General features: G+C 58.8%; 38 protein-coding genes and 8 pseudogenes. 28 read left to right on the top strand and 18 right to left on the bottom strand.

What is annotated here, in order from left to right; translation table 11 throughout:
- The first annotated feature begins 110 nt into the window (after nt 1–110).
- From AC2FNA_RS21900 to AC2FNA_RS21810, 19 genes and pseudogenes are all read left to right on the top strand, one after another.
- Nucleotides 111–758: a Mu transposase C-terminal domain-containing protein gene (locus AC2FNA_RS21900; protein WP_496830220.1), complete on the top strand. Its 648-nt coding sequence runs from the start codon at nt 111–113 to the stop codon at nt 756–758.
- Nucleotide 759: 1 nt separating this feature from the next.
- A complete protein-coding gene (locus AC2FNA_RS21895; protein WP_496830218.1) occupies nt 760–1,641 on the top strand; it encodes a TniB family NTP-binding protein in 882 nt (293 codons plus the stop codon).
- Nucleotides 1,578–1,982, top strand: a pseudogene (locus AC2FNA_RS21890) (TniQ family protein); the annotation flags it as partial. The gene AC2FNA_RS21895 and the pseudogene AC2FNA_RS21890, both read left to right, overlap by 64 nt.
- A gap of 388 nt (nt 1,983–2,370) precedes the next feature.
- Nucleotides 2,371–2,508, top strand: a pseudogene (locus AC2FNA_RS21885) (IS3 family transposase); the annotation flags it as partial.
- A 174-nt stretch (nt 2,509–2,682) separates the two neighbouring features.
- Nucleotides 2,683–3,549 (top strand): AraC family transcriptional regulator, encoded by an 867-nt coding sequence (locus AC2FNA_RS21880; RefSeq protein ID WP_496830216.1) that lies wholly within the window; start codon nt 2,683–2,685, stop codon nt 3,547–3,549.
- Between the two features lie 121 nt (nt 3,550–3,670).
- Nucleotides 3,671–6,607, top strand: coding sequence for a xanthine dehydrogenase family protein molybdopterin-binding subunit (locus AC2FNA_RS21875; protein WP_496830214.1), 2,937 nt, complete (start codon nt 3,671–3,673; stop codon nt 6,605–6,607).
- Nucleotides 6,604–7,419, top strand: coding sequence for an FAD binding domain-containing protein (locus AC2FNA_RS21870; protein WP_496830213.1), 816 nt, complete (start codon nt 6,604–6,606; stop codon nt 7,417–7,419). Before AC2FNA_RS21875 ends, AC2FNA_RS21870 begins: the two co-directional genes overlap by 4 nt.
- Nucleotides 7,410–7,916 (top strand): (2Fe-2S)-binding protein, encoded by a 507-nt coding sequence (locus AC2FNA_RS21865; protein ID WP_496830211.1) that lies wholly within the window; start codon nt 7,410–7,412, stop codon nt 7,914–7,916. Before AC2FNA_RS21870 ends, AC2FNA_RS21865 begins: the two co-directional genes overlap by 10 nt.
- Complete coding sequence (locus AC2FNA_RS21860; RefSeq protein WP_496830210.1) at nt 7,909–9,453, top strand: AMP-binding protein; 1,545 nt, start codon at nt 7,909–7,911, stop codon at nt 9,451–9,453. Before AC2FNA_RS21865 ends, AC2FNA_RS21860 begins: the two co-directional genes overlap by 8 nt.
- Nucleotides 9,454–9,469: 16 nt before the next feature.
- Nucleotides 9,470–10,261 carry an enoyl-CoA hydratase-related protein gene (locus AC2FNA_RS21855; RefSeq protein ID WP_234144280.1) on the top strand — a complete coding sequence of 264 codons (792 nt, stop codon included), beginning with the start codon at nt 9,470–9,472 and terminating at the stop codon, nt 10,259–10,261.
- A gap of 21 nt (nt 10,262–10,282) precedes the next feature.
- Nucleotides 10,283–11,452, top strand: coding sequence for an ABC transporter substrate-binding protein (locus AC2FNA_RS21850; protein ID WP_234144279.1), 1,170 nt, complete (start codon nt 10,283–10,285; stop codon nt 11,450–11,452).
- A gap of 37 nt (nt 11,453–11,489) precedes the next feature.
- Nucleotides 11,490–12,371, top strand: a complete 882-nt coding sequence (locus AC2FNA_RS21845) for a branched-chain amino acid ABC transporter permease (RefSeq protein ID WP_496830207.1) — start codon at nt 11,490–11,492, stop codon at nt 12,369–12,371.
- Nucleotides 12,364–13,383 carry a branched-chain amino acid ABC transporter permease gene (locus AC2FNA_RS21840; RefSeq protein ID WP_496830205.1) on the top strand — a complete coding sequence of 340 codons (1,020 nt, stop codon included), beginning with the start codon at nt 12,364–12,366 and terminating at the stop codon, nt 13,381–13,383. The genes AC2FNA_RS21845 and AC2FNA_RS21840 overlap by 8 nt, the downstream gene beginning before the upstream one ends.
- Nucleotides 13,380–14,120 (top strand): ABC transporter ATP-binding protein, encoded by a 741-nt coding sequence (locus tag AC2FNA_RS21835; RefSeq protein WP_496830203.1) that lies wholly within the window; start codon nt 13,380–13,382, stop codon nt 14,118–14,120. The genes AC2FNA_RS21840 and AC2FNA_RS21835 overlap by 4 nt, the downstream gene beginning before the upstream one ends.
- Before the next feature lie 3 nt (nt 14,121–14,123).
- Nucleotides 14,124–14,819 carry an ABC transporter ATP-binding protein gene (locus tag AC2FNA_RS21830; protein WP_496830201.1) on the top strand — a complete coding sequence of 232 codons (696 nt, stop codon included), beginning with the start codon at nt 14,124–14,126 and terminating at the stop codon, nt 14,817–14,819.
- Between the two features lie 428 nt (nt 14,820–15,247).
- Nucleotides 15,248–15,511: pseudogene (locus tag AC2FNA_RS21825) on the top strand (integrase core domain-containing protein); the annotation flags it as partial.
- A 71-nt stretch (nt 15,512–15,582) separates the two neighbouring features.
- A pseudogene (locus AC2FNA_RS21820) lies at nt 15,583–15,879 on the top strand (integrase core domain-containing protein); the annotation flags it as partial.
- Nucleotides 15,880–15,913: 34 nt separating this feature from the next.
- Nucleotides 15,914–16,177: pseudogene (locus AC2FNA_RS21815) on the top strand (Tn3 family transposase); the annotation flags it as partial.
- A gap of 1 nt (nt 16,178) precedes the next feature.
- Nucleotides 16,179–16,547 (top strand): annotated as a pseudogene (locus AC2FNA_RS21810) (ISNCY family transposase); the annotation flags it as partial.
- 254 nt (nt 16,548–16,801) lie between these two features.
- On the opposite strand, the gene coaD reads toward AC2FNA_RS21810, so the two are convergent.
- From coaD to AC2FNA_RS21775, 7 genes are all read right to left on the bottom strand, one after another.
- Nucleotides 16,802–17,296, bottom strand: coding sequence for a pantetheine-phosphate adenylyltransferase (gene coaD / locus AC2FNA_RS21805; RefSeq protein ID WP_496830199.1), 495 nt, complete (start codon nt 17,294–17,296; stop codon nt 16,802–16,804).
- A gap of 80 nt (nt 17,297–17,376) precedes the next feature.
- A complete protein-coding gene (locus AC2FNA_RS21800) occupies nt 17,377–18,699 on the bottom strand; it encodes a TRAP transporter large permease (RefSeq protein WP_496830197.1) in 1,323 nt (440 codons plus the stop codon).
- 9 nt (nt 18,700–18,708) lie between these two features.
- Nucleotides 18,709–19,221 carry a TRAP transporter small permease gene (locus AC2FNA_RS21795; protein WP_496830195.1) on the bottom strand — a complete coding sequence of 171 codons (513 nt, stop codon included), beginning with the start codon at nt 19,219–19,221 and terminating at the stop codon, nt 18,709–18,711.
- Between the two features lie 90 nt (nt 19,222–19,311).
- Complete coding sequence (locus tag AC2FNA_RS21790; protein ID WP_496830194.1) at nt 19,312–20,352, bottom strand: TRAP transporter substrate-binding protein; 1,041 nt, start codon at nt 20,350–20,352, stop codon at nt 19,312–19,314.
- 92 nt (nt 20,353–20,444) lie between these two features.
- Nucleotides 20,445–22,766, bottom strand: a complete 2,322-nt coding sequence (locus AC2FNA_RS21785) for a 3-hydroxyacyl-CoA dehydrogenase/enoyl-CoA hydratase family protein (protein WP_496830192.1) — start codon at nt 22,764–22,766, stop codon at nt 20,445–20,447.
- A gap of 10 nt (nt 22,767–22,776) precedes the next feature.
- Nucleotides 22,777–23,964: an acetyl-CoA C-acyltransferase gene (locus AC2FNA_RS21780; protein WP_496830190.1), complete on the bottom strand. Its 1,188-nt coding sequence runs from the start codon at nt 23,962–23,964 to the stop codon at nt 22,777–22,779.
- Nucleotides 23,965–23,966: 2 nt separating this feature from the next.
- Entirely contained in the window at nt 23,967–25,781 is a 1,815-nt protein-coding gene (locus AC2FNA_RS21775; RefSeq protein WP_496830188.1) for an AMP-binding protein, read from the bottom strand.
- Between the two features lie 135 nt (nt 25,782–25,916).
- Here AC2FNA_RS21775 and AC2FNA_RS21770 point away from each other — a divergent pair, with 135 nt between their 5' ends.
- Nucleotides 25,917–26,387 carry a MarR family winged helix-turn-helix transcriptional regulator gene (locus AC2FNA_RS21770; protein WP_496830186.1) on the top strand — a complete coding sequence of 157 codons (471 nt, stop codon included), beginning with the start codon at nt 25,917–25,919 and terminating at the stop codon, nt 26,385–26,387.
- Between the two features lie 469 nt (nt 26,388–26,856).
- Here AC2FNA_RS21770 and AC2FNA_RS21765 read toward each other — a convergent pair whose 3' ends face one another.
- The 9 genes and pseudogenes from AC2FNA_RS21765 to AC2FNA_RS21725 all read right to left on the bottom strand — a co-directional run.
- Nucleotides 26,857–27,165 carry a nucleotidyltransferase family protein gene (locus tag AC2FNA_RS21765; RefSeq protein WP_496830184.1) on the bottom strand — a complete coding sequence of 103 codons (309 nt, stop codon included), beginning with the start codon at nt 27,163–27,165 and terminating at the stop codon, nt 26,857–26,859.
- The gene (locus AC2FNA_RS21760; RefSeq protein ID WP_496830182.1) at nt 27,158–27,940 is read right to left on the bottom strand and encodes an XdhC family protein; all 783 of its coding nucleotides are present in this window, start codon (nt 27,938–27,940) and stop codon (nt 27,158–27,160) included. Before AC2FNA_RS21760 ends, AC2FNA_RS21765 begins: the two co-directional genes overlap by 8 nt.
- Entirely contained in the window at nt 27,937–29,118 is a 1,182-nt protein-coding gene (locus tag AC2FNA_RS21755) for a vWA domain-containing protein (protein WP_496830180.1), read from the bottom strand. Before AC2FNA_RS21755 ends, AC2FNA_RS21760 begins: the two co-directional genes overlap by 4 nt.
- Nucleotides 29,115–29,990, bottom strand: coding sequence for an AAA family ATPase (locus AC2FNA_RS21750; protein WP_496830178.1), 876 nt, complete (start codon nt 29,988–29,990; stop codon nt 29,115–29,117). The genes AC2FNA_RS21755 and AC2FNA_RS21750 overlap by 4 nt, the downstream gene beginning before the upstream one ends.
- Before the next feature lie 55 nt (nt 29,991–30,045).
- Nucleotides 30,046–32,475, bottom strand: coding sequence for an aerobic carbon-monoxide dehydrogenase large subunit (locus AC2FNA_RS21745; RefSeq protein WP_496830176.1), 2,430 nt, complete (start codon nt 32,473–32,475; stop codon nt 30,046–30,048).
- A complete protein-coding gene (locus AC2FNA_RS21740) occupies nt 32,472–32,966 on the bottom strand; it encodes a (2Fe-2S)-binding protein (RefSeq protein ID WP_496830174.1) in 495 nt (164 codons plus the stop codon). Before AC2FNA_RS21740 ends, AC2FNA_RS21745 begins: the two co-directional genes overlap by 4 nt.
- Before the next feature lie 13 nt (nt 32,967–32,979).
- Nucleotides 32,980–33,834, bottom strand: coding sequence for an FAD binding domain-containing protein (locus AC2FNA_RS21735; RefSeq protein ID WP_496830172.1), 855 nt, complete (start codon nt 33,832–33,834; stop codon nt 32,980–32,982).
- Nucleotides 33,835–33,946: 112 nt separating this feature from the next.
- Complete coding sequence (locus tag AC2FNA_RS21730) at nt 33,947–35,068, bottom strand: MHYT domain-containing protein (protein ID WP_496830170.1); 1,122 nt, start codon at nt 35,066–35,068, stop codon at nt 33,947–33,949.
- Between the two features lie 150 nt (nt 35,069–35,218).
- Nucleotides 35,219–35,395, bottom strand: a pseudogene (locus AC2FNA_RS21725) (tyrosine-type recombinase/integrase); the annotation flags it as partial.
- A gap of 174 nt (nt 35,396–35,569) precedes the next feature.
- Here AC2FNA_RS21725 and AC2FNA_RS21720 point away from each other — a divergent pair.
- On the top strand, nt 35,570–35,782 hold the full coding sequence (locus AC2FNA_RS21720; RefSeq protein ID WP_496830168.1) for a DUF3604 domain-containing protein: 213 nt from the start codon (nt 35,570–35,572) through the stop codon (nt 35,780–35,782).
- Here AC2FNA_RS21720 and AC2FNA_RS21715 read toward each other — a convergent pair.
- Nucleotides 35,751–35,879: pseudogene (locus AC2FNA_RS21715) on the bottom strand (LysR family transcriptional regulator); the annotation flags it as partial. The gene AC2FNA_RS21720 and the pseudogene AC2FNA_RS21715 sit on opposite strands and share 32 nt — an antisense overlap.
- A 90-nt stretch (nt 35,880–35,969) precedes the next feature.
- Here AC2FNA_RS21715 and AC2FNA_RS21710 point away from each other — a divergent pair.
- The 7 genes from AC2FNA_RS21710 (at nt 35,970) to AC2FNA_RS21680 (ending at nt 41,866) form a co-directional block, all read left to right on the top strand.
- The gene (locus tag AC2FNA_RS21710; RefSeq protein ID WP_496830166.1) at nt 35,970–36,287 is read left to right on the top strand and encodes a hypothetical protein; all 318 of its coding nucleotides are present in this window, start codon (nt 35,970–35,972) and stop codon (nt 36,285–36,287) included.
- Nucleotides 36,288–37,104: 817 nt separating this feature from the next.
- A complete protein-coding gene (locus AC2FNA_RS21705) occupies nt 37,105–37,656 on the top strand; it encodes a helix-turn-helix domain-containing protein (RefSeq protein WP_496830164.1) in 552 nt (183 codons plus the stop codon).
- A 99-nt stretch (nt 37,657–37,755) separates the two neighbouring features.
- Complete coding sequence (gene hdhA / locus AC2FNA_RS21700; protein WP_496830162.1) at nt 37,756–38,523, top strand: 7-alpha-hydroxysteroid dehydrogenase; 768 nt, start codon at nt 37,756–37,758, stop codon at nt 38,521–38,523.
- Nucleotides 38,524–38,592: 69 nt separating this feature from the next.
- Nucleotides 38,593–39,387, top strand: coding sequence for an SDR family oxidoreductase (locus AC2FNA_RS21695; protein WP_496830160.1), 795 nt, complete (start codon nt 38,593–38,595; stop codon nt 39,385–39,387).
- A 31-nt stretch (nt 39,388–39,418) separates the two neighbouring features.
- On the top strand, nt 39,419–40,117 hold the full coding sequence (locus AC2FNA_RS21690; protein ID WP_496830158.1) for a hypothetical protein: 699 nt from the start codon (nt 39,419–39,421) through the stop codon (nt 40,115–40,117).
- 24 nt (nt 40,118–40,141) lie between these two features.
- Nucleotides 40,142–40,603 carry a hypothetical protein gene (locus AC2FNA_RS21685; RefSeq protein ID WP_496830156.1) on the top strand — a complete coding sequence of 154 codons (462 nt, stop codon included), beginning with the start codon at nt 40,142–40,144 and terminating at the stop codon, nt 40,601–40,603.
- Between the two features lie 360 nt (nt 40,604–40,963).
- Nucleotides 40,964–41,866 carry an alpha/beta hydrolase gene (locus AC2FNA_RS21680; RefSeq protein WP_496830222.1) on the top strand — a complete coding sequence of 301 codons (903 nt, stop codon included), beginning with the start codon at nt 40,964–40,966 and terminating at the stop codon, nt 41,864–41,866.
- 210 nt (nt 41,867–42,076) lie between these two features.
- On the opposite strand, the gene AC2FNA_RS21675 is transcribed toward AC2FNA_RS21680, so the two are convergent.
- Nucleotides 42,077–42,937, bottom strand: coding sequence for a transposase (locus tag AC2FNA_RS21675; RefSeq protein WP_496830155.1), 861 nt, complete (start codon nt 42,935–42,937; stop codon nt 42,077–42,079).
- Nucleotides 42,938–43,410: the final 473 nt, after the last annotated feature.

The raw sequence follows: 43,410 nt of genomic DNA, 5'->3' as shown, positions 1-43,410 counted from the left end.
GGTTCTTCCGAGCCGATGCCGCCTAAGCGATCCCCGCGATCAATGAGCGGCTGGAAGAGGCGGGCTGATTCTACGCCATCCGTTTGCCTGCAAACGCGGTGCTCAAGGACATGGCCACGATGACGTTGAGCGAATTCGATCGTTGGTTTGCTTTGGAAATCTGCCGTTACAACAACAGAATACATTCAAGTCTTGGCTGCACGCCCGTTGCCAAATGGGAGGCGCTCTCAGAGCAAATGACGGGCGACATCCCATTTGATATCGAAGCCTTTCAGGTGAGTTTCCTGCCGAGCGAACTGCGCAAGATCAGGCGTGACGGCATCCATCTGTTCCAGATAAGGTACTGGTCCGATGCCCTTGCAGGCCACATCGGGCGCGGGGATGGAAAGGTGGTCGTTCGCTACGATCCTCGTGATATCTCAATGATCTGGGTGGAACTGGGCGATGGCCGGTATGTTGAGGCGCGGTACAGAAACCTGGAAATTCCGCCCGTCTCGCTCTGGGAATATCGCGAAGCCATGAGGAAGGCTCGGGCCCTTGGCAAGTCCGGGTCCAATGAGCTGGTTCTGGCTGAGCTGATCCGACAGCAACGCCAGATCGAAGCTGAAAGCCGGGGCCTGACGAAGGCCGAACGCAGAACCCGTGAAAGAAAAGGGACATTGGAGAGCGCCAACTCGGGCGTCTCGTCAACCGAAGGGCTGCGCCCGATCGACACTGGTGATACATCGCGCCCATTGTTCAAGGTGGAGAGATGGTGAATTGAGGGCAGGTACAACTGAAGAAGACGACCGGATCGCCCTCATTCAGTCGGACATCTGGATCGGCTTTCCGCGGGCCGAACAAGTACTGGATCGTTTGCAGGGCATGATCGAAGCGCCACGGCAAACTCGTGTGCCCGGGCTTCTTGTGCATGGTGTGTCCGGGATCGGAACGACGATGATCGCCCGCAACCTGTCGCGCAAGTACGCACCAGAATACGAACCGGCGTCAGGCATCACCCGCACACCGCTTCTGCTGTTGCAAGCGCCGCCCGCACCTGACGAACGGCGGTTCTACCTGCACATCCTGGCCGCCGTCGGCGCCCCGGCGACGGCACTGAGCGCCCGCGCTCAAAATGTGGCTTCCCTCGAAGTCCGCGTCATCGCGCTCCTGCGCGACCTTGGCCTACGGATGATCATGATCGACGAGGTTCACAATCTCTTGGCCGGGACCCACCGCGAACAGCGCCGCTTTCTCAATGTTCTGCGGTATCTCAGCAATGAACTCGAAGTGTCGCTGGTCTGCCTTGGGGTCAGCGAGGCTGTCGATGCCATCCGTGGTGATATCCAACTTGCCAGGCGGCTGGACGAACATCACCCGCCAAACTGGCGCGATGATGCCGAGTTCTCGGACATGATCCAGACACTCATCGCGGCAATGCCCCTCGATAAGAAATCAAATCTTAAGGTCAAGTCACTCAAGCAGATACTTGCGCTAACCGGCGGGGTGACCTCGCGCATCTTCGCCGTGATCAAGGATCTTTCCATCGACGCCATTGTCACCGGTGAGGAATGCATCACCGATGACGCAATCGCAAAATGGACGCCGGTTTGGTCGCGCCATGCGAACGCCCATCGGCGGCTCGCGAAGTCCGGCGTGTGAAGCCGCTGCCCAAGACTGTCGCACCGTTGCCAGACGAGTTGTTGTCAGGTTGGTTGTCTCGGTTAGCTGTGGCCAACTACTGTGATGATGCCGAACTGCTGGCTCATATCGAAATCGATACCACGTATGGCACCGCCTTGGACTTCAGCATCGACGCGGCTGCGGCAGAGAAGATTGCGAGCGCTGCACGTGTCGCCCCAGATGTCGTGCGGTCTTTGACCTTTCCGGCAATGACGCCACGAGAAGCCTCGCTGACGGCCCAGATGCCATTCCAGCATTGTCTGCAATGCTCCCGAGAGGGCCTTTCGCTCAGGCATTGGAGGCGGGCCTGGGCATTCGACTGTCAGGTTTGCGGGACGAGACTTGTGCAGACCCTTGGCAAAACAGGTGACGAACAAATACCCGACAAACTGATTTACCGAGCGCGCCGCGGGGCAGGGATGCTTGAGTGCGCCGCGCGATCACGCAGCCCCAAGCAACTTCGGCGCGCAATGCGCACGGTCACCTTTGCCATGTCACTTAAGGGCTGCCACGGGGGGCCGTTGTTTGCTCTTCAGAACCACAAACCGGAAGTGAGGCTGTTTTGCCTTGCTGCCATTGATGCAGCCCGATCTCGTCCACTGATCAAAGCCGCCATCTCAAGCTCCGGCATCGACGACTATGCAAAGGTTGCTCTTTTGCGCACTTTCGAGAAGGAGCCACGTCTGCTTGCCGCAGTTGACCACATTGCGCAAAGGCGGGCGACGAGACGTGTTCGAATACATCGAGCTCTACTACAACCCGAAGCGCAAGCACACGAACAACGGCATGCTGTCGCCCGTTGACTTCGAGACCAGACAGCAGAAACTGGAACAGGCAGGTGTCTAGGAAACTAGGGGCACCTGATCTGCAAAATCTGAACAACAGAGCCGGATCGATTTATCCTCGATCCGATCCATCAGATGCCGGGACTGAACACCTAATAATCAAACCTGAGCACCCGATGGGGGCAGGACAGACAAAGCCGTTTGACAGTTTGCCTTACTTTGCTATCGTTTCGCGATGTCCGAGGCATTGCGTATCAGAACAGGGGAATTCGGCCGTGTCGCGTTGCTCGACATGGATCGTAGCCTCGTGCGTCATGCGCATCCGCATTGCCATGTCCTGATCAAGGTGGACGGGGCCGATACCGGGTTTCTGGTCGGCGACAGCGTTGCCGAGTTGACCGATGAGCAGGTCGTTCTCGTCAACGCATGGACGCCGCATGCCTACGTGCATGTTCCAGATGCACCGCGAACGCTGATCCTGGCGCTGTATATCGAGCCCGCCTGGCTGGGCTCGTTCAGAGATAACTGGATCGCCGCACGCGAGGGGGGGTTCTTCCCGAGCAGCAAGGGACAGATCACGCCGCAGATCCGCAAGCTGGCGCGCGACCTTGCTACCTCGATGGTGCACGCGCCCACGGCGATCGCCGATCACGAACGATTGCTCGGAGATTTGATGATCGCGGTAATCGAGCGGTTCACGGAGTGGCGCAGCGTCGGGACCTCGTTGAGCGAAGCCGCTCGGATGCAATCGGTAGACTGGCGCGTGCGCAAGGCCATCGACATGATCCGCACCACGCCCGGTCAGATCGACACCGTGGAGAGGCTGGCCGATGCGGCAGGGATGAGCCGGGCGAATTTCTTCCGGGTCTTCGAGAGTTCGACCGGAGTGCCTCCGAGGGTGTTCCTGAACGTTGTCCGGCTGGAACAGGCGGTCCATGCCTCGACCAATACCGACATGAGTTTCGGCGAGTTGTCCGAGCGGTTGGGGTTCTCCACCCAGGGGCATTTCACCCGCTTCTTTCGCGATCACACCGGGGTCGCGCCCACCCAGTTCCGCTCGATCGTGCGGATCGGCGACATCGCCGAGGCCTTCCGCCTCTAGCAGACGGATGTCGCGATTTGAGACGTTTCGGTAAAATCCGGGATTCCTCCCCATGGGTTAACACCGGCCAGACAGCGCAAGTTCTGCCCAAGGCCCGTATGGGGCCATGGGAGGGGAAGGCGTGGCATCAGCCGGCAAAGTTTCTGCACTGCTGCGGGTCGAGGACCCGGCTTTGCTTACCGGCCGGGCGCGCTTTGTCGACGACCTGCCCGAGCCCGCTGGCACGCTGCACGCGGCCATCCTACGCAGCCCGCACGCCCATGCCCGGATCCTGAAGGTCGACACCAGCCGTGCTGCGGCCCTGCGCGGGGTTTTCGCCGTCCATGACGGAGCCGAATTGGCGGCGGTGACCGACCCGCTTCTGGTCGGCGTCAAGGTGGCGGTCGAAAGCCGCGTTCTGGCCGTGGAGCGGGTGCGCTATGTCGGCGAGCCGGTGGCCGTGGTTCTCGCGGAAAGCCGATATCTGGCAGAGGATGCGCTAGACTTGATCGAGGTCAGCTATCAACCGCTGGCACCGGTCACCGGGATCGAGGCCGCACTGGCGCCGTCGGCCCCCGTCCTGCACGATGAGCTTGGGCACAATGTCGCATCGGATCGTAGCTTTGCCTACGGCGACCCGGCGGCCGCCATGGCGCGGGCGCCGCACCGGATCTCGGTGAGTGTCCACTACCCGCGCAACTCATGCACGCCAATGGAAACCTATGGTGTCGTGGCCAGCCACGACCCGGACGAAGGTTTTGACATCCTCGCCAATTTCCAGGGGCCGTTCTCGATCCATGCAGTGCTTGCGCGGGCTCTGAAGGTCCCGGGGAACCGCCTGCGCCTGCGCACGCCGCCACAGTCTGGCGGCAGTTTCGGTGTCAAGCAGGGTGTCTTTCCCTACATGGTGCTGATGGCAGGCTGCGCGCGTCTTGCCGGGCGCCCGGTGAAATGGATCGAAGACCGGTTGGAGCATCTGACGGCCTCGGTCAGCGGCACGGCCCGCACGACCACCCTGTGCGCAGCCGTCGAGGCCGATGGTCGGGTGACGGCGCTGGACTGGGACCAGATCGAGGATGTCGGCGCCTATGTCCGCGCGCCCGAGCCCGCGACGCTTTACCGGATGCACGGCAACATGTGCGGCGCCTATGACATCGCCCATCTGGCGATCCGCAACCGGGTGGTGATGACCAACAAGACGCCTACCGGCCTGAACCGGGGGTTCGGCGGGCCGCAGGTCTATTTTGCGCTCGAAAGGCTGATGGCGCGGATCGCACAGGAGCTGGAGCTGGATCCGGTTGCGGTGATCCGGCGTAATCTGGTGCCGGGTTTTCCGTATCGCACCGCCTCGGGTGCGACCTATGACAGCGGCGACTATCACCGGGCGATGGAGCTGGCGCTGGCCGATGGCCGTTACGATGCCCTGCGCGCGCAGCAGGCGCAGGCCAGGGCCGAGGGGCGGCTGTTCGGCATCGGCCATGCGGCGGTGGTCGAGCCTTCGGTGTCGAACATGGGGTATCTTTCCACGGTTCTCACACCTTCGGAACGCGCCAAGGCCGGACCCAAGAACGGCGCCCAGTCCGTGGCCTCGATCGGCGTCGATCCGACGGGATCGGTGACGGTGAAGATCGATTCGGTCCCGCAGGGGCAAGGTCACCAGACGGTGGCCGCCGGTCTGGTCGCCGAGGTGCTGGGGCTGAGTCCGGACCGGGTGCGGGTGGTCAGTGAATTCGACACCGCCAAGGACGCCTGGTCGATCGCCGCCGGCAATTACTCCAGCCGTTTCGCCGCCGCGTCGCTGGGGGCGGTCAAGATTGCCGCCGAGCGCCTGCGCGACCGTCTGGCTCGTATCGCCGCGCCCATGCTCGGAGGCGATGCCGCCGCATTGGTCTTTGCGCAGGGCGGTATCGCCGCGCCCGGCCACGCCCCCATCCCCTTTGCCCGCGTCGCTTCGGCCAGCCATTGGGCACCCGGAACCTTGCCGAACGGAGAGAGCGCTATCCGTGAAACGGTCATCTGGACGCCCGAGCCCCTGGCCGCACCGGATCCGCAGGACCGGATCAATTCGTCGCTCTGCCACGGGTTCATCTTCGATTTCTGCGGTGTCGAGATCGATCCCAGGACCCGCGCCGTGCAGATTCACCGCTACGTCAGCATGCACGATTGCGGGCGCATTCTGCACGCGGGAATGGTCGAGGGCCAAGTGCGCGGCGGCTTCGCCCATGCTGTCGGCGCGGCGCTCTACGAGGAGTTCGCCTATGGCGCCGACGGGGCCTTCCTCGCCGGAACCTTCGCCGACTACCCGGTGCCGACCGTCCACGAGATTCCGCCGCTGGAGATCCTGCACATCGAGACGCCCTCGCCGGTCACGCCGACCGGCGCCAAGGGTGTCGGCGAGGGCAATTGCATGTCCACCCCGGTCTGCATCGCCAACGCCGTGGCCGATGCGCTGCGGCCTGTGACCGGCTGGGTCGACCTGGCGCTGCCGATCACCCCGGCCCGGATCGCCGACCTGCTGGGCCCCGAACCTGCTGCCCCGCCATCGCGCGCGCCCGAGATCGACGCCGGCGACGGATTGGCGGGGGCCGGGACGGCCCGTGTTTCGGCCAGCCCGCAGCAAGTCTGGGAGATGCTGATGGATCCTGAGCAGCTGGCCGCCATCATCCCCGGCGCCCATGGTGTGACCCGCCCGGCACCCGACCGTTTTGCCGCCGAGGTGACGCTGGGCGTAGGGCCGGTCAAGGGGCGCTACAGGATCGAGGTGGCGTTGTCCGACCTGTCACCGCCACACTCGGCGGTGCTGAGCGGTCGCGCCACGGGGGCGCTGGGATCGGGCGAGGGGGTCGGCCATGTCACCCTGACCGCGCTCGACGATGGCGGCACCGAGATCGCCTATCGCTACCGTGCCCGTATTGGCGGCAAGGTCGCGGCGGTCGGCGGCCGACTGCTGGATGGGGCGGCGAAGATGGTCATCGGGCAGTTCTTTGCCGCGCTGGGCCGGCGCGCCGGTGGCGGACAGGGCTGGCAGCGCGCGTGGCCGGTCGCTTGGTTCCGCGCATGGTTCGGAGGAGCGCGATGAAACCCGCCGCCTTCGACTACGTCCGAGCGACATCGATCGACGAGGCCACCGCGCTGTTGCGTGCCGAGGGACCCGATGCACGGATCCTGGCCGGCGGGCAGTCGCTGATGGCGATGATCAACATGCGCCTGGTCCGCCCCTCGCTTCTGATCGACGTGATGCACATTCCCGGGGTATCGACCCCGCGATTGGAGCGCGGCGCCCTTGTTGTTCCGCTGGGCACCCGGCAGGGTGCGCTTCTCTCCCGGCCCTCGCTGGCCTCCGAAGTGCCGCTGCTGGCGCAGGCGCTACCCTGGACCGGGCATGTGCAGACCCGTGCGCGCGGGACGATCTGCGGCTCGGTCGCCCATGCCGATCCGTCGGCCGAAATCCCGCTGGTGCTGGCTGCGCTGGGTGGCTCAGTGCATGTCCGCGGACGCAAGGCGCGTGTCGTTCCCGCCGTCGAGTTCCTGACCGGGATGATGCAGACCAGCCTGCGCGACGACGAACTGATCGAGGCGGTCAGCTTTCCGCAGGTCGCAGGCGCGCAAGCCTTCGCCGAGTTCGGCCGCCGTCATGGGGACTTTGCTCTGGTGGCGGTCGCGGCGGTGGTGACGGGCAGCGGGGTCCGCCTCGCCATCGGCGGTGTCAATGACGCCCCCGTGGTGCAGGACTGGCCGGCGCTGGACCCCGCACAGATCGACGACGCGCTGAACGAATGCGCCTGGTCCCTCGAGGCACGCACTGACCTGCACGCAAGCGCCCGACTGCGCCGCGACCTGGTACGTCGCCTCGGGCGGGATGTTATCGAAAGGGCCCGAACATGCGCCTGACAGCAGCGAAACGACATGACATCACGATCGAGTTGAACGGACGGTCCGTCAGCGCCGAGGCCGAGCCACGCATGCTGCTCAGCGACTTTCTGCGCCATCGCCTCGCGGCGATGGGTACGCATGTCGGCTGCGAGCACGGGGTCTGCGGCGCCTGCACCGTGCTGATCGATGGCGCCCCGGCCCGAGCCTGCCTGACGCTGGCCGTGCAGGCCGACGGCAGCCGGGTCGATACGGTCGAAGGACTGGCGACGCCTCCGGGGCGGCTCTCGGTGCTGCAGGCCGCCTTTCAGCGCCACCACGCCCTGCAATGCGGCTTCTGCACCCCGGGCATCCTGATGTCTATGGATCACCTGCTCGCCACCGAACCTGACCCCGACGAGGCGCGGATCCGCGAGGTCCTGTCCGGCCACCTGTGCCGCTGCACCGGCTATCACCCCATCGTCTTGGCCGTGCTCGATGCGGCCGCCTTGATTCGAGCGGAGACGAACGATGCTTGACCTCGGCCGCAGCTTCCTGGCCTCCGTGGTGCGCGATCCACAGGCGATCGCGCTGGTCGACGGCGCGACCCGCCTCAGCTATGCCGACTGGCTTGCACGCATCGCGGCCCTGGCCGATAGCCTCGAGCGGCTTGGCCTGAAGCCGGGCGATCGCCTCGTCACCGCGCTCCAGAACACCGCCGACGCGGCGACGCTGCACTGGGCCTGCCAGATGGCTGCGATCGTGATCGTGCCGGTCAACTGGCGCATCACCGCCGAGGAACTGGACTTCACGCTCGACAACGCCGAGGCGCATGGCCTGGTCTTCGACGCTTCGAGTCAGGCGGCGGTCGGTGCGTCGGCGCGGGCGGCGGGTATGCTGCGGATCGCTTCGGGCATCGTGATCGACGGCGTGCCGACGGCAGAGGCCTTGCAGACAGGCCACGCCGATCCGACCCCGCGCGCCGGGCCCGAGGACCTGTCGCTGATGTTCTACACCTCGGGCACAACCGCGCGCCCAAAGGGCGTGCCGCGCCGCCACCGGATCGAGCGCGCTGCGGCCGTCGCCCACGTCGCGCAGAACCTGATGCCGCGCGGCGAGCGCACCTTGGGCGTGATGCCTCTCTATCACACTATGGGTGTGCGGTCGTTGCTGGCGATGTCGCTCTTGGGCGGTCGGTTCGTCTGCCTGCCCCGCTTCGATGTTGGGCGCGCGCTGGAGTTGATCGAGGACGAGGCGATTTCGAGCCTCTATCTGGTGCCGACGCTCTATCACGACCTGCTGATGCATCCGCGCTTTGCGCTGACGGATACTTCTTCGGTGCGCAGGCTCGGCTTTGCCGGGGCATCTATGACCGATGGCTTGCTCCAGCGTCTCAAGGCTGCCTTCCAGCCCGAATTGTTCGTCAACCACTACGGCAGCTCCGAGGTCTACACCTTCTCGGTGGACCAGGACGCCCCGGCAAAACCCGGATCGGCCGGCAAGGCGGGCCTCAACCAGGACCTGCGCATCGTGGTACCCGGACTGGGCGACCCCGAGGCGCGGGTGACGCCCGGCGACGAGGGCGAAATCATCGCCACGCTAGCGGGTGACGAGGCCTTCGAGGGCTACTGGCGCCGCCCGGAAGCCGACGCAAAGTCACTGCGCGCCGGCTGGTATTTTACCGGAGACATGGGCCGGGTAGATGCCGACGGAGACCTGTTCGTCACCGGACGTGTTGACGACATGATCATCACCGGCGGCGAGAATGTCAGCCCTGTGGAGGTCGAAAACTGCCTGTCGCTGCACCCCGGCGTCGGCGAATGCGCGGTGGTAGGACTGCCGGATGAACGCTGGGGCAAGATTGTCGCAGCCTTTGTGAAGCGAAACGGCTGCGTCTCGGCCGACGATCTGGATGCCCATTGTCGCGCCTCGGGCCTGGCTGCCTTCAAGCGTCCGCGCCAGGTGATCTTTGTCGCCGACTTGCCGCGATCACCCGTCGGCAAACTGCTGCGCCGCTTGTTGGTGGCCGGCGAATACCGATCCGAAGACAGCGCATCGGATCACCGAAACGAATGATTTCAAGGAGAACCTCATGACATCCGACCCCCGCCTTACCGATCTCGACGGCTTTCGTGTCGAGATTGACGCTGAACGCCAGCGCGGCGACATCATCCTTGACCGTCCCCCGATGAATGTCATCATGATGCCACAGCGCGACCAGCTACGCCGCGCGTTCGAGGCGCTTGACGAGGACGACCGGGTGCGCGTTGTGGTCTTGCGCGCCGAAGGCAAGAATTTCTCGTCGGGCGGCTATATCAAGGGCTTTCTAGAAGCCTCTCCCGAGCATGTCAGCCACTTGGCCGACAATGTCGCAGCGCCCTGGCGTTGTTCCAAGCCCGTGATCGCTGCCAATCAGGGCTACACTTTCGGTGTCGGTTTTGAAATCTCGCTGGCTTGCGACTTCCGTATCGTCACGCCTTCCACCCAATATGCCCTGCCCGAACAAAAACTGGGCCAGATCCCAGGGTCGGGCGGATCGGCGCGGCTCATGGGTCTCATAGGGCTGGCGCGGACCAAGGACGTCGTGATGCGCTCACGCCGGATCAGCGGTCAGCAGGCGCATGATTGGGGCATCGCCGTCGAATGCGTGCCCGAGGATCAATTGGACGTCGCCACCGATGCGCTAGTCGCCGAGTTGGTGGGTTTTTCGCCGCTGGCGCAGCGAACGGCGAAAAAACTTCTGAACGACAGCGAAAACGCGACCGTGGCCACGGGCATTGAGTTGGAGGGTCATTGTTATAGCCGTTTGCGCCAATCCGAGGATTTCGCGGAAGGCGTACGCGCCTTTCATGAAAAGCGCCTGCCGGAATTCCGCGGGTCCTAAAAGCAACCAAGGGAGGAAATTATGAAGAACAGATTTTGCATGGCGTTGGCCACGTCAGTCCTGCTAGGCACTACAGCTTTTGCGCAGGATGAGATCCGGATCGGCGTTCTGACGCCGTTGTCAGGCACCTATGCAGGCATCGGCCAGCAGGTGCGTTGGGGGCTTGATCTTGCAGCCGAGGAAATCAACGCCTCTGGTGGCATTCTCGGCCGTCAGGTGGAGCTGATCTATGAAGACAGCGAAGCTAACCCCGCCACTGCGGTACCGCGCGCCGAACGGCTCTTCGATGTCGAGAATGTCGACTTCCTGACCGGCACGGTCAGTTCCGGGGTGACGCTTGCGGTCGGTCAGGTCGCCGAGCGTGCCGGGCGCCTCATGGCCACCACCGTGTCCTTTGCGGACTCGATCACCGGCACGGCCTGCTCACCGAACGTGTTCCGGGTAAACGCGCGGGCCGGGCAGCAGTCGGTGGCGCTGGCGTCTTGGCTTGCTGCGGAACGTCCGGATGCGCGCGTGTTCTATCTAGGCCCCGATTACGAAATGGGGCGCTCCACCGTTGCGGCCTTCAAGTCGAATGCGGAACGGGTCGGGGCGACGTCGGTCGGTGAAACCTTCGCGCCACTGGACTCGGCCGACTACAGTCAGTATTTCGGCGCGCTGCGTTCGTCGCGGCCGGACGTTCTCTATACCTCGGTCGCCGGTAACGATACCGTCCGTCTGTTTACCCAGCTCGAGGATTTTGGAGTCCGGGCCAATCTGACGGTCCTCGGGGCCTCGGGCACTGTGACGGCGCAGAACATCGGCGCTATCGGTGCGGCCGCCGAGGGCTTCGTGACCGGAGTCGGCTATTCGTCCCTGATCGACACGCCCGAGCACACCACCTTCCTCAAGACCTTCCGCGCGCATTCGGGCGGAGCCGATCCAGACCTCTACGGTGCTGACAGCTATGGTGTCCTGTTCGCCTATCGGGCAGCCGTCGAGGCAGCGGGTTCTATCGAGACGGACGCCCTGCGTGAGGGTTTCCGCGACCTGAGCTGGAGCACACCGCAGGGGACCAAGACGATCCGCGGCGCCGACCATCAGGCGATGCAGCAAATGTATGTCGTCCGCGTCGAAAACAGCGAATTCCGCATCGTCGGTCAAGTCTCGGCTGAAGACGCGATCGGTGACGATCTCTGCGACCGCTTCTGATGCCAAAACACCGGAGATGATCTGAATGCCTGTTGTCATGGACTATCTTCAATTCATTCTGGCTCCCCAGATGTTGAACGGTCTGGCGCTGGGGATCTCGGTGATCCTTGTCGCACTGGGTCTGACGATCATCTTCGGACTGCTCGATGTCATCAACATGTCCCACGGCGAGTTCTACGCCGTGGGAGCCTTTGCTGCACTTACTCTATCGGCGCTGGGTCTGAACTATTGGGTGCTTGTCGCTCTGGTCCCGATCCTGTTGCTGCCGCTCGGCATCCTGGTCGAACGGTACCTGATCCGCCGGGTCTATGACGGTGTGGATCGCCATGTCTCAACCCTGCTGCTGACATTTGGCCTCGCGCTGGTGATCGAAGATATCCTGAAAATCCTCTTTGGGCCGAACACGCACCGCCCCGAGACGCCGCTGCCCGGCGCGACGGAATTCCTGGGAGTTTTCATCCCGACCTATCGCCTTGCCCTGATCGCCATCGGCTTCGCTGTCATCGTCGCGGTGGCGATAGTTGTCTACCGCACGCGTTTGGGGGCAATGGTCCGCGCGGCCTCGTTCGACCGCAGCATGGCGGCGTCGCTGGGGGTGCGCGTGGGGTGGGTCTATTCCGGAGCCTATGCCTTCGGTATCGCCCTGGCCGGTCTTGCGGGTGTGCTACTGGCGCCGATCTATTCGGTGTTTCCCACGATGGGCCACGATTTCATTCTGTTGGCCTTCACCGTCGTGATCGTCGGCGGCATGGGGTCAATCTGGGGGGCCGTGGTCGCAGGGATCCTGCTGACGCAGGTGCAGGCAATCTCGGCGCTTATCATCTCGCCTGTCTGGGGCGATGCTATCGTCTTCGGGGTCATGGTGCTGGTGCTGATGTTCCGGCCCCAGGGCATTTTCGGGAGGATCGGCCATGCGTGACCGTCTCGATATCTCACTGCGCGCCAATCACGTGCTCTTTGCGATCCTGTTCATGGCGGCTCTCGTCTTCGGCATGTTGGCCAGTCTGACGGGGGAACGTTTTTACCTGAGACTGGCGACCGAGGCTCTGATCCTTTCGGGCCTGGCCTTGTCGATCGACATCCTGTTGGGGTTCACCGGGCTTCTGTCCCTCGGCCAAGCACTCTATTTTGGCGTCGGGGCCTATGTCTCGGCACTTGTGCTAAGCAACATACCCAGTTTCTGGCTTGCGATGGCTGCTGCCACGGGTGCCAGCATGGTCGCCGGGATCCTCGGTGGCCTGATCGCGAACCGGGTGCGCGGGGTCTATTTTGCGTTGATCACCTTCGGGATGGCGCAGATCGCGGCCAAGATTGTCTACAACACCCGCGCGCTGGGAGCCTCGGATGGGATGATCGGCATCCCAATGGTCGAGATCCCGCTGGGCATCGCGACCTTGTCGGCAGGCAATCCGCTGGAGTTCTTCCTGGTGGTGCTGGCTGTGATCACGCTGATCTATGCGGGAATGTCCTATGTGCTGGGCACCCCGTTTGGACGTGTGATGATTGCGCTTAAAGCCAACGAGAAGCGGGTGCCCTATCTGGGCTATTCGACCTGGGCCCCGCGGATGGTTGCCTATGTATTGGCGGCGGTGATCGCGGGAACGGTCGGCGGCCTCTACCCGATGCTGCGCGGCTTCGTCTCGCCCGAGTTGATGTTCTTCAGCGCTTCGGGCGACGCGTTGATCATGGTGATCGTCGGCGGCACTGGGACCCTGGTCGGTGCCATCTGGGGCGCGATCCTGTTGGTCCTGTTTAAGTCGGTGGTCGGGAGCTTGACTGAGCATCACCTGATCCTCGTCGGGATGATGTTCATGGCGGCGGTGCTGTTCATGCAGCGCGGTCTGATCGGATTGGTTAAACCGTCGATCGAGCGGCGTCTGCTCCGGCTGGAAGGGTCCCGGGCGACGCGCGAACAAGGAAACACTCCATGATGGCAGCACTCGAAACCGAAGGTCTGTCGATTGCCTTCGGCGGACTCAAGGCCGTAGACGCGGTGAGCTTCACGGCAACCCGGCACCAGATCACCACGGTGATTGGCCCGAACGGTGCCGGCAAGACAACGCTGTTCAATCTGATTTCAGGGGGCCTCAGGCCGGCGAGCGGCAAGGTACTGCTGGACGGGCGCGATGTTACCGGGTTTCGCCCCGCGGCATTGCAACGGACGGGGTTGGCGCGGTCGTTCCAGATCACCAACCTGTTCTTCGAACTGACCCTGCGTGAGAATCTTGGTCTCGCCGCCCAGACGCTTGATCCAGTGATAGACGCCTTTCTGCCGGTCGGTCGCGCCGGAAGGGCGGCCCGAAAGGTGGACGAACTGATCGAGCGGTTCGGGTTCGGTTCAAAGGCACATGACTCCGTCGCCGCGCTCAGCCATGGCGAACAGCGCCGGTTGGAAATCGCGATGTGCCTGGCGTCGGAGCCCAAGATCCTGATGCTGGACGAACCGACCCAGGGAATGAGCCATGGTGACACAGAGGAAACCGCTCGGCTGATCCGCTCGTTGTCGGACGAGGTGACCATCGTGTTGATCGAACATGACATCGGGCTTGTCATGTCGCTTTCGGATCATGTCGTGGTGATGCACCAGGGCCGCAAGCTCTCGGAAGGGGCGCCGGCCGAGGTGCGTGCCGATCCTGCGGTCCAGGCCGCCTACTTTGGTCATGGTTGAATAATGCTGAAAATCGAGAACCTGAACACCCATTACGGGCTTGCTCATGTCCTGCAAGGCGTCAGCCTGCAGGCGGAACGTGGCGACGTTATTGGCATCTTCGGCCGGAACGGAGTTGGCAAGACGACTTTCCTCAAGACCATCGCAGGTTGGGTCAAGCCAAGCGGCGGCTGCGTCGCGTTGGACGAGACGGAGCTGACTGGTCTCGAAGCCGACGCCATGAACCGCGCCGGTTTCGGTTTCGTTCCTGAGGACCGGCGGATATTCCCCGGGCTGACAGTGGAAGAAAACCTGAGGCTGGGTCTTCTGGGTCGACGAGGTAAAGGCGAGTCGTCGCTCGATCAGGCCTTTGATCGCTTTCCTCGGTTGGCCGAGAGGCGGCATCAAGCCGGAAACACCCTGTCGGGAGGTGAACAGCAGATGCTGGCGATGGCGCGGGTGTTGCTTGCAGAGCCCAGCGTCGTGTTGGTGGATGAACCTTCCGAGGGGCTCGCTCCCATGATCGTGGCCGAGGTCTTCGCCATAATTCGCGAGATGAGCGCGGCCGGCAGTATTGTTCTTCTTGTCGAACAGAACATTCACGAAGCGTTGGCCGTCTGCGACAGGTTTATCGCGTTGGAACGGGGGGCGGTCGTGCTGGACGGGAACGGCTCCAGTGAGACGGACCGAAAAGCCTTGCTGAAGGAACTAGCCGTCTGATCCAACTGGTCAGCGAACAGGCGCCGTAGGAACGAGCCTGCATTCCGAAAACACGCTCTTCGGATCCGCATGATTAGCCCTAATCTTGTGGTCCAATTTGATAGTTCGTGCACCGTGGGCTTTTGGAGGAGCCGGCAGATTTGCCATAGCTCTGAGGGGCGTAACGGACGGCTATGTGCAACACATGTGCAATTTGATATCAAAACGCAGCACCAAAGGCCAAGGGATGTATTCAACAAAAGAATGATCTCGGATTCCCGGTGTTGCGCAAATTGACATAACATAAGAAGTCTTTTGCGATTTTTGGCCGACCCTGAAATGCCCCATCTGAATTGGTCCACCGTTATGTATAGGGAACGGAGGACAGAGAATGGCAAACAAGCGGCACAAGCCCGAGGAAATAGTTCAGAAGTTGCGGCAGGTTGATGTGCTTGTCGGCCACGGACCGTGGCAGTCAATACTGCTCGCACGACTACCAGAAGATCCTGCCCCAGCACGGCTTCCTGGTATCGATGAGCGGCACAGGGAACTGCTATGATAACGCAGCCGTTGAAACCTTCTTCAAGACAATCAAGGCCGAGCTGCTATGGCAGCGTTCCTGGCGCACGCGGCGCGATGCTGAGGTCGCAATCTTCGAGTACGTCAACGGCTTCTACAATCCGCAACGCAGGCATTCAGCCCTCGGCTGGTAAAGCCCCTTGGCCTTCGAAAGAAAGGCCGCTTAAGTGAGAAACCGGAGCGGAATCAAACCGGGACAGGTCCAAATGGCCCCGAGTTCATTGCCAAAGACGTCAGGGCATGGATCGAAGCTGTCGGCGCCAGGACAGCCTTCATCGAACCGGGCAGCCCCTGGGAGAACGGCTATGTCGAGAGCTTCAATGCCAGGCTCCGGGACGAATTGCTGAACCGCGAGCTCTTCTACTCATAGAGAGAGGCTCAGATCATCATCGAAGGCTGGAGGAAACACTACAACACCAAGCCGCCGCACAGCGCACTCGGCTATCGGCCGCCAGCTCCTGAAACCATCGTCCAGATGGACCAGAGGCCACTAATGCAATAACAATCAAACCGGACCAGTCAGATCAGGCTACCCAGCCTTGAAAAACGCTCTACGCATCGGTCGCCAGGGCGAAATCCGCGACCGCACCGCTGAAGGCCAACACTACCGCATGGCAGGGCTGAACCTGCTAGCCGCCATAGTCATCTATTGGAACACCAAACAGCTTGGCATCGCTGTGGCTGCCCGACTGAAGGAAGGAAAGGCCTGCCCAGACGCGCTTCTCTCGCACATCTCACCACTTGGATGGGCACATATCCTGCTCACGGGTGAATACAGATGGCGAAAATCGCGTCCTTAAGCCCTTAGCGTACTATTCCGCCCCCAGCCGTAAGCGACCCCATTCGGTGTTCCGGGTTGCCAAGGCCGAGGCGAAGTCCGGTCATGGCATGACCCAGTTCGGCCGGGCCCTGGCCGAACTGAACATCGAGATCCTTTGCGCCAACTCCTCCCAGGCCAAGGGCCGGGTCGAGCGTGCGAACCGGACGCTGCAGGACCGTCTGGTCAAGGAACTGCGCCTTGAAGGCATCAGCGACATGGAGGCCGCGAATGCTTTCATTCCCGGCTTCATGGCCCGTTACAATGCCCGCTTTGCCAAGCCCCCTGCCCGGCCTGACAACCTGCATCGACCGCTTAACATGGCCCCCGACCGTCAGGCCGACATCCTGTGCTAGCGCGACCAACGCTATGTCGACCGGTCGCCCTCTTCTTGGGCTGCCGCAAAAGCGCCGGCTGATAGTTTTCCTGCCTCCTCAATTACGCTCTCAAACAACTGCATCTTTTCGGTGCCCAGGCCAAGAAGACTTTTGAGGACAAATAGGGTTTCTTCGGTTTCAGCTTGATACGTCACTTTCCCTCGCAATCTGCTTATGAACCGTCTGGCGCTTTGCAAGCAATAGGTTGTCCCATTTCGGAGTATCCATGATTAGCAACCAAGTCTCTCAAACATCTTTTCGTTTACCGCTGGTGTGACAAAGCTGCTAATGTCACCCCCAAGGGCGGCAATTTCTTTAACCAACTTGGAAGAAATCGACTGTCGGTTCGAATCTGCCATCAGAAATACAGTTTCAATGGAAGGATTCATCGCTCGGTTCATACCGACCATCTGAAACTCGTACTCAAAATCCGCTACGGCCCGAAGGCCACGTACAATTACCTGGGCACCAACTTCCTTTGCACAATCAATTAGAAGGCAGTTGAACGAATGAACAGTGATTTCGGTTCCTGATTTTTTTGACAACGTATTGCATTCGTCAATTACCACATCAAGCCGTTCTTGCAGGGAAAACATGGGGCTTTTTCCAGCGTTTACACCTATACCGACAACGAGCCGATCAACCAGCGAACAGGCCCGCTCAATGACATCAAGATGACCCAATGTGATGGGATCAAAACTCCCAGGGTAAAGTCCGACGCGCATTATTGGTACCTCTGTTCACTATAGGCTGAGAGTTTCATTTGCCTGGATTTTCTTTCGATTTTTCGTTGGTCATATAGCCGTCAGAACATAAGTCGGTTTAGTCCAATGACCAGGATAGGCAGGGCAACCAGTAGCGCAACTCTTACAATGTCACTGGCGACAAAGGGCAAAACCCCGCGATAGCAATCCTTGAGAGAAATGTCTCCCGCCACCGAGTGAATGATAAAGATGTTCAGGCCAACTGGTGGTGTGATCAGACCTGTCTCGACGACGATCAACACAAGAATCCCAAACCAAATCGCTGTTTCGTCAGGCGACAGGCCAAAATCCAACGCCATTACAATCGGGAAGAATACGGGAATTGTCAGCAGGATCATGGATACAGAATCCATTACACACCCCATTACAAGATATGACGCGAGGATAACCAGCAGGATCAACCAAGGACTGGTGTCGAGCGACCCCACCCACTCAGAAGCGAGCATCGGTGTTTGCGTGAAGGCCAAGAATGTATTGAATAAAGCCGCACCCAAAACGATAAAAAATATCATGGCAGTGGATGTCGCCGTGGATAGAAGGCATTCTTTCAGTACGGACCAGCTCATGTTGCCCGACCACCATGCTAGGAACCCAACCCCTAACGCCCCTACGGCTGCCCCCTCGGTTGGGGTGAAAAAACCGGCATAAATACCTCCTATTACAACCAAAAAGATTGCGGCAACCGGCCAGATTCCAGCCAAAGTTTTCAAGCGTTCACCGGGTTGGGCTTTTTCCATCTGCGGGGCAGCATTGGGCTTTAGGCGCACAATAATCGCAACTGTCAGCATGTAGCCCATGGCAGCTAAGAGCCCAGGTATCAGCGCTGCAGTAAACATCTTGATGATGTTTTGTTCGGTCAGCACTGCATAGATCACCAGAATGACAGACGGTGGGATTAGAATGCCCAGAGTTCCACCCGCCGCTAGGCTGCCCGCCGCCAGATAGCCCCCATAGTTCTGTTTGCGCATTTCCGGCAAAGCCACATTTGCCATCGTAGCCGCCGTCGCTAAAGACGACCCGCAAATCGCACCGAACCCGGCGCAGCCCCCGATTGCTGCCAACGCAAGCCCACCCCGGCGGTGCCCAAGGAAGACCGCGGCGGCCTTGAACAAAGCCTCGGACATACCTCCCCGAGTCGCGAATTGGCCCATTAGAAGAAACAGGGGTACGACCGACAGAGAATAGCTCGAAAACGTCTCATATGTTGTTGATTTCAAAGTCGACATCGTCGGCACCCAGCTTCCGCTGACGTACCATGTCCCCAGGGCGCCAGCCGTAAACATTGCCAGCCCAATCGGCATCCGCAAGAATATTGCAGCTAGCATCAGGGCAAAAACTAAGAATGCGATTTCGAGACCGGTCATCGTCGAGGTTCATTTCCAATTGAGGGTTTTGTTGGCGTCACGCAGGACGCAGAAGGCGCATGTTGCAATCAGAATCAGTAAAAGCAAAAAGCCCATCGAATATCCGATCCATAACGGTAGACGCAGGATCAGTGTTGTTTCGCCATAGTCCATTTTCTCAAACGTACCAATGTAGATCCTCCATGACATCAAAACAGCGGCAACAGTCATGCAGATATTCCAAATCAAACTTAGAAGAGAGTTTATCCGGTCTCCAAAAACACGCACAAAAATTTCGACCTGTGCATGACCTGAACTCAATTGGCACCAGGGGAGGAACGAAAAAATCGCTATTGCGCACCCCATTTCAACGATTTCAAAGTCACCTTTTATTGGCCCAAGACCAATCAGTGTCAGCTCGCGCCCCAGAATGCTAACGACGGTCACGACCGCGACAGTGACCAATACAAGGCCGCCAAACAAAGCAAACCATTGCGCAATGCGCAGAATCGTTGGTGCCAGAGTTTCCTCAAAGCGGAACATAGCGTTGCCTAACACGGTGCGCCCCAGTACAAGAGATCGGGTTAAGATAATAAATGATGTGCGGGGCCATCAGCCCCGCACAGATTCAAGCTAATTGGCCCCGTGTTTTTCGATCAATGCACGGGCGGCATCGTACAGCTTCTGACCATCCCCGCCCTCTGCGTTCACATCCGCGATCCACTGTTCAACGACACCCTGAGACGCAGCTTTCCATTCGTCCAGTTGATCTGCAGGAATGAATGTGATCGAGTTATCCGTCGTCTGAGTTTTGTCCAACCCAAAAACTGCGCCAGCGTCCTGCGCTGCGCCCATGGCGACAGAAGTGCTGAGCCCCGAATTCTCGTCGATGACTCTCTTCAGATCATCGGGTAGGCTTTCATACTTGTCCTTATTCATGGCCAAGACAAAAACCGCCGTATACAGCCCACGGTCGCCTTCGAACCCGGTATGATTGCCAACCAATTCATGCACCTTGAATGGGACGACGACTTCCCATGGGATCACGATTCCATCTAGAACGCCTTTAGCCAACGCCTCGGGTGCGGCCGGTATCGGCATCCCGATTGCTGTTGCTCCCAACGATTCAAGAAGTGCGTTGATGTACCGCGATGGACCGCGAAGTTTCATACCTTGCAGATCGTCAAGACTGGTGATTGGGTTCTTGGTGTGAAACAGACCCATACTATGAGTATGAACAGCCAGAACTTTCACATCCGTGAATGTATCATCTTTCAAATAGGTGTCATAGAACTCCCACGTGGCCGCCGAAGATTTTGCCGAATCCAGCGCCATGAAGGGCAACTCAAAAACTTCGGCCTTGGAAAATCGGCCCGGAGTATATCCGGTAAGAGTCCATGAAATATCAACGAATCCATCTTTAGCCTGATCGTAAAGAGCCGACGGCTTCCCGCCCAATTGCATCGCCGGGTACAGTTGGATTTTGATACGGCCATTGGATTCTTCTGCGATCTTTTCGGCCCAAGGCTCCATAAAGCGACGCGGAACATCGCCTTGGGGCGGCAAGAAGTGATGAAGCTTCAACGTCACCTCCTGCGCGGTTACGCTGGTCGCCATTGGAACAGACAGGGCCAGTACGGCTGACGCTAGTATTGGTTTCACGAAATTCAGCATTTTTCCTCCCAGTTGTATTTTGCCAGTCTTCGATTTCTTTGGTGTTCCCCGCCAGAACACGCCGCCGGGGAACAGTGCGTTTAAATTACGACTTAGTTCGTCAGTGGTTTGTTGTGCTTCAACATGTGGCGGATGCGGTCAGCGCAATCTGCGTTGCGTGCCAGCTCAACGAATGTTTTCCGCTCATCGGCGGAAAACTCATGCTCAGTGCGCACGCGTGCACCCGCAATGAGTCCAGCAAGAGCCCGCGCAATCGTGGCATCAGTGCTGGAATAGCCTTTTGCCTTGATATCCTGCTCAACCTGATCCACAAATTTTTCCGAGGCAGGCTCAATTTTGCCCACAAACTGTGGCGTGTAACTCTGAGCAAGAGCTTTCGCAGCCGAGATAGCCTGTGACAAAACAAGATCTCGTCCCATTACAACCTGATCGTGTGCATTTAGGATCCCGGCGTCATATGCTAGGTCCGGCGAACCAAAGGGCTTGCCCATCATGATCGTCGTGTAGGTCACCATCGCGGCTTCATCGGCGTTGGGATAGCGTTGCTGACTACGCAGCGTCAGTTGGGTAACACCGCCCCAGCCTGGAATGACACCGACTACACGTTCCGGCAGACCCATCATCGTGTTTGCCGCAGCCAAAACCATGTCGGAGTGGAGCGTCACCTCACACCCGGCACCCAATGCCAAGCCTTTGACGGCTGAAACAACTGGAACGTCCAAAGTTTTCAATGCAAGAAACGCCTCCTGCCCCTTGGCGACAAATTCCGCCAAACCATCGAAATCACCTGCGTCGATGTGATCCACAAATACATTCAGCTTTGCACCCGCTGAAAACGCACGCATGTCATCATTTGCGATCACGACAGCTTTCACCTTGCCTGCAACCAGTTCGGGCAATTTGGCGTAAATCTCGGCTATGTCGGCGTCTTGCGCGTTCATCTTCGTGTGAAATTCCAGCACCGCAATGCTATCGGGTGTAAGGAACAAGGTGGCCGACGCGTTCTCTAGCAATACGTGACCAGACGCCTTGAGTTCCGCGACCGTCACCAGAGCGTCAACCTTGGGAAACCCCGTCAATTCGCCCAGAGCCGTGCGTTGCTTACCCGGTTCTGGGTAGAAACCACCATCTGCAGCTACCTGCAGCAGCGACGGCACCTCGCGGCCTTCGTTGGTCAATCGACTGATGATGTAATCTACACCCACCTGATCAGCCAGTTGGAATGGTCCCCCCTTCCAGTTGTAACCCAACCGCATAGTTTCATCGATATAGTTGATGTCATCAGCGATCTCATCGGCAATCTGAGCAGTATAGGTGACCACCTCACTCAGGACCGACCAAGCGTATTGCCCAAACTTGTCATCTCGCTCTAGAATATCACGCAGTTTGGTTCCCGACAGCTCAGGTGCGGCGGGGATGCGCGCTCGGTATTCGCCGGTCGCAAAGTCCATTACCTCGTCAATGCGCTCGCCCGCGTCATTCTTGCGGCGGTAGAAGCCACCAGGTCCAAAGCGACCGACAAGACCTCTCTCGACCATCCCGGTCAGAAAATCATCACGGGTCATATCGAAATCGCGGTGACGATCCGAATTTCCCAGTATTTTCATGAAGCTACCCCAGACGAGCGGGATCAGGTTGATCCCAACAAAATCGAACAGGCCAAAGACTCCGGTACGTGGGATGCCGAATGGGCGGGACATGATTGCGTCGGCCTCTTCCACCGTCAGCCCTAAGCGCTTGGCCTCCAGAACCGCAACTGACCACCAAAAATTACCTACACGGTTCGCAATAAAGCCAGGAGTGTCTCGGCAAGGCACAACGCTCTTGCCCAAAACTTCGCGTCCGATCCGCTCAGCCCGGTCGACAGTTTGGGCTGAGTTGTCCGTGGTTGTTACCAGTTCCAACAACTGCATAATCCGTGGCGGATTGAAAAAGTGGGTAATGACAAAATTGCGCGCAAAGGTATCGCCCAGTCCTTCAATCAAACGCGCGACTGGGATCGACGAGGTGTTCGACGAAACGATTGTGTCTTCGCGCAAGTACGGCAGGAGGCTACCGTACAAGTTCCGCTTGATCTCCAGGTCCTCAAAAACCGCCTCGACTACCCAATCGGCCTGGGCAACCTCGGCCAAATCGTCTTCGATATTGCCGCAGCGCACCAAGTCCGCGAAACTCGGGTGCATGAAGCCGCCCGCCTTCAATTGACGTTCAACACCTAGCTTAGCCAGCGCAGACCGATCTTCACCGTCCGATACTTGGTCCAGCAGTAGAACCGGTACCCCGGAATTAGCAATCAGGGCGGCAATGCCCGCACCCATTGACCCCGCGCCAAGAACAACAGCGAAGTTCAGCAAGCTCTTGTCGTGGGCTCTTTCAAGGATCACGGGTGATTTGAAATCTGTTGCAATATTCATGGATCAGTCCTCAGCGCAGTAAGTTTTCAATGACAAGTGCGATGCCTTGACCACCGCCAATACACATGGTGATCAACCCCCAGCGACCACCAGAGCGCTCTAGTTCGTACATCGCCTTAACCGTTAGAATTCCGCCGGTCGCGCCCAACGGATGACCAAGAGCGATCGCACCACCGTTGGGGTTCACTTTTGTTTCATCCAGTCCCAGACCATCGACGACCGAAATGCATTGGGCTGCGAAGGCTTCGTTGGATTCGATGACGTCGAGATCTGCAACCGTGATGCCCGCCCGTTCCAATGCGACTGGAACCGCCTTGACCGGGCCCAGCCCCATAACTTCAGGCGAAACACCACCTAGGCCCCAGCCAGCAATCCGAGCACGCGGCGTCAAACCTTTGTCTTTGACAAGACTGTCGGTTGCGATAACGACTGCCGCCGCCCCGTCATTGATCCCGGAAGCGTTACCCGGCGTGACGGTACCTCCTTCGCGGAACACCGCAGGAAGCTTTTGCAAGTCTTCGATAACCGCGTTGTGACGTACATGTTCATCTGTCGTGAACGTTTTAGTTTCACGACGTGACTTGACCTCGATCGGCACGATTTGATCGAAAAAGCGCCCCGCTTCGATTGCGGCTTGCGCTTTGTGTTGACTGCTCAGGGCGAAGCTGTCCTGACGTTCACGTGAGATGTTTTGACGTTCTGCAATATTTTCGGCAGTGCAGCCCATGGCTCCGTTCCCAAATGGGTCACTTAGAACGCTATTCAGCCAATCGACGTTCTTTGTATTGCCCATTTTCTTGCCGGTACGCAGGCCTTCCACGACAAAAGGAGCGCGGGTCATACATTCGGCACCACCAGCGATCGCGGCCCGCGCATCGCCATCGCGCAGCATCATGGCTGCCGTTACAATAGCTTGGGTGCCAGACCCGCAAAGGCGGTTCAGAGTCAGCCCCGTGCTTTCCTCCGGCAAGCCCGCACCCAATCCGACCGAGCGGCCCAAGTACATGTCATCCGTATCGGTCGGGATCACGTTACCAAAAACCGAGGTGCCGACCTCTGCGGCGTCCAAGCCTGACCTCGCAATCGCTTCTCTTGAAACAACAACACCCAGTTGGTTGGGCGTGAAATCCTTAAGTGACCCATTGAATGCGCCGATAGGCGTCCTCGCCCCTGATAGAATGAAGATTTCTTCCGACATTGTCAGTTTCCTTTTGCGTTAGGTATAATCAGTGCTGATCCTGCTTCGTTTGAATACAGCGCTTCCACGCGACCCGAGCGTCGAGCCAGCACTCCGCGTTGATTAATGTACCCCTTGTCGGTGATCTCACCGGCTTCGATACTAGGCGGTGTCAGCTCGATAGAGACGCGGCGGATCCGCTGCGACGAACCCATGGGCATCTTGGCAAGCTTTTCGGCCAGACTGGCCAGAAAAACCGGGTGATGGAATAAAGCTTCGGCAGTTCCGGATTCGCCAACCAGCTTTTCTACTGCGGACAAATCGGGAAATAGTAGCGCACCCAGTTCATCGCGGTTTTCCCCAGTGATCACAGCATCATTGATCAGAGGAGCGGCATGAGACAAAATTGACAGCCTGACATTCCCAACGCTGACCCACGTTCCGGTTGCGAGTTTGAAATTCTCGGACACACGCCCGTCAAAAATGATGCCTTGCGGCACGCCGTCTTTTTCGACCAAGACACCTGCATCGCCTATTTTGTAAAACCCATCGTCGTCAAACGCAGCGTCGGTCAGGTCTTTTGCCCCCAGATACCCAGGCGTGACCATCGGGCCTTTGACTCGGATTTCCTGCTTATCACCGCTTGGGGCCAGCTTGATCTGCACGCCAGCCAGCGGTAAGCCCAAAGAATTATGCAGATCATTGTCAGCTGGTGTCATTGCGACACCCGGGGAGGTCTCGGTCGCACCCCAAGCGATGATTCTTTTTAGGTCAGTATTGCCCACGCCCTTGGCGAGCTCATCGAACCGTGACCATGCATCCCGCGTGATCGCAGCCCCGGCATTGCACATAAAGATCAATCGATCAAAAAAGGCACTGCGGAACTCTGCATCCGCCTCAAGGGACTTAAGTAGTTCACCGTAGCCGCGCGGTACATCGAATTTGACCGTAGGACGGTACTTTTTGATGTTGTCTATGGTCCGGTGAAATGCACCCGGAACCGGGCGACCATCATCAATCACGATTGTACCGCCATAGCGCACTATGAAATTAAATACGAAGTTTGCACCGTAACAGTGGTTCCAGGGCAACCAATCAACTGTGATCGGGGGATTTTCCCGAAACACTGGCCAGCGCAAATCCATACTATCCTGACTGGACAAGATCATTTCATGTGTAGTGATAACCGCCTTGGGAACCCCGGTGGACCCTGAGGTGAACATGTATTTACACGTGTCCTGAGCCCTGACTTTGGGTAGCGCAACTTCACCACACAGATCCCGCTCGGTCGGTTCCAAAACGACGCGCTCAGGTATCGCCTCAAGCGCTTCATTGCCCATGTCAAATGCGATAGGGAAGTGACGTTCGGCAGCGTCCATCAAAGCGCCCTGAAACAAAGCGCCGCTCTCTGCCCAAACGAGTCCTGGCTTGAGCAAATCAAGAATACCGCGCAGAATCGTACGGTCTTTTAAGCCGGAATAGGCCACCGAAATCGGTGCCACCGGAACACCAGACTTGTATCCAGCCACAGTCAACAAAGCGTGCTGAATACTATTGCCCGACAGAAGAACAAGCGGCGCTTCGGCACTTAAGCCTATCCGGAGCAAGATTCTTGCCAGCACAGTCGAACGCTCATCGAACTCGCGGTAGGTGATCTCTCTTTCTGCGCCCGGCTTGGGCTCGATAATAAAGCTACGATCGCCACACTCCGAGGCAACAATGCTGAAAAGATCTTGAAACGTCTCGGCCTTTTTTGGCGCCCTGTGACCACCATCCAAGATCACCGCGCCATCGGGCCTTTGCTGAATACTGCAGTGAGCCTGCCCCCAAGCTTCCATCGATCCGCCCTCCCCTAGCTTGTTCAATTAATTAATGGCATTAATCATTAACGTCAAGAACTTTTTTTTGACTATCTTCGCCCGAGCACGTAAACAGTCGGGTGAACGGATGCGTACGGAAAAGGATCTAATCGCTTGGCTAGTCATAAGGACACTACCGAAGACCTATCCAAGGACTTCTTGGAGGGCACACTAAGTTACTGGCTGCGGGTTGCCGATGTACGAATGTTTGCCAAACTGAACAGGATATATGAATCAAAGAATGTCACGGGTATTTCTTTCGCGGCATTGACAATTATTTCAGAAAATCCAGGCATCAACCAAGTCGGCCTCGCCAAGTTACTGGACGTGGAGACGCCGCGCGTTGTTAAACTGGTCAATTCTCTAGGAAGTGAAGACCTAGTGGTCAAAAAAAGAAGTTTGCGTGACCGAAGGAATTATGAGCTAAGCCTATCTCCAGAAGGTCAAACTTTGGTTATTGCATGGATGTCGGAATTATCACGTTTTGAGTCGCGAATTCTATCCGGGCTATCACAGACAGAGATCCATCTTCTTTTGAAAACCCTGAAGAGAATTTCACAGCTAAGCCGAGCACCTTGCAAATAGCATTTAGAACTTTGATCTCGCCAACGATTCCCCTTTACCGGCACCCAAACACCATCATAAGATATTGTTTTTTGTGATTTTTCAATTTTTTTGCACGCCTATTCGGTTAATATATGCGTACGAATTTCGGCGCACGATTGAGAAGTGCTGGATATGATTGCAGCCAATATTCAATGTCGATCCAGAAGAGCTCTTCACAAAACGCTAGGCTCCAGACCCATTGATTTCAGGCTTCTGGCGTGATTCAGGCTCCGCAAGGAGACCTGATCGATGAGCAATCTTTATTGGCTGGGCGCCTCATATGAGAGCGATCGGCCATTAGACAGCGCTGGCCGCATCTTTGAAGCCTTGTACCGGCCCAACAGCGGTCGACCGCTCCAATCCTTGCCAGTCGACGGTCTCGTTCCAGCCAACTGGGCTCTCCAGCACGTTCAAGATCGCGCAGACATCGATACTAGTGGACCTGAGTTCAACTTCGTGCGGTCCATCCACGTCTTTGATGTTCGCTATGCGCGGCAGCATGAATCCGGTCGTGACGGTGACCCTCGGCGAAGTTTTCGTTGTGAGTAAAGACGATCGGCAACCCGGCAAGTGCGGCGCGCACATCGTCCGCTTCATGTCCGGTGACAACCGTCAGCGGTGTCGTCAACAAGCACAGGTAAGTTTCCGCCAGATGTCGCACCATGGGTTTGTGGTCTATCGGCATCAACAGCTTGTTGCGCGCACCCATGCGGCGAGACGGGCCCGCGGCGAGAAGAATTGCCGCAACATCACTCATGCCCCACCGCTGTTTCTGTGCGGCGCACTCGCAACAGCTGGGCCAGGATCGAGAGTGCGATTTCCTCTGGCGTGACAGCGCCCAAATCCAACCCGGCAGGCGCGTTTACAGTGCTTGTCTTTTCTGGCCCGATCCCTGCGCTGTGAAGTTTCTCGGCAAGAGACGCAAATTTCCGGCGGCTGCCGACAAAGGCGACATATGCGGCGTCGACCGCGAGCGCCGCTTTCAGCGCATCAAGGTCGCCCTGCCCCTGGGTCGCGATCACGATGAATTTTTGCTGCGCGTCCACCGGCTCAGACGCAATGGCTGCGGAAACCGACCAATGAAACTGCGGAGCAAGCGTGCTGAGGGCTTGGGCGACCGGAGATGTGCCCAAGATCACCAATTCGGGCATTGGCAGGCAAGGCTCGATAAAAATATCGACAGTGCCGCGCGACGGGCAGCCATTTCGGGCAAAGTGCGTGCCATCGACGGTATCGCCGGGGGCGATGCCTTTCTCGGCGAGAAGTTCTTCTGGTGCGACCGAGATGAGTTGCGGCACGCCGCTTTGCAGGGCTTCGACCGCCGCTCGTTTGACTGCGCCACGCGTGCATCCTCCGCCCAGCCAGCCATGCACAATGGTGCCGTCCGCACTTAATAGCGCCTTGGCCCCCGGCTTTGCCGCCGTCGCTCCAGCCGTCCGCACGATGGTTGCAAAGGCAAATGGCACCTGCCGCGCCCGCAAGTCCTGCGCTGCGTCGGCCAGATCGGTGTCAAGGATCTCTGCCGGGCTCATAGCGCACCCAATTCGGTTTCAAGTGCGGCCAGATCATCGAGTGTATTGGCTGCTTTGAACAGGTCGAGGTGAGGCAAGGCCGCTGCCATGCCACCGGCGACGGGCGCGTAGTCGCGCCACCCTTTGAGAGGATTGAGCCAGATGATCTTGCAGCCGCGCTTTCTGAGTTTGGTCAGCGCCGTATCCAGCTGGTCCGGAGGTTCGGTATCGCAGCCGTCCGACAGGATCAGGACAACGCTGCGCCCATCGACAAAGCGTTTGGCATAGGTGTCGGCAAAGCGCTGTAGGGACGGGCCGATTTTGGACCCTCCACCGAACCCGTCAGCCATCAGGGACATGCGCCCAATGGCCCGCATCGTGTCCTTGTCGCGCAGCGCCTCGGTTATCCGGACGAGGCGCGTGTGGAACAGATATGCGTCGGCCTCTTTGTCTGCTCGCATCAGACCCGCGAGGAAGGCAAGGAAGACCTGGGCATAGACGTTCATCGAACCCGAGACATCGCACAACGCCACAATCTTGCGCGCGCGATCCGGTCGGCGCTTGCGCAGCAGGCGCAGGGGTTCGCCACCAGTGGACAGGCTGCGGCGGATAGTCTTGCGGAAGTGCAGACGGTCGCCTTTGCGCGCAGCGATGCGGCGGCGCGAGCGCTTGTCGCGCAAGGCGGCGCCCATGCGGCGTGCGATCGCCTCGGCCTCTGCAATCTCTTCGGAACGAACAAGATCTCGCAGGTCACGGCGGCTGAGGTTGCGCTGTTCGGCCGCGATAAGTTTGCCGGTGCCGCCGCTGTCGGCTTCGCCGTCTTCGGTATCGGGGGTCGTCGACGTGCCGCTTGACCCGGCATCTTCGCCACTGCCATCGCGAGAGCTATGGACGGACTCATTGAGTGTGGCTTGCGGCTTGGGGATGATGCGCTGTTTTACCCGTCCCGCATCCAACCAATAGCCGTCAAAGAGGGCATCGAACCTCTCTGCCTCTTCCTTGCATCCGGTGCAGATGGCACGCAGGACGCGGCGGCATTCGTCCGGAGAGGTTGCGTTTACATGGGTGAGCGCGGTCAGGCTGAGATCCGCCTCGGACACTCCCAAACGCAGCCCGTTGTCGCGCAAATGCGCCACAAACCCAACGACACGCGCGGCGGGCCCCGGGTCGCGGGCGGCAAAGCGGGTGACCCGTGTCATGCGGCTTTGCCTGCGATACGCGCGGCAACGTCGGATGTGATTTGCGCCTGATCGCTTTGCGTTTTCAAAAGGGTGGTAAGCGTCGATTGCAACACTGCCGGATCATGGGTGAGGTCGGCAATGCCAAGCCCCATCAGAGCTGCCGCAAAGTCGAGCATTTCGGCGATGCCGGGGATCTTCTCCAGCTCCTCTTCCCGCAGTTTTTGCACGAAACCAATGATCTGATCCGCCAATCGCGCCTCGACCCGCGGGCAGCGCGCCTTGAGGATCGCCAACTCTGTCGCGCGGTCGGGATATTCGACATAGGTGTAAAGGCAGCGGCGGCGCAGCGCATCGGACAGATCGCGGGTGCCGTTTGATGTCAGGATCACGATAGGCTTACAGGTGGCCGTGATCGTACCAAGTTCGGGGACGGACACTTGATAGTCGGACAAAACCTCGAGCAGGTAAGCCTCGAACTCTTCATCCGCGCGGTCGATCTCATCGATCAAAAGAACCGGCGGCTGATCTTGAGTAATCGCGGCAAGCAAGGGACGTTCCAACAGAAAGTCGCGGGAAAAGATGCGATCCTCGACCGATTTGCCGGTCTCACCGGCTTCTGCTGCAGAGCGGATCGTCAGCAGCTGGCGCTGGTAGTTCCACTCGTAAATCGCTTGCGAGGCGTCCAGACCTTCATAGCATTGAAGGCGGATTAACTTCGTATCCTGAGTCAGGCTCAGCGTGCGGGCGATCTCGGTCTTGCCGACACCTGCCGCGCCTTCCAGCAACAATGGGCGCCCCAGCGAGAGCGCAAGATGCAACGCTACCGACAGATCGTCAGACGCGACATAGCTGTGCGCGGCCAGCGCAGATTGAAGGGAGTGCCAAGTCATCGAAACCTCCGTGGTCAAGGCGCGTTGTCAAACCAACGCGCCCTGCCGTTACGACTTAGTCATGCAGGCCAAGTTCATTGGCGGTCTTCCAGATCCGCCAGTGATCATGCGGCATGTTCGTGTGCCGATTCCCGAAAGGACGGAAGGCGTCCTGAATGGCATTCGAGAAACACGGCACGCCACCCACATGCGGGCTCTCGCCGACACCTTTCGCCCCAATGGGGTGGTGCGGCGAAGGCGTCACGGTGTAGTCGGTTTCGTAGTTCGGAACCTCCCATGCAGTCGGCAGGAAGAAGTCCATCAACGTGCCGGTCTTCACGTTGCCCATATCGTCATAGGCAATCTCCTGCCCCAGCGCGACTGCGAGGGCTTCGGTCAGACCACCGTGGATCTGCCCCTCGATGATCATCGGGTTGATCCGGGTGCCGCAATCATCCAGCGCATAGAAACGGCGGATTTCCGGCACGCCCGTATCGACATCAATGTCCATCACGCAGACATAGGCGCCAAACGGGTAGGTCATGTTGGGCGGATCGTAATAGCTGACCGCTTCGAGACCCGGCTCAATCCCCGGAATGGCCTGGTTGTAAGCAGCGAAGGCGATTTCCTTCATCGTCTTGAACTTCTCAGGCGCACCTTTGACCACGAAGCGATCCACGTCGAATTCCACGTCGTCGTCATGGACTTCGAGCAAGTAGGCCGCAATCATCTGCGCCTTGGCGCGGATCTTGCGCCCGGCCATGGCTGTCGCAGCACCCGCTACCGGAGTGGACCGGGAGCCATAGGTGCCCAGGCCATATGGCGCGGTGTCGGTGTCGCCCTCTTCGATGGTGATGCTGTCCGCAGGCAGACCGATCTCGGACGCAAGGATTTGCGCAAAGGTCGTCGCGTGGCCCTGCCCTTGCGAAATCGTGCCCAGCCGCGCAATCGCGGAGCCTGTCGGGTGGATGCGGATTTCGCAGCTGTCGAACATGCCAAGCCCAAGAATATCGCAGTTCTTGACCGGGCCGGCGCCGACGATCTCGGTAAAGAACGACAGCCCGATGCCCATCAGTTTGCGCGTTCTACCCGCTCTGAAATCCTCGACCCGCTGCGCCTGCTCGGCACGCAGAGCCTCGTAGTCGACGGCCTTCAGCGCCTTGTCCCAAGCGGTGTGGTAATCGCCAGAATCGTATTCCCAACCCAACGCGGCTTTGTAGGGGAACTGCTCTTTCCTGATGAAATTGATCCGGCGCAGCTCTGCTGCATCCATGTTCAACTCGATCGCCAGAACTTCGATCATCCGTTCGATGAAATACACGGCCTCGGTCACGCGGAAGGAACAGCGGTAACTGACCCCACCTGGCGCCTTGTTGGTATAGACGCCGTCGACTTCCAGGAACGCGGTCGGGATGTCATAGGACCCGGTGCAGATGTTCATGAACCCGGCCGGGAACTTCGTTGGGTCGGCACAGGCGTCAAATCCGCCATGGTCGGCAGTCACGTGACAATGCAGGCCAGTGATCTTGCCTTCCCTGGTGGCGCTGATCCGACCCGTCATGTGGTAGTCACGCGCGAAGGCGGTGGTCATCAGGTTGTCCATCCGGTCTTCGATCCACTTGACCGGTTTGCCCGTCACGATGGAGGCCACGACCGAGCAGACATAGCCCGGATAGGCGCCCACCTTGTTACCAAAGCCGCCGCCGATGTCAGGGCTGATCACGCGGATATTGTGCTCTTCAATCCCGGAGATCAGCGACACAACGGTCCGGATGGCGTGCGGTGCCTGGAACGTGCCCCAGAGGGTCAGCTTGCCGTTCACCTTGTCCATCGACGCCACGCAGCCGCAGGTTTCCAGCGGGCACGGATGGGTGCGGTGGTAATACATGGTTTCTTCAGCCACGACTTCGGCGTTGTCGATGGTCTCGAAAGTCGGGCCCTTGTCGCCAGCTTCCCATGTAAAGATGTGATTGTGGTGCTTGCGGGGGCCGTGCGCACCATCAGCCGGGCTGCCGTCCTCGGCAACCGTGTCTGGCCTTAGCACCACATCGGATTGCATCGCCTTGAACGGATCAACAAGAACCTCCAGCTCTTCGTATTCCACCTCAACCGCTTCGATCCCATCTGCGGCGGCATAGCGATCTTCGGCCACGACAAAGGCAACCTCCTGACCCTGGAACAGAACCTTGCCGTCGGCCAGCACCATCTGCCTGTCGCCCGCAAGCGTCGGCATCCAGTGCAGGCCCAAGGGCTCCAGATCCTTGGCCGTCAGGACGGCCAAAACGCCCGGCACCTCTAGCGCGGCAGCGGTGTCGATATTGACGATCTTCGCGTGGGCATAGGGCGAGCGGACAAAGTCGCCAAACAACATGCCGTCCAGCTTGATGTCATCGACATAGTTGCCTTTGCCCTGGGTGAACCGTGCGTCCTCTACCCGCTTGCGCGAGCAACCCATGCCTTTGAGGTTCTCGATCCGCTCCTCGCGGCTTGTTACTTCGTCTTTCATTCTGCCGCCTCCTTGGCTGCATTCATATCCGCCGCGGCCGCGCGTATGGACTTCACGATGTTCTGGTACCCGGTGCAGCGGCAGATGTTGCCCGCCATTCCGAAGCGGATCTCCTCTTCGGTTGGGTTCGGGTTCTCCTCAAGCAGCTTCTTGGCCCGGGTGATCATCCCCGGCGTGCAGTAGCCGCACTGAAGGCCGTGATGTTCCTTGAACGCGACCTGAAGCGGATGCAGGTTATCTGGCCCGCCGATGCCTTCGATGGTCGTGATGTCCTTGCCGTCGGCCTGGGCCACGAACATGGTGCAGGATTTTACCGACTTTCCATCAATGGTGACGGTGCAGGCCCCGCAATGCGACGTCTCGCAACCGATATGCGGGCCGGTGATGTTGAGCCGCTCACGCAGCGTATAGATGAGCAGCTCACGCGGCTCGGCAAGGAATTCTTCTTCCTTGCCGTTCACCGTGATTTTGTAATGCTGTTTCTTTCCCATTGCGTCCTCTCCCTCAGGTGCGTGACCAGGCGCGCTCGATGGCGCGGCGCAGGATCACACCTGCAACATGTTTCTTGAAGGCGACGGGACCGCGATTGTCTTCGGTCGGGTCGATGTCATTCAGCATTGCGGCCATCGCGGCCTTGATCGCGGCATCATCCACCGAAGTTCCAACCAGCGCAGCACCTGCCGCCTCGGAATAGACCGGCGTATCGCTCAGGTTCGTCATCGCAATCGACGCCGACACGCAGGTGGCCCCGTCTTTTACGATTTGCACCGCAGCGGCAGCAGTTGCGTAATCGCCAATCTTCCGCTTCTGCTTTTCGTAAGCATGGCCGCCCTGTGGCATCGGGATCGTGACCGCGGTCAGAACTTCGTCGTCTTCGCGGGCAGTCATGTAGGCGGCCTCATAGAACTCCCGCGCGGGGATCTCGCGCTCACCGTCAGAGCCCACAACGGTGAAGGTCGCGTTGAGGCACTGCATCAGGCCGGGCATATCATTGCCCGGGTCTCCGTTGGCGACATTGCCGCCAACAGTGCCCATGTAACGCACTTGCGGATCAGCAATCTGCAGCGCCGCTTCGCGCAAGATTGGCGCCGCCTGCGCAAGCGCATCATGGTCGATGATGTCATGCTGCGTGACCATGGCTCCGATACGGATGCTGTCGGCGCCGATCTCGATATCAGACATCCCGCCAACATCCTGAAGGTCGATCAGGTGCGGAACGTCGGCCATGCGCAGCTTCATCATGGGGATCAGGCTGTGACCGCCAGCCATCACACGCGCGTCATCGCCATGTTCTTGCAGGATAGACAGAACAGCTGCCATATCCTTGGGTCTGTAATACTCAAATGCCGCTGGTATCATCGACTGTCCTCCCTCAAAGCGATTCAAATTGCTGAGATGGAGAAGTGCATACGTTCGTATGTTAGAGCTTCAACAAACCTATGAACGACAGGTGTTTTGCACGAAATGCGCTTCAGCTCGCACGACTTGCGCTGGCCTGCGAAGCCAATGCGTCCTGTATAGCCTTCAACTTGGAACGGCTCACGGGTACCGGCGGTGTTTCTGGGCCTTCGAACACGCATTTGCCGCTGTCTTTTGTCCTCTCAAATCGGACGACGTGTTCTGGATTGACCAAGTAACTTCGATGGGTCTGAAGGAAGCCCAGCGGAACAAGACGCTTCATTGCTTCGGTCACGGACCACACGCAGAACAACCGGTCTTCTTCCGTATAGACTTGGGTGTAATGAGCGTCCGCCCGCACAAACATAATGTCCCTGGCAGATACGAAAACTTTGCCCCCCTCACGCTCACAAGGAACTTGAAGCGGTAGAGGTCGCGGATCGGTGGAGCCTTTATCCCCACTGGGCTGCGCATCTTGCTTTGGTCGCGGAAGGTAAGTCACTCCGACCCAAAGGCAGGCACCGAACATGACGAAACTGAAAAAGCTGACACCAAGGGCAAGTGTCTCATTGCTCATCAATGGGCCAAACTCTGTTCCATCAGACACCACTACAAACTGGGTCCCCGACATGGCCAGAAAATGCACGCTTACCACCGCGATCGCAAAACACAAAGTGCCAAGAATGATGTTCCGGTTGGTCCTCTGACCATAGGCAATGCCAAACGCCAGACTGCACAGCAGAACCGCCACGAGCGACGACACTATGACGCCAAATGGCGTGTAGACCGCGCGACACAACTCAAGCCCAGCCATCCCGATGTAGTGCATGGCAAGGATACCCACACCAACAATGCCGCCAGCCAAGGACACCATAAAACGGTTACGGACGGTGAAATGCAGGATGATCAGCGCGCCCCCGACGATCAGGATTGCGGTCAGCGCGGAGATCAGCGTGATCGCGGCATCGTAATAGAACAAGATGGGCATCTGCAGACCAAGCATTGCCACGAAATGCATGGCCCATATCCCACCACCGAGCGCGATGGCGGCCAATGCGATCGATACCTTTTTCTCGAAGTCTGGTTTCGAGCCGAGGTCACGTGTCAAAGACAATCCGGTGAATCCCGCAACCAGAGCAACCAGGCAAGACATGGCAACGAGAAGGTTGTTATGACTGACTTCCAAGAATTCCATGTCCGCAAAATGACCAAAAAAACGACACTTGACAAACATTGGTGTAGTATCTCTCTCGAAATTGTTCGATGGCGTCCTGGTATCCCTATAATCTTGCCAGTTGTTTTGGTTCCGGCGATTGCGAGCGGAATCGCGGCTCGCCCGCATGGTTCATATGTCGATCTGTTCCGCTATGCTCAGCGCATCTTCCAGCTCGACACCGAGATAGCGTACTGTGCTATCGATCTTAGTATGTCCCAACAACAGCTGCACAGCACGCAGGTTTCCTGTTTTCCGGTAGATCTCAGCCGCTTTGGTTCGGCGAAGCGAATGCGTTCCGTATCCGGTGTTAGTGTCCGCGCACGTGGTGTAATTTCTGCGCCGTCATTGGTGTAATCCCGGGTGGCCATCGAGGTGTATGGTCGAGGAAGAGTTTGGCGACTTCAACCACGAACCTTACGGAGACCCTGTATCGACCCAGTGAAATCCTGCTCATGCTACAAGGGAGAACGTAGCGATGAGATGACGAAGGACGACGTGTCAGACGATCTGAGACACGCAGATGCACTGGCCTCGGGCCTTGCAGCCGTGTGGGCGCGAGAGAATACAAGAGAGGCGCTCTTCGACGCGATGGAGCGCAAGGAAGCACGACACCGTGCCCTTGGCGCACGAAGAGAGGATCACCGAGCAGGTCCCTCAGCCGCGCGATCGAGCCACTCAGGCCTTGCTGCGTAAGGCCCAACCGGTCAGCAGCACGGGATACACTCCCTTCCTCGTAGGTGGCGGCGAAGGCAAAGAGAAGCCTCGAGTCAAGACGTTTAGTATCGCTGATAGTTGTATAGTTAACAGATTATATCTGTTGGTGCGATATATTGCTGCTAAGTTAACCTGCGGGCACCAACATCGCGAAAGGTGCCAGAAAATGTCCGATACCAACGCAAAACTTTTCTTCTTCAAATGTTCGATCTCTGAAGATCTTTATGGAGCCTGTCTTGATCCGAGTGGTGATCCGCTACCAACACCTGGCGGAGGCACAGGGCTCCCAGTTGACAGTATCGACGCTCTTGGAGCGGCAGTCGCGGGTTTCAATCGAGAAGCTGCCGAGCGCGACATCGCAAGGTGGGACAATCACTGGTTAACATCCAATGGACGCCGCGAAATCTGGTGGGGTCCGGACGGCCCGCCTGCGCACTTGGTAAAGCGCATACCCGCAAATTCTCCGGTGCACGCCGAACAATGACTGATATGCCGATTTCATTTGTACTGTCTCCTTCACGTATCGGCAGAATTGAGAAAATTTGGAGCAATTTGGTCGCGCGCCGAAAGAAGTATGCAGAACGTCAGAAACGTACCAGGGCCCTGGCTAAACTGAACGCCGCCCAACTGCGTGACGTCGGTCGATACAGATGCGAAATGCTTTGTGAGGTGCACAGGAACGCAAGTAAGGAATTTCCTCTTTGACGCCACGACGAAAGCCGATCGTACCAGTGCCACGAGACGAAAAAATTCGTATCGCTGACAAACTCATAGGGGAAAAATTGGTCTTCATTGGTCTCGAAGCCGTCGCACAGCCAGTGTCATGCCAACGACAGCATCTGAAAGCTGAATGTCGGCATCGCAACACAAGACTTTGAAAGCGTTGGATCATCTCGATTTTCGTAATGTCTGCATTCGGGACTAGGTCGCAGCTCAACCCGCTGCGTTGCCGCAAGGCTGCTTCGAGCCCACAACGGACCTAGCTACGAACCATTCGAACTGGCGAAGTGCACGATCAGCGGACGAAGCCATAGTGAACGCGGGTCGAGTGCAACGACTTCCCAAGCGCGGTGCCCCTGCAACGCTGCTTCTCCAATTCGGCTGTTCGGTCACCGTGCAGTGTGATTGCCGGACTTACGAATGCAGACGGACCTTGCGGTCGCTGGACCTTCTGGGAAGAATAGCCAGTGTACGAGCCTGATACGAGAGCAAGCGCGCAGTTATTGCAAATAAACAATTTCCGTCAATCGACTCGCATCGGCGACTTGACAGGCTCGATATGCACTGACGAGCCAAATCAAATGGACGAGGGGTCGATTTTGTCCAAGAAGAAAAATAGCATTCATGGCTCCCCAAAGCGCTCTCATCGGGTGGACGGAATCGCAGCCGCGTTTAATGCACACTACCTCGACTACCAGTACGTTTTCGTCGAGTTTCTGATCGGTCATATGGTCGACGCGGTGAGCCCGTTCGACGGGGATTATCAGGAGATGCTCGTAATGGCGGTGCTGGGACAAGCTCGGCTCAGCGCCGTGCGTGCCACTGCCAATCCGGATTTGTCCGTGCTGGATGTGGAGGCTTCTGCAGAAAGCACGAACGCGTCCCGTATCTCCGACATCACCAAGATCCCGCGCCAGACTGTCCGGCGCAAGTTGCAATCGCTTATGGAGCGCGGCTGGATTGAACGGGATGACGCAGGGGCCTATCGGCTCGTGTCTGTCGAAGGCCAATCCAGCGCTCGCCACGATCTTGCAGAATTGGATAGCCTTGCGATCCGGCGCGTCGCACGGCTGTTCGCCGACCTCCAGAAGCTCATTGAAAAGGACGAGCGCCTGATCGCGAAAAGCCGATAGGGGCAAGACGCTGCTAGGTGCTCAAAATGAGCACCTGTTTCCGTGCCAGCACGTTGTCGCCGCTCTACTTTTCTAGAGAGAAGCGAAGCGGAGGCACGCATGTTCGATCCAAAGGCATTTCAACTTGATGGCCAAGTGGCCATTGTCACCGGCGCGGGGGCCGGTATTGGCAGAGGTATTGCAGAGATGTTCGCCGGCGCCGGCGCGGCCGTCGTCGTCAGCGACCTCAAGCAAGAGACCGCAGACGAAGTCGCCAAGGGCATCACCAAGGCTGGCGGCAAGGCCATCGGTCTCGCCTGCAACGTCACGAAGGAAGCCGATCTGGAAGCGGCCGTTCAGGCGGCGATCGACAATTTCGGCAGCCTGACGATCCTCGTGAACAACGCCGGCGGCGGGGGGCCGAAGCCCTTCGACATGCCGATGGAGGATTTTCGCTGGGCTTATGAGCTGAACGTGTTTGCGCCGTTTCGCCTCACTCAGCTTGCTGCACCGCACATGGAAGCCGCCGGCGGAGGAGCGGTGCTCAACATTTCGTCAATGTCGGCCGAAAACAAGAACGTGCACATGGCCTCTTACTCCTCTTCCAAGGCCGCGATCAGCCATCTGACCCGCAACATCGCCCATGACTTGGGGTCGCGGAACATTCGGGTGAACGGAATTGCGCCCGGAGCGATCCGGACGGCGGCGCTGGCTACCGTGCTCACACCCGAGGTCGAGAAGGCCATGCTCAAGCACACGCCGATCAAGCGCCTTGGCGAGCCCTCGGATATTGCGGGCGCCGCACTCTATCTGTGTTCGCCTGCGGCGGCATGGGTTAGCGGTCAGATCCTGACCGTTTCTGGCGGCGGCGTGCAGGAACTCGATTGACGCGAACCTGTCGTAGGCCCGAAGCACGACCCGCTTGAGCCGGCTATTTCAAAACAACAGGAGACATCCATGAGTATAGACGCATTTGCCGATTTCCGTATGGACGGCCACAATGTCATCATCACCGGCGGCGCGCAGAACATTGGCGCCCAGATCGCCAAAACCCTCTCCGCTGCAGGTGCGAAGGTGATGATCTGCGACCTACAGGCCGAGAAATCTGCCGACACGGCCTCGGACATCGCCAAGGAGACCGGCAACGAAGTCCACGGAATGGGCTGCGACGTGACAAAGGACGAGGACATTCAGGCCGTAGTGGACGCCACGGTCAAGGCTTTCGGTGGCGTCTCGACCCTTGTCAACAACGTCGGCTGGGGCGGTCGCCAGCCTGACCCGGCCGCGATCTCGCGGGAAGAGTTTCTGAAGTCCTACGACCTGAATACGGTTAGCGCCTACCGGATGAGCATGGCCTGCTTACCCTACCTGGAGAAGGCCCAGAACGCCTCGATAACCAACTCCGGCTCGTTCTCGTCTGCCGTGCCGGCTTACGATATCCTGCCCTATGGCACGGCCAAGGCCGCGCTGAACCAGATGATGGTGTCGCTGGCCCATATGCTGAACAAGCGGGTGCGCGTGAACTCCGTCCTGATCGGGACGGTCATTACCCCGGGCTACACCGACGCAGGTGTCACACCCGAGATGCAGGAAAAGCTGGCGCATCCCGACAACTTGACCGGCCGGGCAGGCAAGATGGAGGATATCGCGAACGCCATGCTTTATCTGACCTCGCCCGCGTCGAGCTGGGTCAGCGGCCAGATCATCAACGTCCATGGTGGCGGCGCCGTCGTGCGTCTCTTCGGGAGTTGAAGGCGTGCGTGTCCTGCGTGCCTGCCTCAGGATGTTCGCGTCGCTGGCCAAGCGTCGTGTCACCTTTGGGGCGGCATGTCTCATGGTTCTGACGTTTCAGCCGGCTTGGTCGGAGGAAACCGGAACGCCCCTGAACACCACGCAACTCGGCGTCCTGCTCTTCGTCGATCAGGGACGATCCTTTGGTTACCAGACCATGATGGCGCGGATCCAGCTCGACACTGTGCGAGCGCAGCTTGAGCGGGACCGGAAGATCCTCGAACAGAACCAGGACCTGTTCGAAAAAAATGCGATCCCGCTGATCGAACTGGAAATCTCGCAGCTGAAAGACGCCTGGAACCGGAAGCAGCTGATCGTCGCCGAGAATAGCCTCGACTACGTCAGCGCTGAATACGAGGCGATGACCCAGATGGCGCGGTTCTTTGGCGGGGAAAGCGTGACCGTCGAGGAGCTTTACGGCACCTTCCGCCGCGGCTGGGATGCGGGCTGCGACAAGGGCCCGGACGAGGTTGTTGCACACAAGGCCTGGGCCGCCTATGCCCAGAAGGCGTTGGAACGCGCCCGTCAACTCAATGCGCGCGGCTCGCTCCCTTTCAGCACCGTTCTCGCGCGAGAGGCCGACCTAGAGGTCGCGCGGTCCAATTTCCGCAATCGCGAGGCGGGTCTTGAAAAATGTCGAACGGTTCTGTTTCCCACCCTGGACGAGATCTTGGCAGTCGGCGCGCAATAGATATCGAAAGCGAGGAGAGAGCCAATGTCCACGATAGCCACACCCGAGCACTCCGACCTCCTGAAGGGCGCTGTCATCTCTGGCTTGATCAACGCAATTATCAACGGCGCGATCCAGTGGTATCTCCTCGCGGGGCACGGTCCCTTGCCACTGACGGTTGATGGGATCACGAATGACACCCATACGGTCTTTGGAGCCGCGGTGCCGCTTGCGGTGAGCCTTGCGATGATCCTTACCGCTGTCGCCTATGGTACTGTCAAACCTCCCAAACCGCCATTTTATCCGGCCTTCCTCTGGTTGGTGGTAAAGCACGGTTTCTTCGCGTTGGGCATCCTTGTGACCTTCGCGGTGCTCTGGCAGAGGCTCATAGGGTCCATCTCGGTGTCGCTGCCGGTCGCGATTATCATGCTCGGGCTGATCGCCGGCCTGGCCGCCGGGGTGGTGAACTATATGACCCTGCGCGCCGCTGCAGAGAAGAGAGCTTGAGACGCAAGACACGAGCAAATGAAACTGGGCAGCGGCCGGGACCGACGACGTCATGGTGGCCAGAAATCAATAAGGTGGGTGGTTTTGATGTCGATACTCAAGGCGGTGCAAGAGCAAAAATGGTCTGCCATCCCTATGCCGCCTGGCGCACGGCCCAAACCCCGGCTACTGCGGATTTTCGCACTGCTCGCGATCACTGTGGCTGCGAGCTGCGCTCCTAGGGCTGACCTTGTTCCAGACCCGATGGCTCAGACAGCAGAGCTTCGTTTTCCCGTCTTGGTCGGGACGACGCGGCAGCCGACGACAGACGGACTATGGTCCCGCACCGAACCCGGCCCGCTTACATACGGCTTGGTCGACGTGAGCGTGCCGCCGGATCGGACGCCTGGCACGGTGACACTGCCTAGTGTTGATCCCGATCCGCGCAAGGACTTCCTGACTGCAAGCGTCGGACGGTTCGCCGATCGGAGCGCCTTTCGCGCACGTACCTCCCGTGAACTCGCGGCGCGGGCGAGCCTCAGCCGAGAGGTCGTCCTGACGGTGCACGGGTTCAACAACCGCATGGCAGACGGTATTTTCCGAACCGCGCAGATGATTGCGGATTTCGAAATTGAGGGGCCGACCTTCCACTATGCGTGGCCCTCGCACGGCCAGCCGCTTGGCTATGCGGCAGATCGTGACGCGGTTCTGCTTGCGCGCAACGGGCTAGAGGGAATGCTGGATGACCTCGTGCGCGCGGGAGCGCGCAGCGTGGTGATCGTCGCGCACTCCATGGGCTCGCAACTGACGATGGAGGTCTTGCGTCAAATGGCTTTGCGCGACAGCCCCACCCTGGCTCGCGTCGGCGGTGTGGTGCTGATGTCGCCAGATATCGATCCCGAGGTCTTCAAAGCGCAGGCTGAGGATATCGGCACGCTGCCAGACCCGTTTGTCGTCTTTGTCTCCCGGCGCGATCCGGCCCTGCGCCTGTCGGCGCGATTGACCGGGCACGGCACCCGCCTCGGCAACCTCTCCTCGATTGAGCCGGTCGCGGGTCAGAAGATCATCATTATTGACCTGACGGAGGCCCGTGATGCGGCCTCACGCCACCTCGCAGCTGCAACCTCGCCTGCGGTGATCTCGTTTTTGCGACAAACCGAGGCTGTACGAGCGGGGATGCAAACAGACCAAGCCGGCCGAGCAGGCGCGATTCCTGGAACCGTTCTTCTCGCGCAGGAGGCTACAACCGTACTGTTGGCTCCGGCCGAACTTCTGAACCCTTGATCCGTTAGAACCTGTGGCCACGCGCGCTACCAACACAGCGTTCCAAAGAAGGAGACTGTACACTTTACTTAAGATCGTTTTGGCTCCGAGACTTGCGCTACCGGCCGTTCAGAGGCCACAGCCAAACGGCGGCTCTTTCCGGATAGTGTTGAAGAAGTCGTTGTCTGAGCGTTTGGTGGGTGACGGCGAAGGCGGCTGGTTGTCCTCTTCTCAACCTGTTGGTTTTGCTTCGGGTATCAGTTTTGCGAGCTTCCGGAGATTTTGGGCGGTGGCTGCGAGTTGGAACGGTTCGTATGCGCCTTTGGGTCCTCGTAGCCGCATCATCGGCACGCCAATGTATCGCTTTAGATGTGCAAACAGCATCTCGACTTTCCGCCTCTGAATGAACGACGTCATGCAGGCATCGGTTTTTCGGATATCGCGGGCCACGTCGCGTGCTGCTTCATGGACGGAACGAAGCACGTTTCGGGCTGGCTGTTTTGGACAGCAATTCGCTTTTAATGGGCATGTGTCACAGTCGTGCTTTGACGCTCGATATTTTAGGAACCCGTCTTTGCCGCCGTTCGGCTTGCGCGGCGTGGAGAAGTTCGGGCGATACGTCCGCAGTTCCTTGTTGCCAGGGCATGTGTAGCTGTCAGTTGCAGGGTCATAGACAAAGTCTTCTCGTGAGAATGTGCCGTCCGTCCGTTTCGACTTGTCCCAGACCGGAATGTGCGGGGCGATGCCGCGCTCTTCCACCAGCAAGCCCAGCATCTCTGCTGATCCGTAGCCCGTATCGCCAACCAGCTTGTCTGGCGTCATGTCGAAGCGGTCCGTGATCCGATCGATCATCCGCCGTGCAGCAAACGCCTCAGCGGTTCGGGTCACCGACAACACCTTTTCACGCTGAATTCTGCCCCCAATGAGCACCCAGCCCAATGCGCCCATGCACTGGGCACAACGTTCACGCCGCGAAGCATTTGTTTTATCTGGTAAAAATGGTGCCCGGGGGCCGATTTGTGAAAGCATTTCCCGTTGCGCTTTGATATCGGGCAGCGCGTTGTTTTTCAATTGAAATATACGAAAAGCCAACTTCTACGACACAGGATTTCGACCAGTTTTTGTCCAGAAATGGCGGTGGATTTGGTTGTCCGAGCGCTCATTGGTCTTCTCAGTCAAGACCGTTCTGCGGTGCAGCATCCGATGGGCAGAATCCCGATCTGCTGTCGTTCGCCGCGCGGGCCTCAAACAGGTAGCAAGCGGACCAAGTGGACATTGACCCAAGGTCTGCTCCGGTGTGCCCTGCCGGGAAGGCGCTGCGCGGATAAGGCGCTTTATGTGTTCTTGCGCCGTAGGATAGCATCTTTCTCCCCTAAGCAAGTGTGGCGCGTCTCATTTCATGATATGAAAAAACATCGTCTTTGTGTTGATTCCAACTGGAGCGTTTGATGCCAAACCAGCCGCCTACTGCATCCGGGAACGATCAAACGCTTGCGCCTGGCGCGAGCGTTGCGCTGAGCACTCTGTTTGATTGGTCGGACAGCGATGGCACGGTGACCGCATTT

The sequence above is a fragment of the Ruegeria sp. YKSD163 genome, assembly GCF_059612905.1.
The sequence above is the reverse complement of the archived record's forward strand: the minus strand, read 5'-3'. Positions and strand labels throughout refer to the sequence as shown.

Excerpts from the sequence above, each read along its gene's own strand:
- AC2FNA_RS21900 (WP_496830220.1), top strand. The coding sequence starts at position 111 with ATGGCCACGATGACGTTGAGCGAATTCGATCGTTGGTTTGCTTTGGAA.
- AC2FNA_RS21880 (WP_496830216.1), top strand. The coding sequence starts at position 2,683 with ATGTCCGAGGCATTGCGTATCAGAACAGGGGAATTCGGCCGTGTCGCG.
- AC2FNA_RS21870 (WP_496830213.1), top strand. The coding sequence starts at position 6,604 with ATGAAACCCGCCGCCTTCGACTACGTCCGAGCGACATCGATCGACGAG.
- AC2FNA_RS21865 (WP_496830211.1), top strand. The coding sequence starts at position 7,410 with ATGCGCCTGACAGCAGCGAAACGACATGACATCACGATCGAGTTGAAC.
- AC2FNA_RS21860 (WP_496830210.1), top strand. The coding sequence starts at position 7,909 with ATGCTTGACCTCGGCCGCAGCTTCCTGGCCTCCGTGGTGCGCGATCCA.
- AC2FNA_RS21855 (WP_234144280.1), top strand. The coding sequence starts at position 9,470 with ATGACATCCGACCCCCGCCTTACCGATCTCGACGGCTTTCGTGTCGAG.
- AC2FNA_RS21850 (WP_234144279.1), top strand. The coding sequence starts at position 10,283 with ATGAAGAACAGATTTTGCATGGCGTTGGCCACGTCAGTCCTGCTAGGC.
- AC2FNA_RS21845 (WP_496830207.1), top strand. The coding sequence starts at position 11,490 with ATGGACTATCTTCAATTCATTCTGGCTCCCCAGATGTTGAACGGTCTG.
- AC2FNA_RS21840 (WP_496830205.1), top strand. The coding sequence starts at position 12,364 with ATGCGTGACCGTCTCGATATCTCACTGCGCGCCAATCACGTGCTCTTT.
- AC2FNA_RS21835 (WP_496830203.1), top strand. The coding sequence starts at position 13,380 with ATGATGGCAGCACTCGAAACCGAAGGTCTGTCGATTGCCTTCGGCGGA.
- AC2FNA_RS21830 (WP_496830201.1), top strand. The coding sequence starts at position 14,124 with ATGCTGAAAATCGAGAACCTGAACACCCATTACGGGCTTGCTCATGTC.
- coaD (WP_496830199.1), bottom strand. The coding sequence starts at position 17,296 with ATGCGCGTCGGACTTTACCCTGGGAGTTTTGATCCCATCACATTGGGT.
- AC2FNA_RS21800 (WP_496830197.1), bottom strand. The coding sequence starts at position 18,699 with ATGACCGGTCTCGAAATCGCATTCTTAGTTTTTGCCCTGATGCTAGCT.
- AC2FNA_RS21795 (WP_496830195.1), bottom strand. The coding sequence starts at position 19,221 with ATGTTCCGCTTTGAGGAAACTCTGGCACCAACGATTCTGCGCATTGCG.
- AC2FNA_RS21790 (WP_496830194.1), bottom strand. The coding sequence starts at position 20,352 with ATGCTGAATTTCGTGAAACCAATACTAGCGTCAGCCGTACTGGCCCTG.
- AC2FNA_RS21785 (WP_496830192.1), bottom strand. The coding sequence starts at position 22,766 with ATGAATATTGCAACAGATTTCAAATCACCCGTGATCCTTGAAAGAGCC.
- AC2FNA_RS21780 (WP_496830190.1), bottom strand. The coding sequence starts at position 23,964 with ATGTCGGAAGAAATCTTCATTCTATCAGGGGCGAGGACGCCTATCGGC.
- AC2FNA_RS21775 (WP_496830188.1), bottom strand. The coding sequence starts at position 25,781 with ATGGAAGCTTGGGGGCAGGCTCACTGCAGTATTCAGCAAAGGCCCGAT.
- AC2FNA_RS21765 (WP_496830184.1), bottom strand. The coding sequence starts at position 27,165 with ATGAGTGATGTTGCGGCAATTCTTCTCGCCGCGGGCCCGTCTCGCCGC.
- AC2FNA_RS21760 (WP_496830182.1), bottom strand. The coding sequence starts at position 27,940 with ATGAGCCCGGCAGAGATCCTTGACACCGATCTGGCCGACGCAGCGCAG.
- AC2FNA_RS21755 (WP_496830180.1), bottom strand. The coding sequence starts at position 29,118 with ATGACACGGGTCACCCGCTTTGCCGCCCGCGACCCGGGGCCCGCCGCG.
- AC2FNA_RS21750 (WP_496830178.1), bottom strand. The coding sequence starts at position 29,990 with ATGACTTGGCACTCCCTTCAATCTGCGCTGGCCGCGCACAGCTATGTC.
- AC2FNA_RS21745 (WP_496830176.1), bottom strand. The coding sequence starts at position 32,475 with ATGAAAGACGAAGTAACAAGCCGCGAGGAGCGGATCGAGAACCTCAAA.
- AC2FNA_RS21740 (WP_496830174.1), bottom strand. The coding sequence starts at position 32,966 with ATGGGAAAGAAACAGCATTACAAAATCACGGTGAACGGCAAGGAAGAA.
- AC2FNA_RS21735 (WP_496830172.1), bottom strand. The coding sequence starts at position 33,834 with ATGATACCAGCGGCATTTGAGTATTACAGACCCAAGGATATGGCAGCT.
- AC2FNA_RS21730 (WP_496830170.1), bottom strand. The coding sequence starts at position 35,068 with ATGGAATTCTTGGAAGTCAGTCATAACAACCTTCTCGTTGCCATGTCT.
- AC2FNA_RS21720 (WP_496830168.1), top strand. The coding sequence starts at position 35,570 with ATGACGAAGGACGACGTGTCAGACGATCTGAGACACGCAGATGCACTG.
- AC2FNA_RS21710 (WP_496830166.1), top strand. The coding sequence starts at position 35,970 with ATGTCCGATACCAACGCAAAACTTTTCTTCTTCAAATGTTCGATCTCT.
- AC2FNA_RS21705 (WP_496830164.1), top strand. The coding sequence starts at position 37,105 with ATGGACGAGGGGTCGATTTTGTCCAAGAAGAAAAATAGCATTCATGGC.
- hdhA (WP_496830162.1), top strand. The coding sequence starts at position 37,756 with ATGTTCGATCCAAAGGCATTTCAACTTGATGGCCAAGTGGCCATTGTC.
- AC2FNA_RS21695 (WP_496830160.1), top strand. The coding sequence starts at position 38,593 with ATGAGTATAGACGCATTTGCCGATTTCCGTATGGACGGCCACAATGTC.
- AC2FNA_RS21690 (WP_496830158.1), top strand. The coding sequence starts at position 39,419 with ATGTTCGCGTCGCTGGCCAAGCGTCGTGTCACCTTTGGGGCGGCATGT.
- AC2FNA_RS21685 (WP_496830156.1), top strand. The coding sequence starts at position 40,142 with ATGTCCACGATAGCCACACCCGAGCACTCCGACCTCCTGAAGGGCGCT.